Source organism: Rahnella sp. PD4, assembly GCF_049199325.1.
Lineage (GTDB): Bacteria > Pseudomonadota > Gammaproteobacteria > Enterobacterales > Enterobacteriaceae > Rahnella > Rahnella perminowiae.
Window position 1 is genome coordinate 1 of the sequence record NZ_JBLZQF010000013.1, and the last position, 57,671, is coordinate 57,671.

Below are 57,671 nucleotides of genomic sequence, written 5' to 3' on the forward strand. Positions count from 1 at the left end.
CTGGCGGCACTAGCGCGGTGGTCCCACCTGACCCCATGCCGAACTCAGAAGTGAAACGCCGTAGCGCCGATGGTAGTGTGGGGTCTCCCCATGCGAGAGTAGGGAACTGCCAGGCATCAAATAAAGCGAAAAGCCCCGTACGAAAGTGCGGGGCTTTTGGCTATGGGGAATTTGAGTAATAAAAGAGGAGTAGTGCCTACTGTTTTTGCTGATTTTCCAGCCATCTGATGACAAACTTTCCAATCTCTTCTATCTCATTTATATTCAAGACGCTAATTGCCTTTGAAATATTCCCTGAAAAGCAATCGCTGGCTACCGCAACAACATGCTTATCAATTAACTGCTCCAGTGCTTTCCCTGTTCCTTCCCTGTGCAGGACGATTTTATCGATCTCTTCATGCTTAAAGCCCTCAACGAGAATCATATCCAGTTTATGGTAGTCAAAACGCGTTGCCAGATATTCAAGATTGAGCTGATCCTGCCCCGGCGTTTCAGTCATCAACGCCCACCGGCTATTACTGGCAACCATCGTCTGGTCTGCACCAGCTTTCCGTAACTCAAAGCTGTCTTTTCCTGGGGTATCAACATCTACTTCATGATGGGTATGTTTTATCAGGCCGGTTTTTATGCCCTGCTGACGCAGGTAAGGAATGAGTTGCTTCAGCAATGTAGTTTTCCCTGTCCCGCTGTAAGCGACGATTCCAAGCAATGGAATTTGTGTGTTTCTCATCTTGAGAGATCCTGGTGACGGGTTTTCCAGAGAGCTACGTCTTCAGGCGTATTGAGATTGGAAAAGGCGGTGGAGTCACCGAACAATACTGATTTTGCCCCAATATTATCAAGAAAAATCATGAGTTTCCTGTCGCCATTATCAAGATATGCCGTCAGTGCCGGGATCAGACTCCGGTTTAACAGGCAAAGTGTCGGATGTTCACGCTCTGGGTCGCAGGCATATACAGCCTGTTGCCCTGCTGTGTTTGCTAAAAAAGCTTCAGTGAGATTTGCCGGGAAGTCTGGAACATCGCAGGGAACGAACAGTGCCCATTCTGTTTTGCTCACTGATAGTGCTGCAAGCATCCCGGCAAGGGGGCCGGAAAAATCCTGTATCTTGTCAGGGGCTGTCCGCAAATTTCGGCCATACTGTTCCATATTCCTGTTACAGCTGATGAGGATCTCACCGACCTGCGGGCGTAACCTTTCAGCGATATGTTCAAATAAAGGCTTACCCTGGATTTCAATAAGCCCTTTATCTTGTCCCATTCTGCTCGAACGTCCGCCGGCTAAAATAACGCCGGTAATTTCATGCTTATCCATAATGTCCACTCACAAAACATCTATATTCCGTTTATTGTAACGTCTTACCATGAGGCCAGGCAGGTTTTAACTGGATCCCCCGCCAGCTTGTGCTTTCCCTCAAGAAATAACCCTGTTATTTTTAGGGTTTGTAACTGAGCTGAAAAGGAACATCATGAAAGAACATCGCATAAATGAGTTGATTGAGCTGCTTCATCCTGCCTGGAAGGAAGATTCCGATCTTAATCTGGTGGAGTTTATCCAGAAGCTGGCGACAGAATGTGGTTATCAGGGCCCATTAGGCGAACTCAGTGATGACACACTAATTTATCATCTGAAAATGCGCGGAACTGACAGCACAACAGAAATCCCTGGCCTGAAGAAAGACTATGAGGATGACTTCAAAACTGCCATTTTACGTGCCCGTGGTGTGATTAAGGATTGATGTAAACTTATGTGAACTTCATGCGAACCGTGAAAAATAGATGATACTATTTCCTATTGTCACTATTCTGCGCGGCTAACCCGAATGAAGTTATGAACAATTCAGCTTTTAATTTTCAGGCATTGTCGCCGGATCTTATCCTTGATGCGTTAGAAAGTGTCGGGCTGATTGCTGAGTCCGGCCTCACTGCCTTAAACAGCTATGAAAACCGTGTCTATCAGTTTCTGGGAGAAGACAGAAAACGTTATGTGGTGAAGTTCTACCGGCCGGAGCGCTGGAGTGAAGAACAAATCCAGGAAGAGCATCAGTTTTGCCGTGATATGGCCGATGCGGAAATCCCTGCTATAGCCCCTCTTTCTATTAATGAAAATACGCTTCATCACTACCAGGGTTATATGTTCACCGTATTTCCGAGCGTCGGTGGTCGACAGTATGAAATTGATAATCTTGACCAACTCGAATGGGTAGGGCGTTTTCTTGGCCGTATTCATCAGGTTGGCAGTGAAAGTCTCTTCATTGCTCGTCCGACAGTTGGCCTCGATGAATATCTTTCCCGACCACGTGATGTCCTCGCGCAATGTCCTCTGATCCCCAAAAGCCTGCGAGAGCCTTTTTTATCTGTGACAGATAAATTGATCACCACGACCCGGGAATTCTGGCATACCGACTGGCAGCCTTTGCGCTTGCATGGGGACTGCCACCCCGGGAATATTCTCTGGCGAGATGGCCCGCTGTTTGTGGATATGGATGATGCCCGTAATGGCCCGGCAATTCAGGATCTCTGGATGTTGTTACATGGTGATGAAAGTGAGCAAAGGCTCCAGTTAGATACTTTGCTGGAAGCTTATGGCGAGTTCGCTGATCTTGATACCAGTGAACTGTCTTTGATTGAACCGCTACGTGCGATGCGCATGGTTTATTATCTGGCCTGGGTTGCCCGTCGTTGGGATGATCCTGCATTTCCTAAGAGCTTCCCCTGGATGCAGGACGAAGATTTTTGGCGAGGTCAGATAGCGGCTTTTATTGAGCAAATTAAGAAATTGCAGGCACCTCCTTTACGGCTGATGCCAATGTATTGAGTCACGATTAACGTTCAAAATTTAATTAAATGGAGATAGGCTTTCTATGAAAAAGATATTCCTGGCACTGGTTGGTATGGTTATGGCCTTCAGTGTATCTGCTGCGCAATTTTCTGATGGCGCGCAATACGTTACTCTAGATAAAACCGTAGCTAATGAGCCACAGGTACTTGAGTTCTTCTCATTTTATTGCCCGCACTGCTATCAGTTTGAACAAGTCTGGCATGTATCTGACGGCATCCGTAAGAACCTGCCAAAAGATGTAAAATACACTAAATACCACGTTGAGTTCCTTGGCCCGTTAGGTAAACAACTAACACAGGCGTGGGCTGTGGCTATTGCTCTGGGTGTTGAAGATAAAGTTAGCCCGTTGATGTTTGATGCCGTACAAAAACAACAGTCTGTACAAAATGCTGATGATATCCGTAAAGTCTTTATTCAGGCTGGCGTGAAGGGCGAGGATTATGATGCTGCACTTAACAGCTTCGTCGTGAAATCACTGGTTGTTCAGCAGGAAAAAGCAGCCGCTGATTTGGGTCTGCAAGGCGTTCCTTCTGTATTTGTGAACGGCAAATATATGGTTAAAAATGACGGGCTTGATACCAGCTCACAGGATATGTACGTGAAACAATATTCTGATGTGATCAATTTCTTAGCGACTAAAAAATAACTATTCCTGAGCTTAGCGCCAGCCTTCGGGCTGGCGTTATATTGTCAGGGAAAAATAACAGCCAAAGTGCTTACTTCTGGAAATCTAAATAATTTATCCCTGGAATGTTTCTTCTAAATATTACTATCCACAATAGCTATTAAGCTTCTATTACAACGTTATTTCATAAAAAAAACCGATAAGCTCATGAAACCAGTAATTAAAATTCTGGAGTATTTTCAGAATATGATCAGATAGTAATTTGCTATAAAAACTATTCACAAAGTTATCCACAGGATGATCCTTCGAGATCCCTCGCAACTTCGCAATGAATTTCCCTCTCAAGGTTCGTCTTTCCCGCTGGCTATGGCATCCTTAGTGTATGTCTGATCACGAATAAAGAAGAGTTATGGCCCAGATAGCAGAAAACCCCTTAATCCTGGTAGACGGTTCGTCTTACCTTTATCGCGCTTATCATGCGTTCCCTCCGCTGACCAACTCTGCTGGGGAACCGACCGGTGCGATGTACGGTGTGCTCAACATGCTGCGCAGTTTACTGCTGCAATACACACCAAGCCATGTTGCTGTGGTTTTTGACGCGAAAGGCAAAACCTTCCGTGATGAACTTTTTGAACAATATAAATCTCACCGTCCCCCGATGCCAGACGACCTGCGCTCTCAAATTGAGCCTCTTCATCAAATGGTCAAAGCTATGGGGCTGCCTTTGCTGGTGGTTTCTGGTGTAGAAGCTGACGACGTGATCGGCACGCTGGCTCTTGAAGCAGAACAGGCGGGGCATGCGGTGCTGATCAGTACCGGTGATAAAGACATGGCGCAGCTCGTGACCCCGGGCGTGACTTTAATTAATACCATGAACAATACGATTCTTGGGCCAGATGAAGTTGTCGATAAATATGGCGTTCCACCTTCACTGATCATTGATTTTCTGGCTTTGATGGGCGATTCCTCGGATAACATACCAGGCGTGCCGGGTGTAGGTGAGAAAACGGCGCAGGCTCTCTTACAGGGCATTGGTGGCCTTGATGCTTTGTATGCTGATCTGGATAAGGTGTCGACACTCAGTTTTCGTGGCTCTAAAACCATGGCGGCTAAACTTGCTGAGAATAAAGACGTCGCTTATTTATCTTACCAACTGGCGACCATTAAGACAGATGTTAAGCTGGACTTGACCTGTGCAGAGCTGACAGTCTCAGAACCGAACGCGGCTGAACTTCATCAGTTATTTGGTCGCTATGAATTCAAACGCTGGCTGGCCGATGTTGAATCCGGGACCTGGCTAAGCGGTAAAAAATCTACGGGTAAGGCAGCAGCGAAGAAAGGCGCTGCCACTCAGGAAGTTGCCACCACTGCGCCTGTTGAACCTAACCAGCTTTCTCAGGACGGTTACGTCACCATTTTGGATCAAAAGACACTTGATGAATGGATCGGTTATCTGAAAGCATCGGATGTGTTTGCATTCGATACAGAAACTGATGGCCTGGATACGCTGACTGCCAACCTCATCGGCTTATCATTCGCCACCGAAGCGGGTAAAGCGGCGTATTTGCCTGTTGCACATGATTATCTGGATGCGCCGGCGCAGCTGGATCGCGATGAGGTGCTGAAACAACTGAAGCCTTTGCTTGAAGATGAAAAGCAGCTGAAAGTCGGTCAGAACCTGAAGTTCGACCGCGGTGTGTTACTGCGTTATGACATCGAATTGAAAGGCATTGCCTTCGATACCATGCTTGAGTCCTATGTACTCGACAGCGTATCTGGCCGTCATGATATGGACAGCCTGGCCGATCGTTATCTTGGCCATAAAACCGTCAGCTTTGAAGAGATCGCGGGTAAAGGTAAAAATCAGCTGACCTTCAACCAAATTGCGCTTGAACAAGCGGCACCGTATGCGGCGGAAGATGCTGATGTTACGTTGCAGTTGCATCAGTCACTTTGGCCACGGATTGCACAAAGTGAATCCCTGAAGGCAGTATTCACGGACATCGAAATGCCTTTGGTGCCTGTGTTGTCTCATATCGAACGCACCGGTGTTCTGATTGATCAGAATATTCTCGCAGCCCATTCGAAAGAACTGGCTATTCGTCTGAATGAACTCGAAAACAAAGCGCATGAACTGGCTGAAGAGCCTTTTAACCTGTCTTCGACCAAACAGTTACAGGCCATTCTGTATGAAAAACAGAAATTGCCGATCCTCAAGAAAACACCGGGTGGCGCCCCGTCAACCAATGAAGAAGTTCTGGCTGAGCTGGCTTTGGATTATCCGCTGCCAAAAGTGATTCTTGAATACCGTGGGCTGGCGAAACTGAAATCGACGTATACCGATAAACTGCCCTTGATGATCAATCCGCAGTCCGGGCGTGTGCATACGTCTTATCATCAGGCAGTCACGGCAACGGGGCGTCTGTCTTCCAGTGATCCAAACCTGCAAAACATTCCGGTGCGTAATGATGAAGGGCGGCGTATCCGTCAGGCTTTTATCGCGCCAAAAGACTACATCATTCTGGCAGCCGACTACTCACAGATTGAACTGCGCATCATGGCGCATTTATCGAAAGATGAAGGTCTGCTGAAAGCATTTGCCGAGGGTAAAGATATCCACCGCGCAACGGCAGCGGAGGTCTTTGGCACGCCGCTGGACAGCGTGACTGGCGAACAGCGCCGCAGTGCGAAGGCGATTAACTTTGGTCTGATTTATGGCATGAGCGCCTTTGGTTTATCACGCCAGCTGAATATCGCGCGTAAAGAATCCCAGCGTTATATGGATTTGTATTTTGAGCGCTATCCTGGCGTGCTGGAATACATGGAACGTACCCGTGCTCAGGCTTCTGAACAGGGCTATGTTGAAACGCTGGATGGACGCCGTCTGTATCTGCCGGACATCAAATCCAGTAATGCCATGCGCCGCAAAGGTGCCGAGCGTGCAGCCATCAACGCCCCGATGCAAGGTACAGCTGCTGACATTATCAAGCGCGCCATGATCAGCGTCGCTGACTGGCTGCAACGACCTGACGCGCCGCGTGCCCGCATTATCATGCAGGTACACGATGAACTGGTGTTTGAAGTGCATAAAGATGATGTCGAAGCGGCAAGCGAAAAAATCCGCAATCTGATGGAAGCAAGCATGACGCTGGCCGTTCCGTTGAAAGTGGATGTGGGCACGGGCGACAACTGGGATCAGGCACACTAAGTGAATAGTTATTAAGCTTTTTTTGTAATTAAGCTACACAATTATGTGCTCATACCATGAGAGTGATCGCATAATCCGCGATTTTTGTGTAAGTAAACTACAAAAAGTTCTTTTTCCCCGTCAGAAAATAGGGTAAAGTTTCTCTTGTAGGGTACAGAGGTAAGATGTTCTATCTTTCAGACCTTTTACTTCACGTAATCGGATTTGGCTGAATATTTTAGCCGCCCCAGGCATTTTATGTCTGGGGCGTTTTTTATGGGATTTTCACCGTGTTACTCCCATAAAAAAAGGTAACCTTGCGGTCACCCCTTTCTGTACATTACTGACATTTCCCCGTTACGGGAGCGTTGTTATTCGCCTTCGTCAGAAACCTCTTCATCCAGCACTTCCGGTGGGATTTCGCTGAACCAGGTGTTCAGTTTGTCACTCAGTTTATCCACGCCCATTTTCTTTGGTGACGAGAATGCTTCCACCTGAATATCGCCCATGAATTCTTTCACCGCTTCACGAACCATTTTGATCTGCGCCTGACGTGCGCCTGAAGCCAGTTTGTCTGCTTTAGTGAGCAGCAACATGACCGGCGTACCTACGTCAACAGCCCACTGAATCATTTGGTGATCGAGATCTTTAAGCGGGTGGCGGATATCCATCAGCACAACCAGACCTTTCAGGGAGTTACGCATTTGCAGATATTCGCCCAGAGCACGCTGCCATTTACGCTTCATTTCTTCCGGGACTTCTGCGTAGCCATAGCCCGGTAAGTCGACCAGACGAATGCCCGGTTTCACTTCAAAGAGATTGATAAGCTGGGTACGTCCCGGTGTTTTACTGGTACGTGCGAGGCTTTTCTGCTGAGTCAGGGTATTCAGCGCACTGGATTTGCCGGCGTTTGAACGACCAGCAAATGCGACTTCAATGCCTGCGTCAGATGGCAAATGCCGGATATCCGGGGCACTCATGACGAAATGGGTCATATGATAGTTGTAAATTTGGCTGGTCAAAACGTGCGTCTCCGTGAGGCATGAGTATCTGGCTGGCGATTATAACTGCAACTGCGCCGGGATGTGTTCGTGTTTTTAAAATCCGAATGATGAGGCGAAGGGACCACAGAGATGAAGGCGGGGGAAAATTGCCTTCATGATGTAAGACATTTGCTATTCATGATGCGGGTTATTTCGCTTGTTTTCTCGCCTTGTTTTTTTAATTTTTATATATTTCAATAAGATAAAATTAATGTGTTCTTTGAACGCTCAACGCGGCTGGTGGGTATCTTGAGCCTTTGTGTCAGTCGGGTAAAGTGATTCTTACGCGATGAAGGCAAGAATGGAAACATGGACGAAAATTGCATTCACGGATCACTGGAAATGCATCGCGATTTAAGGATGAACGGAGCCGGAGGCTCTGAAAGGCAAAGGAAAAACCGGGACGTTGAGGCTATACAGGGAAAGTGTTTGATGAATATCCTTCTGAAGAAGGAAAGAAAAAGGCAGCAAGGTTACCTTGCTGCCTTTTTTCTTTGTCCGCTTTCTGCTAGATTCCGCCGCAAATCTATACTAAATGTACACACCTAAGAGCAGATGCCATGAAACAGCCAGCGAAAGCACCGCGCGCCAATACCGCGACAGCTAAAACGAAGAAGAAAAGTCGTGTCGAGCTTGATATCGAAGCGCGCGAACGCAAGCGTGACAACAAGCGCCGCGGCCATAAAGCAGGCTCACGCGCTAACCCTGATGCCGCTCAGAACCAAAGCGGCGCGGGGGCGAAAAAAGCCGATCCGCGTATCGGCAGCAAAAAAGCCGTGCCATTGATCGTTGAAACCGTCACGAACAATGCGGCGAAAGCCAAAAAAGCTGCACAGCCGAAGCAAGATGCAAAACCTAAAATGACACCGGAAGAAGAACTGACGTTACTTGAAAACGATGAGCGTCTGGATTCTTTGCTGGATCTCATCGACGATGGCAAAGCATTAAACGCAGAAGATCAGGCTTATGTTGACCAGACTCTGGATCGCATTGATGTTCTGATGGAAATCCTCGGCATTGAACTCGGCGAAGATGAAGATGACGAAGAAGCCGTGAAGAACGAAGACATGATGCAGCTGCTTAAGCGCGGAAACCCAAAAGACGGTTTCTAAGCTATGCGCTGGGTTATCCCGGCAATAGCCTTACTCTTTGCATGTTATCTGCTTTGGTTATTCGGTAAACTACGCCGGTTATCGAAAACCAGAGCACGTTTGCGCAGAGCGACCTTTGCACGGCAGGCCAAAAGCCTGCCTGTAAGGCGAACCGGCAGCATCCGACGCCGGAAGGAGTAAGTCACCCATGTCAGAACAGACTACCGTCTGGGATTTAGCGCTGATCCAGAAATACAATTATTCGGGTCCGCGATACACATCCTATCCAACAGCGCTTGAGTTCAGTGAAAGCTACGATAATACCGCTTTCGAAAAGGCGGCCGCCCGTTATCCGGCACGTCCTCTCTCATTGTACGTGCACATTCCTTTCTGCCATAAGCTCTGCTACTTTTGCGGCTGCAATAAACTGGTGACCCGTCAGCAGCATAAAGCCGAAGAATATCTCAACGTGCTGGAAAAAGAGATAAGTCACCGTGCGCCGTTCTTTAAGGGCCGTCAGGTGAGTCAGCTGCACTGGGGCGGTGGTACACCGACTTACCTCAGTAAAGCCCAGATAAGCCGTTTGATGGGCCTTCTGCGGGCACAATTTAATATCCTGTCCGACGCAGAAATGTCGCTGGAAGTGGATCCGCGCGAAATCGAGCTGGATGTGCTCGACCATTTGCGTCGCGAAGGCTTTAATCGCCTGAGCATGGGCGTGCAGGATTTCAACAAAGAAGTGCAACGTCTGGTTAACCGTGAGCAGGACGAAGATTTCATCTTTGCCCTGATTGAACGCGCCCGTATGCTGGGTTTCAGTTCGACCAATATCGATCTGATTTACGGCCTGCCGAAGCAGACGGCAGAAAGTTTTGCCTACACGTTGCAACGCGTGGCAGAGCTGAACCCCGATCGCCTGAGTGTGTTTAACTATGCGCATATGCCAAAACTGTTCGCCGCTCAGCGCAAAATCAAAGATGCCGATTTACCAGGCGCAGAAGAGAAACTGAAAATTCTGCAGGAAACCATCGCTTCGCTGACCGGTTCCGGTTACCGCTTTATCGGTATGGATCACTTTGCCCGCCCTGATGATGAGCTGGCTATTGCCCAGCGCGAAGGTAAATTGCACCGTAATTTCCAGGGCTACACTACACAGGGCGACAGCGATTTGCTCGGAATGGGCGTTTCTGCTATCAGCATGCTCGGCGACACCTATGCGCAGAATGAAAAAGATCTCAAAACCTATTACGCCCGGGTGGAAGAGCAGGGGCATGCGTTATGGCGCGGTCTGGAAATGACCAGCGATGACTGCCTGCGTCGTGACGTTATTAAATCGCTAATCTGCCATTTTGAGCTGAATTTCGGCGATATTGCACAGCGTTATGATATCCGCTTCACCGACTATTTTGCTGATGACCTGGCACTGCTGAAGCCGCTGGCAGAAGACGGGCTGGTTGAGGTGAGTGATACGCATATTCTGGTGACGCCACGCGGGCGTTTGCTGATCCGTAATATCTGCATGTGCTTTGATATTTATCTGCGCCGTCAGGTGCGCCAGCAACAATTCTCCCGCGTTATCTGACTGCCTGCGCTGCAAAAATCTATTCGCAGTAAAGCAAAACAGCCGCATGAGCGGCTGTTTTGCTGTCTGGTGCAGGGACTTTTATTCCATGCCCAGTTCTTTCAGTTTGCGGGTCAGGGTATTTCGCCCCCAGCCCAGCAACCGTGCCGCTTCCTGTTTATGCCCCTGCGTATGGCGCAGCGCCGTGGTCAGTAACGTACGTTCCATTTCAGGTTGCGCTTCTGACAGCAGGTTTTGATGACCGGAACGCAGTGCGCGGTCGGCCCACTGTGCCAGCAACGTCGCCCAGCTGTCCGGCAGACTCTGACCACCGGTTTCCGGCGCCGAGGTCTCAAACAGTTCGCTGGGTAAATCCTGGATCAGGACTTCCTGACCGGCTGCCATGACGGTGAGCCAGCGGCAGGTATTTTCCAACTGGCGCACGTTGCCCTGCCATGGCAATCGCGTCAGTGCCGTTTCCGTTTCCGGATGCAGATTTTTCGCTTCCACACCCAGCTCTTTGGCCGCTACCTGCAGGAAGTAACGCGCCAGACGCGGAATATCTTCACGGCGTTCACGCAGTGGCGGCAAATGGACACGGATAACGTTCAGGCGGTGGAATAAATCCTCGCGGAATTTTCCTTCCTGAACCCGTAATTCCAGATTCTGGTGAGTTGCGGCGATGATGCGCACGTCCACTTTTACTGGCGCATAACCGCCCACACGATAAAACTGACCATCTGCCAGCACGCGCAGAAGACGGGTTTGCACATCGAGTGGCATATCACCGATTTCATCAAGAAAGAGCGTGCCGTTATCGGCTTGTTCAAAACGTCCCTGGCGGATAGTGTTGGCGCCGGTAAATGCCCCTTTCTCGTGCCCGAATAATTCGGACTCGATCAGGTCTTTCGGGATGGCAGCCATATTCAGTGCGATAAAGGGCGCTTTAGCGCGCGGGCTGTGGCGATGTAAGGCATGCGCGACCAGTTCTTTACCGGTGCCTGATTCTCCGTTGATCAGCACGCTGATTGAAGAACGGGACAAACGGCCGATAATGCGGAATACGTCCTGCATCGCCGGCGCTTCGCCGATAATATCTGCGGTCGGGCCACTTGCCGGCTGGCTGCGTGCCGGTTGCTGCTGTTCCTGATAATGACTGATGGCACGCTCAACCAGTGCCACGGCTTCGTCAATGTCGAACGGTTTTGGCAGATAATCAAATGCACCTTGCTGATAGGCGCTGACCGCAGCATCCAGATCGGAGTGCGCTGTCATTATGATGACCGGAAGCATCGGATGACGTTGTTTAATCTGCTTTAACAGCGCTAAACCGTCCATTCCCGGCATCCGGATATCGGATAACAAAACGTCAGGGGTTTGAGTCGCAATGGCATCAAGCACTTCATTGCCGCTGTCAAACGTCGTGCAGGTTAAACCGGCTCCAGTGAGCGCACGTTCAAGTACCCAGCGGATGGAGCTATCGTCATCGACGATCCAGACTATCCCTCGTTGCATAAGAACCTCACTGGCGAATAGGCAGGAATACCGAGAATTCGGTATGTCCTGGCCAACTGTTAAATTCAACTTTACCCGAATGCTGATCAATCAAACTGCGCGCGATGGACAGGCCCAAACCGGTGCCTCCTTCGCGGCCACTGACCATGGGGTAAAAAAGGGTGTCCTGCAAATGCGCCGGTACGCCGGGGCCGTCATCTTCGATATCGATACGGGCCACCAGGCGATAACGCACGCCGTGTAACGTAATCTGGAAAGCAGTACGTGTGCGCAATGTAATTGTGCCGCCTTCCTCCCCCAGCGCCTGCAAGGCGTTACGGGTAATATTCAATAAAATTTGTTCTATCTGATCAGGGTCATGCGCCAGTTCCGGCAGGCTCGGGTCATAGTCCCGCACCAGTTGAACGTTATCTGGCTTTTCCATCGACACCAGTTGGCAAACACGTTCCGCAACCTGATGAATACTTTGTGTCACATGCTGACTCGGACGTTGCGGACCCAGCAATCTGTCGACCAGATTACGCAGACGGTCAGCCTGCTCAATAATGACTTTGGTGTATTCCAGCAAGGCCGGATCAGGCAGTGCCCTGGATAAAAGTTGCGCTGCACCACGCAGACCGCCAAGCGGATTTTTAATTTCATGTGCCAGACCGCGGATCAAATCACGCGCGGCAACTTGTTGAGCGTGCTGTAATTGTTCCTGGCTCAGACGGCGTTGATTATCCATCGGTGCCAGTTCTACCAGAATGAAACCTTCCGGCAGCATCTGAGCAGTCAGTGACAACACATGTGCCCTGCCATCCACGACCAGTGTCACTTCACTGTCTGTAAAGCCCTGTCCGGCTGTCAGACTTTCACGCATTAATTCGATGTTCAGCGAAAAATATCCCACCAGTTCTGGCAAAGGAGTGCCAAAAAGCTTTCGTGAACTTTGCGCCAGTAACTGCTGAGCGGCCGGATTGGCATAATGCACAGCCAATTCGTCGTCTAACAGCAGAACGCTGTTGATAAGTGAATTCAGGATCTGCCCAGCATCGGGCAGCTTGCCAGTTGCCATACCGCAGTCTCCCGCACCTGATTGGTGCATTTTATCTCGTTACCCGGCGAAATCACGGGCCAGAGGGGTTAAGCAGGAAAGAGTGTGGAGAAAAAAGCCCATCCGGAGATGGGCTGAAAGTTTCCACGGCAACAAATATAAATCGTCTGACTTAATTTTGACGCTGAAGGGGTTATTAACACAGCCTTCAGTCGGGTATTACACTCAGTGCCTGCTATAAGACGGGCACTGAGTTCAGGGTCTCATTCGGAAATTAGACGCTGTAGTACAGTTCGAACTCAACCGGATGCGGAGTCATACGCACGCGGTCCATTTCTTCTTTACGCAGACCGATGTAAGCATCGATAGCATCATCTGTGAACACGCCGCCACGGGTCAGGAACTCGCGGTCAACGTTCAATGCATTGAGGGCTTCTTCCAGTGAACCTGCAACTTTTGGAATTTCTGCTTCTTCTTCCGGTGGCAGGTCATACAGGTTTTTGTCCATCGCATCACCAGGGTGGATCTTGTTGATGATACCGTCCAGGCCAGCCATCATCAGTGCAGCAAACGCCAGGTATGGGTTAGCCGCTGGATCAGGGAAGCGTGCTTCGATACGCATTGCTTTAGGCGTTGATACGTGTGGAATACGGATGGATGCAGAACGGTTACGCGCAGAGTAAGCCAGCATTACTGGCGCTTCATAGCCCGGGACCAAACGTTTGTAAGAGTTAGTGGTCGGGTTAGCGTAGGCGTTGATCGCTTTAGCGTGCTTGATGATACCGCCGATGTAGAACAGTGCCATTTCAGACAGGCCGCCGTATTTGTCGCCAGAGAACAGGTTGTTACCGTTCTTGGACAGGGACATATGGCAGTGCATACCGGAACCGTTATCGCCAAACATTGGTTTTGGCATGAAGGTCGCCGTTTTGCCAAACGCGTGAGCCACATTGTGCACCACGTATTTGTAGATTTGGATTTCGTCGGCTTTTTTGGTCAGGGTATTGAAGCGGGTTGCCACTTCGTTCTGACCCGCAGTGGCAACTTCATGGTGGTGAGCTTCAACAACCAGACCCATTTCTTCCATGGTCAGACACATGGTAGAACGCAGATCCTGAGAAGAGTCGACCGGAGGAACCGGGAAGTAACCGCCTTTTACTGCAGGGCGGTGGCCTTTGTTGCCGCCTTCGTATTTGGTGCTTGAGTTCCATGCGCCTTCGATATCATCGATAGCGACGTGAGAACCGGAGATGCTGCTGCCGAAGCGCACATCATCAAACAGGAAGAATTCTGGTTCTGGCCCGAACAGTACGGTGTCCGCGATACCGGAAGAGCGCAGGAAATCTTCTGCACGTTTTGCGGTAGAGCGTGGGTCGCGGTCATAACCTTGCAGCGTGGTTGGCTCAAGGATATCGCAACGAATGATCAGGGTAGTTTCTTCGTAGAATGGGTCAAGAACAGCAGTGCTCGCATCTGGCATCAGAACCATGTCAGATTCGTTAATGCCTTTCCAGCCACCGATTGAAGAGCCATCAAACATTTTGCCTTCTTCGAAGAAGTCAGCGCTAACCTGGTGCGCAGGAATGGTGACGTGCTGCTCTTTGCCTTTGGTATCAGTGAAACGTAAATCTACGAATTTCACTTCATGCTCATTCAGCATCGTCAAAACGTGTTCAGCGGACATACTAGTTCTCCCGAATTTCTCATTATCGTCGTGGAACGAATAACCATTTTTGGTCTTTAGTTGGAAATAACAGCCTTACTGGAACTGGCGTGTAGGCTGAACAGCGCTATTATTTGTCTGGTCAGGTCCTTCACCCTGTAAAAAATTTTTTACCCTAAAAAACTTTTACTCTAAAAACTATTAGCGAAAACTGTGCCAACTTTGAGAAAATGCAAACAACGCCATTTTACAGGGCTTTTGCACTCGATAAGTATGCACCATAACGGAATTCATGCACTAAAATGGTGCTGATTGCGAGAGGCAAGGCACCAAAAGGGTGCGCCATAATGGTTCAGTGGTCTTTTTGCACCGTGAAAGGGATCACAAAGTAACCATCCATAAGTTGTTTCAACAAGATCCTTGTGATCTTGTTTAGAACCTCGCTTAATACGTGTACAATAGCGCGCTATTTCTAATGCCTGAGGCAAAGCTGTGATCGAAAATTTGCGTAACATCGCCATTATTGCCCACGTTGACCATGGTAAAACCACCCTGGTCGACAAGCTGCTGCAACAATCCGGTACTTTCGGAGAACGTGCAGAAGCTACCGAACGCGTAATGGACTCCAACGATTTGGAGAAAGAGCGTGGGATTACCATCCTCGCAAAAAACACCGCCATTAATTGGAAAGACTACCGCATCAACATCGTGGATACCCCAGGACACGCCGACTTCGGCGGTGAGGTTGAGCGTGTGATGTCAATGGTCGACTCGGTGCTGCTGGTTGTGGATGCAATGGATGGCCCAATGCCGCAAACCCGTTTCGTGACCAAAAAAGCCTTCGCTAATGGTCTGAAACCGATCGTGGTAATCAACAAAGTTGACCGCCCTGGCGCGCGTCCTGACTGGGTTGTTGATCAGGTCTTCGACCTGTTCGTCAACCTGGACGCAACCGACGAACAACTCGATTTCCCAATCATCTATGCATCTGCACTGATGGGTATCGCGGGTAACGACCATAACGATATGGCCGAAGACATGACCCCGCTGTACCAGGCGATCGTTGACCACGTATCTCCACCACAAGTTGAGATGGATGCACCATTCCAGATGCAAATCTCTCAGCTGGACTACAACAACTATGTTGGCGTCATCGGCATCGGCCGTATCAAACGCGGTACTGTTAAGCCTAACCAACAAATCACTGTCATCGACAGCGAAGGCAAAACCCGTAACGGTAAAGTGGGTAAAGTTCTGACCCATATGGGTCTTGAGCGTATCGAAGCGACCGTTGCTGAAGCGGGCGATATCATCGCAATCACCGGCCTGGGCGAACTGAACATCTCCGACACTATCTGTGACCCGGCGAATGTTGAAGCCCTGCCAGCGCTGAGCGTTGATGAACCAACCGTAACCATGTACTTCAACGTAAACACCTCTCCGTTCTGTGGTAAAGAAGGTAAGTATGTGACTTCACGTCAGATCCTTGACCGTCTGAACAAAGAACTGGTGCACAACGTTGCATTGCGTGTTGAAGAAACTGAAGATGCTGATGCATTCCGCGTTTCAGGCCGTGGTGAACTTCACCTGTCGGTTCTGATCGAAAACATGCGTCGTGAAGGTTTCGAGCTGGCGGTTTCCCGTCCTAAAGTTATCAACCGTAAAATCGATGGCCGCATGCAAGAGCCATTCGAAAACGTGACACTGGATATCGAAGAGCAGCACCAGGGTTCTGTGATGCAGGCCATGGGTGAGCGTAAAGGCGATGTCAAGGACATGATCCCTGACGGTAAAGGGCGTATCCGTCTTGATTACCTGATCCCTGCACGCGGCCTGATCGGCTTCCGTACTGAATTCATGACCATGACTTCAGGTACCGGTCTGCTGTACTCCACGTTCAGTCATTACGATGACGTTCGTCCGGGCGAAATCGGCCAGCGTCAGAACGGCGTGCTGATCTCTAACGGTCAGGGTAAAGCGGTTGCGTTTGCTCTGTTCGGTCTGCAAGATCGCGGCAAGTTGTTCCTGGGTCATGGTGCAGAAGTGTATGAAGGCCAGATCATCGGTATTCACTCACGTTCTAACGACCTGACTGTCAACTGTCTGACCGGTAAGAAACTGACCAACATGCGTGCGTCCGGTACTGACGAAGCAACGACATTGGTTCCTGCTATCAAAATGTCTCTGGAGCAAGCTCTGGAATTCATTGATGATGACGAACTGGTCGAAGTGACTCCTCTGTCTGTGCGTATCCGTAAACGTCACCTGACCGAGAATGATCGTAAACGTGCAATGCGTGGTCCTAAAGAAGGTTAATCTTCTTTAACGCTTGTCGTTACACTGAAACAGGGTGCCCTCGGGAACCCTGTTTTTTTTTTGGCATTTTTCTAACGCAGAGATAAACACCGCAACTCTGTCACTGTTCAGCTGTATGTTTTACCGCTAAAGTTAAAAGTCATCTTTGAAATCAGGAGCGTGCAATGCTGTACATTTTTGATATGGGAAACGTCATTATTGATATTGATTTCAAACGTGTCCTTGGCGTGTGGAGCCATCTCAGCGGAACGCCGCTGGCCACGCTGACCGAGCGGTTCAAAATGGGAGAGGTGTTCCAGAAGCACGAGCGGGGTGAAATCAGCGACGAGCAGTTTGCTGCCGATCTGTGCAATGAAATGGGCATCGCGCTCAGCTTCGAGCAGTTCAGTGCGGGCTGGCATGCTGTTTTCGTTGACCTCCGTCCTGACGTTATCACGTTATTCCAGAAGCTGCGCAAAGAAGGTCATCGCGTTGTCGTGCTTTCTAATACCAACCGCTTGCATCTGGATTTCTGGCCACATCATTATCCTGAAATCGAAGCGAATACTGATGCGATGTACCTCTCGCAAAATCTGGGTATGCGCAAACCGGAGCCTGAAATTTTCCGGCACGTTCTGGAGAAAGAAGGGTTCTCCGCCGATCAGGCTGTGTTCTTTGATGATGTTGCTGAAAATATCGAAGCCGCCCGGACGGTTGGCATTGAGGCTGTATGGGTGGAAGATAACCAGACGGTACCGAAATATTTTTCCTAAAGGATGTAAGGATGCAGAAAAGGGCACTGAGCCACTACCCAAAATCGTTGTGGAAATTTACACGCCTGCTCTTAAAGCGTTCGGATAAAGATGGCCTGACGCTTCTTGCGGGCCATCTGGCCTATGTCTCTTTGCTTTCACTGGTTCCGCTGATCGCCGTAGTATTTTCGCTGTTTGCGTTATTCCCGGTATTTTCAGATATCAGTGCTCAGCTGAAAACCTTCATCTTTTCTAACTTTATGCCAGCGACCGGTAATACCATCCAGCGTTATCTCGAACAGTTTGTGGCCAACTCCAGCAAAATGACGGCCGTGGGTACCTGCGGATTAATCGTTACCGCATTACTTCTGATAGCCTCCGTAGACAGCGTGCTGAACAAAATCTGGGACAGCAAAACTACACGTCCGATTGTGTTCTCCTTTGCGGTGTACTGGATGGTATTAACGCTCGGACCCATTTTGCTGGTAGCCAGCGTGGCTGTCAGCTCGTATCTGCTTTCCCTGAACTGGCTGAACATCAGCGGTGTACATTCGGTGATCGACCACGCGCTGCGCATTCTGCCTTTACTGATCTCCTGGGTAACATTCTGGCTGCTGTATCAGGTGGTACCAACAGTCAGAGTGCCGGCAAAAGATGCGCTGATAGGCGCGCTGGTCTCCGGTGCATTATTCGAGTTGAGTAAAAAAATCTTCACCTTATACATTCAGCTTTTCCCGTCGTATCAGTTGATTTACGGTGTACTGGCTGTGATCCCGATTTTATTTCTCTGGGTCTATGTCAGCTGGTGTATCGTACTTCTCGGGGCGGAAATTACCGTCACGCTGGGTGAGTTTCGTTCTCTGCGAAAATTGCAATCTGCTCAATATGTGGCAGAAGAATAATCAGTCCGAAGGATTTTTATGATTGCGTTAATTCAGCGGGTATTGAATGCCAGCGTTACGGTTGATGGAGAAATCTGCGGCCAGATAGGGCCGGGTTTACTGGTTTTACTGGGCGTCGAACAGGGTGATGATGAACAAAAAGCCAAACGCCTTTGTGAACGGGTGATCGGGTACCGGATCTTCGGTGACGAAAATGACAAGATGAATCTGAATGTGCAGCAGGCTGGCGGCAGCCTGCTGGTGGTGTCGCAGTTCACGCTGGCGGCAGACACACAAAAAGGCATGCGTCCGGGATTCTCTCGCGGGGCTGAACCACAAGAAGCCGACCGGTTATATCAATATTTTTGCGGGCAATGCCGGGAAAAGGGCGTTGTTACCGAAACCGGACGCTTTGCTGCGGACATGAAAGTGGCACTGGTGAACGACGGACCGGTGACCTTCTGGCTACAAGTCTGATCGATAAGGCATAACGCCGGAGAGAAAGCATCTATGTATCATCTGAGAGTACCGACGACTGAAAAAGAACTGGCCGCCTATTATCGGTTCCGCTGGGAAATGCTGCGTAAACCGTTGCACCAGCCGGAGGGTTCAGAACGGGACGCCTACGATTCCATTGCACATCACCAGATGGTGGTTGATGAAGACGGCGATCCGGTGGCGGTTGGCCGTTTATACATCAATGCTGATAACGAAGCCTCTATCCGCTTTCTGGCGGTTGATCCAAATGTTCAGGACAAAGGGTTGGGAACGCTGGTCGCGATGACCCTGGAGTCTGTGGCGCGTCAGGAAGGGGTAAAACGTGTGGTCTGTAGCGCCCGTGAAGATGCTGTGGATTTCTTTGCCAAACTGGGCTTTATGAATCAGGGCGAAATCACCACGCCGCAAACAACGCCGGTTCGCCATTTTCTGATGATTAAACCCATCGAAACGCTGGATGATATTTTGCATCGCCCCGACTGGTGCGGCCAGCTGCAACAGGCCTGGTATGATCATATCCCGCTCAGTGAAAAAATGGGCGTGCGTATCAGTCAGTACACCGGCCAGCGATTTGTCACCACGATGCCGGAAACGGGCAACCAGAATCCGCACCATACGTTGTTTGCGGGCAGTCTATTTTCGCTGGCAACGCTGACCGGCTGGGGGCTGATTTGGTTGCTGCTGCGCGAACGTCATCTGGGCGGCACCATTGTGCTGGCTGATGCACACATTCGTTACAGCATGCCGGTGACCGGCAGGCCGCGTGCCGTGGCTGACCTGGGTTCTGTTCGCGGTGATCTCGACCGTCTGGCTCGCGGGCGTAAAGCGCGCGTGCAGCTCGAAGTGAATTTATATGGCGATGAGATCGACGGCGCAGTGTTTGAAGGCACCTATCTCGTGCTGCCCGCCGCGCCCGGCGCACCGCTGGAGCCTGAGATTAACTGACCGGTTCCGCGCAAACAAAAGGCACCGCATTGCGGTGCCTTTTTATATTTACGGTTCTGATCAGAACTAAGGGGCTGCGGACGCGGGTGCACCGGAAACCAATCCGTTCACCATCCTCTGTTCAATTGTCTGGCTGCCGTTTATCTGCAATGTACCGCTGAGCGTCGGTTTGTAATCAACGTTTGCCGGCATTTGTCCTTGCAGATTCAGCTGCATATTGGCATTACCTTCCAGTGCAACATGTGGCCATCCCCAGTTTTCCAGCTGATTTGCCGGTACGGAGCGACCGGTCATTTTCATAGAGAAATGACGCTGTGGCTGCTGATCAACCGTCGCGCTGGCTTCCAGCAATCCCTCTTTGGTAAAGGCACTCAGCTCTGAAATATTCACCTGTCGGTCGTTCGCCTCCAGCGTGATGGAAGGGCGACGCACGTCATTGCGGTTAAACGTTGCTTCGCTGGCATTCAGATTCAGTTTACCGCTCCAGATCCCCCATTGATGATTACGCGCCAGCAGCAGGTTATTGCCAAGGCCATCAAGCGCGGTCAGCTGGAAGGGGAACTGCGGATTGATATCAATAATCAGGTTCCGGTTAGCAATAAACCGGCTGATAAAGACTTCAGACAGCGAATCTGGCAGCGCCTGGTTCCAGAGTTGTTTCCAGTTCTCCGGCAGTGTGTATTCCAGGCCCGCAACGGAAACCTCATCAAGCTGCAGACGTTTGTTGGCGCGCAGCCAGTTACCGGTCGTGCGCAATAAACTGCGCTCCCAGCGCGCCGTGGCTTGTTTGATAGCGATACCCTGCGGCGAAAGGTCGAGGCTAATGATCGGATCCTGAATATGCAGATTCCCATCAATCATATCGGTCGCATTCAGGGTGATTTCACCCTCGTCGCTTTGCCAGTCGCCTTTTTCGAGCGTCAGATCCTGCACGGATAAATCAACGTCACTGAATGCCCAGTCCGTTCCCTGCAAACGGGCATCAATCAGATCAAGGCGTTGAATAGTCACTTTTGGCAGGGTCTGGAAGTCATCGAAGAAAGCGGAAAGCGGTTTTGAAGTTTGCAGGCGCACATTGCTCAGACGCAGGTTTTCAATGTTCCAGCTACCGTCGGCGGCCTGTGTGGCTTTGCCCGTTAACTGACCGCGGGCCAGATCGCCGCCAAAATTACTCAGCGTCAGATTTTTATGATCGATATTACCCTGAATCAGCACATTTTCGGTTGCCAGCCCGTTGACCGTCAGGCCGGCAGCGCTCAGCTGGAAGTCAGCCTTATCCCCTAATAGTTGACTGGATTTTGGCTGCCACGGCGAAATACCGGCGTTAATTTGCTGGCCCTGAATGTCTAAGCCCGCGGCATTGCCGGTAAGCGCCATCTTGCTCAGTTGCAAAGTATTGGCCTGCAACGGCAATCTGATTGAGGAGGGACTGACGTTGAGGCGTCCGTTGACCAAAACGACGCGATCGAAAAAGCGCGGTTCGGTGATTTGCCGCCAGCTTAAATCCAGATCAACTTCACCGGCATTCAGCACTTCCGGTTGATTCTTCTGCCCGAAAATCACATGGGTTAACGTCACGCGACCCGGCGACGACCAGTTATGGTCGAGTTTCTCCACGGAAAGACGATACTCGCTGTTATTGCTGACCCAGCGGCTGACCCAGCCAGCCGCCCAGCGGGTTTGTAATAGGACGTATACCAGCACGATCGCCAGCACCAGAAGTAAGGCGAACGTCAGCAAAATTTTACCGATAAATCTCATCGTCTGGAGCCCTGTAACGGGAAAGTGGAAAAAAGATTCTTTGTTTATGCCGCAAACAGCGACTTTTCTCAACAGGTTAGCAGAACGGAGGCAATAAAAAACGGCAGGGGTTCCAGACCCACTGCCGCTGTTGCACACAGATTACATCCCGTGATCACTTTTCGTGAGGGAAAACCAGATTCAGAACAATCGCAGTAATACCGCCCGCCGCAATGCCAGAAGACAGAAGGGTTTTCAGCCAGTCTGGCGCGAATTGCAGGATCAGCGGCTGCTGTGAAACCCCCATGCCGACGGCGAGAGAAAGCGCCATGATCATAATCGCGCGGCGATTCAGACGCTCACGGGAAACAATACGCACACCTGAAGCGGCAATAGTACCGAACATCACGATGGTGGCACCGCCCAGCACCGGTTCAGGAATATGCTGCACAAATCCTGCAACGGCAGGGAACAGCCCGAGGATAATCAACATCAGCGCGACCACAAAACCAACATAACGGCTGGCAACGCCGGTCAGTTGAATGACGCCGTTGTTTTGTCCGAAGCAGGAGTTCGGGAAGGTGTTAAATACTGCAGAAAGCATTGAGTTCAGACCATTGGCCAGCACGCCACCTTTTATGCGCTTCATATACAGCGGGCCGCTGACCGGTTGTTCAGAAACGTCTGAAGTGGCCGTAATATCCCCGATGGTTTCCAGTGATGTCACCATGAAAATCAGCATCAGCGGGATCAGCAGATTCCAGTCAAAACCCAGACCGTAATACAACGGTGTCGGTAATGTTATCCAGTTGCTTTGTGTGGCTGGCGCGACGGTTGGCAACATGCCCGTCATCCAGGCTACCAGATAACCCACGGCCATCGCGATAACCAGAGACGCGACACGCAGATAAGGGTTGCGCTGACGGTTTAGCAGGATAATCACCACCAGCACAACGGCAGCCAGCAGCAGATTTTTCGGTGCCCCAAAAGTGTGATCGCTCATGGCCGCATAACCGCCACCGATAGACGTCAGACCGACCTGAATGAGTGACAGCCCGATAATCATCACCACAATGCCGGAAACCAGCGGCGTAATAATGCGGCGCGCGAGATGCAGGAAACGGGAAAGAATGATTTCGGTACAGGAAGCCAGCATCAGCGTACCGAACAGCGCCGCCATCATGGTCGGCACATCCGCACCGCCATTTTTCAGCGCCATCCCGCCCATGATAAGCGGTGCCACAAAGTTAAAGCTGGTGCCCTGAATAGAGAGTAAACCCGAGCCGACCGGTCCCCAGGTCTTAATCTGTAAAATAGAGGCCAGACCGGAGGCGAACAGCGACATGCTGATGATGTGCTGCGTATCCTGTGCAGGTAAACCCAGCGCCTGACAAATCAGCAATGCGGGTGTTATTACCGCAACAAACATCGCCAGCAAGTGCTGACAGGCGGCGAATAATGTCTGTGGTAATGGCGGACGGTCCTCGAGCCGGTAAATCAGTTCACTTTTTTGCTGGCGGGAGAGATCGGGTTGCTGTGTTTCTTGTTCTGCGGTTTGCGAACTCATGCTGTGGCATTCCAATAAGCGGCAAAGCGGGCATTTTTATAGAAATCAGCGACAAAAGCAATCGTTTGCTAAGCGGGATTTTCCGCAGCAGGTTTGGGATTGGGTGGGATTTATGACCTGTTTTTCTTGCCTGATGTAGTGTGTATGACTTCTAATTCAGTTTCTGGGAAAAAATATGTCAGTGTAAATTTTATAAGCCAATAATTTTATTGGATTTATTTCAGAATGGAGTTCGTCAATGATTCAACTCGATACCTACGGCACCCTGGTTGCTGCCACGTTGGTACTCCTTTTAGGACGAAAATGCGTCCAGTCGGTCAAATTCCTCAAGAAATACACCATTCCTGAACCTGTTGCCGGTGGTTTACTGGTCGCTTTATTGCTGCTGCTCGCTAATCAGATGTTCGGCTGGGAAGTCGGTTTCGACATGTCTTTAAAAGAGCCACTGATGCTGGCGTTTTTTGCCACGATCGGTCTTAACGCTAATCTGGCAAGCCTGCGGAAAGGTGGGAAATCCCTGTTTCTGCTGGTCTTTGTTGTTCTGGGTTTACTGCTTTTGCAAAATGCCATCGGCATCGGTATGGCGAAAATGCTGGGGCTGGATCCGCTGATGGGATTGCTGGCGGGGTCGATTACCCTTTCCGGCGGGCATGGCACCGGGGCGGCATGGAGCAAACTGTTTATTGAGCGTTATGGCTTTGAAAATGCCACAGAAGTCGCTATGGCCTGCGCGACTTTTGGACTGGTTCTTGGCGGTATTATTGGCGGTCCGGTGGCGCGCTATCTGGTTAGCCATTCTTCCTCCCCCAACGGAAATCCTGAAGATACGGTCGATCCGAGCGCATTTGAGAAACCGTCAATTGGCAGAATGATTACGCCACTGGTGATGGTGGAAACTATCGCCCTGATCGCGATTTGCCTGATGGCAGGCACATATACCTCCAGCATGTTGCAAGGTTCGGCCTTTGAAATCCCAACCTTTGTCTGCGTGCTCTTCGTGGGCGTTATCATGAGTAACGTACTGGCATGGCTCGGTTTTTACCGTGTCTTTGACCGTGCGGTATCCGTGCTGGGTAACGTCAGTTTGTCGCTGTTCCTCGCCATGGCTTTGATGAGTCTTAAATTATGGGAGATGGCATCTCTCGCGTTGCCGATGATGGCGATTCTTATCGTGCAAACGCTCTCGATGGCGTGTTACGCAATTTTCGTGACTTATCGCGTGATGGGAAAAAACTACGATGCAGCGGTGCTGGCGGCAGGACACTGTGGTTTCGGGCTGGGTGCTACCCCGACGGCTATTGCCAATATGCAGGCGATCACCAATCAGTTTGGTCCTTCGCATCTTGCGTTTCTGGTGGTGCCGATGGTGGGGGCGTTCTTCATTGATATTGCTAATGCGATTGTGATTAAACTCTATCTGATGTTGCCCGTATTCCCGGCGATCAGTTAAAAAAACAGGCACAGAAACGTCGCTTCTGTGCCTGACTCATTCCTTCCCGTCAGGTTTATTGTGCTGCGTCCGCTTTTTTAGTGAACATCGGTTCGGCTTCAGCGGTTTTCTCCTGCGTCAGTAACTGCTTCTCATAAACTTTGAAGAACGGGTAATAAATCACCATCGACAGTGCCATCAGTAGTATGACCAGTATTGATACTTTGAAATCCCAGCCCATTGCCCATGCCGCACCAATCGGCGCTGGCGATGTCCACGGAACCAGTGAAATCATGTGCGGAAGAATATCCGTCGAAACGGCAAAATAGGCGATAACAGCATTGACCATCGGTGCCAGAAGGAAAGGGATGAAAAATACCGGGTTCATGACGATAGGCGTGCCAAAAATCACCGGCTCATTGATATTGAAACAACTTGGCACCAGGCTGAGTTTCCCCATCGTACGCAGATGTGCTGATTTACTTCGGCAGAATAACAGCACCAGCCCCATCGTCGCTCCTGAACCGCCAATAACGATCAGGAAATTCCAGAAAGCCTCGGTCATGATGTGTGTCATGGGTAAACCGGCAGCGAGAACAGTCTGATTCAGACCGAGATTGGTTAACCAAAAAGCTTGCAACATACCGGAAACAATGGCCGAGCCATGGATGCCCGCAAACCACAGCAGGTGGCAAATCAGCACGGCGAGAAGTACTGCAGGCAGTGAGTCTGCGGCAGAAATCAGCGGCTCAAACAGCGCCATAATCGCCTGTGGCAACAACATATCAAACCCTGACTGTACCAGTAAGCTCAGCGGGAAAAGCGTAATCACCACGGCAACAATCGGGATCAGCAAATCAAACGAATGCTTAATGTTTGAAGGCACCTGTTCGGGTAAACGGATACCAATATTGTATTTTTTCAGTAACCGCGTCAGTTCGGTGACATAAATTGCTACCAGAATGGCGGTAAAGATCCCCACGCCGCCCAGCGCTGCCGTCGACATCTTTTCATCAATCTGCGGTGCTGCGACCAGCAGGAAAGACATCAGCGCCAGCATTGCGGTCATGAACGGATCGAGTTTATAACTTCTCGCCAGATTGTAGGCAATCGATGCCGAGATGTAGATAGACATGATGCCCATCGTCATATTGAACGGTGTCAGGATCTGCACTTCATATTTTGCCGAGAGCGCCAGCCAGTTTCTGGCAAAGCCCCAGGACGATTCAGGCGAGAACGGCGGGTGAACAAAAACCAGTAAAAACGAACCCACAATCATAAAGGGCATTGCTGAAATAAAGCCATCCCGCACCGCCATGACATGTCGCTGTGAAGACAGTCGTGCGGCAAAGGGGCTGATTTTTTGTTCTATAAAGGTAAAGAGGGATTGACTGATACTCATGATGATTTGACCTTATGTTGAGGACATCAGACAGGGTTGCCTTAATAATCATCAGTGTAGTGGCGGGGTGTGGAACCGGTTACCTGCTTTGCCCCACTCTGTGAAGGTTATCAAATAACCTGAGCGGAAAGCTGTTTTGAAGACGCAATGGGGAAAAGGGAAGAGAATATGTTGAAAACAAAACATCATTATTAATAATGATTTGATGAAGTGCGAATGAGCGAGAAGAGAGATCAGGCGTTAGTGTAACGGACTCTTTCTGGCAGCCAGCGCTCAATCAGGGCCTGGGCATGGTCAGGGAATTGTTGCTGCAGATAACGTGCAATGCGCTGTACATCCGGGATCATCGCCTGATCACGTAATAAGTCAGCGACTTTAAACTCGGCACTGCCCGTCTGACGCGTGCCCAATAGTTCACCTGGCCCGCGGATTTCTAAATCCTGCTGAGCAATAACGAAGCCGTCGTTGCTGTCGCGTAAAACCTGCAAACGTTTCTGTGCTGTTTTGCTGAGCGGCGTTTTATAGAGCAGAACACAGTGAGAAGCCACGGCACCACGACCCACGCGCCCGCGTAACTGGTGTAACTGGGCCAGCCCTAAACGCTCCGGGTTTTCGATAATCATCAGGCTGGCGTTCGGTACGTCAACGCCGACTTCAATGACAGTCGTTGCCACCAGAAGTTGTACTTCACCTTGTTTGAAGGCCTGCATGACGGCCTGCTTTTCCAGGGCTTTCATGCGACCGTGAACCAGTCCGATATTCAGAGCCGGGAGTGCCTCCTTCAGGCCTTCCCATGTGGCTTCTGCGGCCTGCGCTTCCAGCATCTCCGACTCTTCAATCAGTGTACACACCCAATAAGCCTGACGATTTTCCTGCTCGCAGGCACTTTTGACGCGGCTGATAATGTCGCTGCGTCGTGTGTCCGGAATGGCGACAGTAGTAACCGGCGTGCGCCCTGGCGGCAGTTCGTCGATGACTGACGTATCCAGATCAGCGTAAGCGGTCATTGCCAGTGTGCGTGGGATCGGCGTGGCGGTCATGATCAGCTGATGCGGGTGGAAGCCCTGTTGCAAACCTTTTTCCCACAACGCCAGACGCTGATGCACACCGAAACGGTGTTGTTCATCGATAATGACCAGCGACAGTGACGAGAACAAAACCTGTTCCTGAAAGATAGCGTGCGTCCCCACCACCATCGAAACCTGTCCGCTGGCGATCGCATCCTGTTGCGCCTGCCGTGCTTTACCCTTTTGTTTACCCGCCAGCCAGCCGACCTGAATACCCAGCGGTTCAAACCACTGACGGAAATTATTCGCATGCTGTTCGGCCAGCAATTCTGTCGGTGCCATTAATCCGACCTGTTGCCCCTGAGCAATAGCGCAAAGTGCGGCAAGGGCGGCCACCAGCGTTTTACCTGAGCCCACGTCGCCTTGCACCAGACGCATCATGGGATAACTTTTGGCCAGGTCCTGTTCAATTTCCGCCACAACCCGTTGCTGCGCACCGGTGGGGCTGAAAGGAAGAGAGGCAAGGAACTGATTTTTCAGGCGATCGTCATGACGCAGCGGCAGAGCTTTATAACTCTGAGTACCGGCACGGACGGCCAGCATACTGAGATTATGTGCCAGCAATTCTTCCATAATCAGTCGGCGTTGAGCAGGATGATGACCTTTCTCAAGATCGGCGAGCTGGATATCAGGCGGCGGGCGATGCAGTAAATGCAGCGCCTGAGGAAGGGGGATCAGCGAACGGCTCAGTTCCTCTGGTAACAGTTCGGCAATAGGTACTGTGTCGAGCAGTTCAAGTGCCTGATCCGTCAGTTTACGCAATGTCGCCTGACGGATACCTTCTGTTGTCGGATAAACCGGCGTCAGTGATTCCTGCAGCACGACTTCGCTGTTTTCACCCTGAATACGGTATTCCGGGTGAATGATTTCAGCGCCGATCGTGCCGCGTTTGATTTCACCATAAGCGGTAACACGACGCCCTGCAGCCAGACTGTTTTTCATTGCGGCGTTAAAGTTGAAGAAGCGTAACGTCGCCATGCCTGTGCCGTCACTTATCTGACAGGTCAGCATCCTGCGGCGACCAAAACTGATATCGCTGCGCAGGACTTCGCCTTCTATCGTCGCGAAAATGCCGGGTTGTAAATCATTGATGGTGTAAAGGCGGGTACGATCTTCATAGCGTAAAGGAAGATGAAACAGTAAATCCTGAATAGTTTCAAGGCCGAGTTTGGCGAGTTTGTCTGCCTGGCTGGCTCCGACGCCGGAAAGCGACGTCAGTGGGATAGCGTCGAGCAGGCGGCCTTTCATCTTTTCTTAACCGTCATTTGCATCGCAGACCACCATTCATCATCGGCAATGATTTGCCCGCGATCGTCAATGAAAGGGCGGGGCAGTTTCTTTCGCTTTGCCACATTCGACAGGACCGGATAGCCGCCTTCAAACAGCAGCCGCTGCTGTTCTTTCTCGTTCAACAGGCTGTTGTCGCGACGATACATACCGGCATTTTCGCGCTGGCGCTGCGCTTCATACAGGATTAACGCTGAGGCGACAGAAACGTTCAAAGATTGCACCATACCGATCATCGGAATGATGATATCACTGTCTGCCAGCGCTAATGCTTCAGGTGTGATACCGGTTTTTTCCTGACCGAGCAAAATACAGGTCGGGCGGGTGTAATCAATCGCGCGGAAGTCGACGGCTTTCTCTGACAAGTTTGTTGCCAGGATTTGCATGCCCTTCGCTTTCATTTTGGCGACGGCATCCTGAATATTTTTGTGCGTTTTGACCTGAACCCAGCTGTTGCTACCCGCCGCCGAAGAGACCAGTGTCTTCATTCGGGTGGTGGGCCAGACAGCATGAATTTCGTGAACGCCGACGGCGTCTGCCGTGCGGATGACGGCAGAAACGTTATGCGGTTTATGCACCTGCTCCATGCAAACCGTCAGGTCTGGCTGTCGGGCTGTAAGCATTTCGCGGATGCGCGCATAACGTTCTGGGGTCATAACAATCAGTTTCGGTTGCGGGTAACTTTAATGACGTCCGGCATAATACGAATTTTACGCATGATATTCGCCAGATGAACGCGATCGCGGGTCGTCAGGCGGATAAAGGCGCTGTAGACGCGACCGTCTTTTTCTTCGGTGCTCAGACTCTGAATGTTCGACTGCGCGGCATTTATCGCGGCGGTCAGGTTCGCCAGTGCGCCCTGATGATTGAACATATCGACTTTTATTTCAGCGATAAATTCCTGATCAGTTTCCTGGTGGTCATCCCAGTCAACGGCCATAAATTTCTCAGGTTCTTTCTGATAACCGCGAATATTACGGCAGGATTCATGGTGGATCACCAGCCCTTTACCTGGACTGACGTGCGCAATAATCGGGTCGCCTGGGATCGGACGGCAGCATTTCGCGAACGTGATCAGCACGCCATCTGCGCCTTTAATCGGCAGATTACGGGTTCCTGACGATGCCATTGAAGACTGGTCACCCATCAGGTTTTTGGCCACCACAACGCTCATGGCATTGCCGAGGCCGATTTCTGCCAGCAGGTCATCCATCGCCGGGAGCTTCATACGATCCAGCTCGTTTTTAATGTTTTCCGGCGGAATATCTGACAGTTTTTTACCCGCACCCAGCGCATGATTGAGCAGGCGACGCCCCAGTGAAACGGAGTCATCACGTTTCAGGTTTTTAAGCATCTGGCGGATTTTGGCGCGCGCGCGTGAGCTCACGACAAAGTTCAGCCAGGCGGCATTCGGGCGGGCACCCGGTGCGGTAATAATTTCGATAGTTTGTCCGCTGGTCAGCGGCTGCGAGAGCGGATAAGGCTGGCGATCAACGCGCGCGCCAACGCAGGCATGGCCGATATCGGTATGCACGGCGTAAGCAAAGTCGACCGGTGTCGCACCCGCAGGCAATTCGACAATACGACCTTCCGGCGTAAAGACGTAAATCTCGTCCGGGAACAGATCTGATTTTACGCTCTCGATAAATTCAAAGGAGTTGCCCGCACTTTGTTGCAGTTCAAGCAGACTCTGTAACCAACGTTGAGCGCGGATCTGCGCCGTAGTGCTGGTTTCACTGTTCTCTTTATAAGCCCAATGCGCCGCAACCCCCATCTCCGCCATCTGATCCATATCTTCAGTACGGATCTGCACTTCAACCGGCACACCATGCGGGCCGATTAGCGAAGTATGCAAAGATTGATAGCCGTTGGCTTTGGGGATGGCGATGTAATCTTTAACCCGACCCGGACGCGGTTTGTACAGACTATGCGCCTGCCCTAACACGCGATAACAGGTATCGAGTTCTTTAACGATCACCCGGAAGGCGTAGATATCCATAATGGAATGGAAACGCTGTTCCTTCAGGTGCATTTTACAATAGATAGAATACAGGTGTTTTTCGCGACCACTGACACGACACTGAATACCGGCTTCGGTTAAACGGCCTTCAATCTCCGAGAGGATTTTTTGGATCATCTCTTTACGGTTACCCCGCGCGGCTTTCACCACTTCTTTGATGACGCGATAACGGTTTGGATAGAGGGCTTCGAAGCCCAGCTCTTCGAGCTCGGTTTTCAGGTGGTGGATACCCAACCGGTGTGCCAGCGGGCTGTAAATTTCCAGCGTTTCGCGGGCAATACGGCGACGTTTTTCCGGACGCAAAGAGCCCAGCGTGCGCATGTTATGGGTACGGTCAGCGAGTTTGATCAAGATGACGCGAATGTCTTGCACCATCGCCATGACCATTTTGCGGAAGTTTTCCGCCTGTGCTTCTTTCTTATCGCGGAATTTCAGCTTGTCTAACTTTGAAACGCCTTCAACCAGTTCAGCAACGCTTTTGCCAAACAGTTGTTCCATATCCTGGTAAGTTGCAGGCGTGTCTTCGATAACGTCGTGTAATAACGCCGCCATCAAAGTCTCATGATCGAGCCTCATTTCAGCCAAAATACATGCCACGGCTACCGGGTGAGTAATATACGGCTCACCGCTGGAACGTGTTTGCCCCTCGTGCGCGTCCCGCGCCACGAGGTAAGCCTGCACGAGGCGCTTAATTTGCTCCTCCGGCAGGTATTTTTGAATCAGTTGATTCAGGCTTTCAAAGATATACAAGTGGGATCCGTTTCGTTAATTAACGACGGCCTTCAGCGATGGCAGTCACTGCCTGAATCTCTGCGGCTTCCTGCTCTTGTTGCTCCTGACGGTCACGAACGTCGAGGATCTGATTGGTGATCAGGCCTTCTTCGATTTCGCGCAGGGCAATGACAGTGAATTTATCGTTTTCTTCAGCAACCAGTGGATCTTTACCACCAGATTGCAGCTGGCGTGCGCGACGTGCAGCCACCAACACCAGGTCAAAACGGTTACCAATTTTTTCAACAGCGTCTTGAACAGTTACGCGTGCCATATATGTGCTACTCCACAGGGTGACGAAAGACTGGGCATAATACTGAAAGTGTCTTCAGTCTGCCAATAGTTTGGTGATTAATCCGTCATGACGGAGCCGCTGACGGCTCAGACGCAGACGTTCAGCGCGAATAATGGTTTTTAAATCCGATAAAGCCAGATCAAAATCATCATTGACAATTAAATAGTCGTATTCGGCAAAGTGGGTCATTTCAGCCACGGCTTGTGCCATACGTTTTGCGATAACTTCCTCGCTGTCTTGCCCGCGGCCACGCAAGCGTCGGTCTAGCTCATCTTTCGATGGCGGCAAGACAAAAATACTGCGTGCCTGCGGCATTTTTTTCCGGATTTGCTGCGCGCCCTGCCAGTCGATATCCAGAAAAACATCCACACCCGACGCTAAAACCTGCTCGATGGTTTCACGCGACGTCCCGTAATAATTACCGAAAACTTCTGCATGTTCTAAAAAGGCATCACGTTCAATCATCTCGCGAAACGCTTCTTTGTCGACAAAGAAGTAATGCTCGCCATGTTTCTCGCCCGGACGTATAGCACGGGTGGTATGAGAAATAGAAACCTGTGTGTCGTAGAGCGGTTGTGTTTTAAGTAAAGCCTGAATCAGACTTGATTTACCTGCTCCACTCGGGGCGGAGACAATATACAGCGTGCCTTGAACCATAATGACGTTTCAACTGAATGGGTTGATAGGAAGTATGCGAAGAGTGATCTCCCGCACAGTATACACGCTCGCCGCATTCGGTGCAGCGTCCAGACGTATTTCATCGCAACTTTGCCGCAGAAAATAGCCTTTCCTGAGAGATTTACGTGCTGCATTCCACATTTTTTTTTCGTTGCAGCAACAGATGAAATAATCAGGAAGGCATCTCGCAATAAGGGGTTATGCCACTGGCAGGAAAAATCACACCGGCGTTTACTGGTCTCCACAAGGAGGTGCTAATGCGCCAGTTTATTTATCTTATCTGCCTGCTCACTTTTGTTTTCTCTGCTTCAGGTCAGGATACGCTGTCGCCGGAATGTCCCGGCTGGCCATCAGAACGTCTGACACAGGAAACCCGTCACCTCACCGCTCAGTTGACCCAATGGGATGCCGCCTATCATCAGTCTGGCAGCAGCCCGATTGAAGATTCGGTCTATGATCATTTGCGTCAAAAACAACAATTCTGGTTGCAGTGCGCCAGCCAACCGGTACCTGAGCTGACAATGCCAGCCAGTGATGATGCAGAATATGTGCATCCGGTGGCCCATACCGGCCTGCATAAAATGAAAGATAAACACGCGGTCGCAAACTGGATGCAGGGACGAAAGAATCTGTGGGTACAGCCCAAAATCGATGGCGTTGCAGTATCGCTGATTTACCGTTACGGGAAACTGGCCGCACTGGTAAGTCGCGGCGATGGCGAGAAAGGGCAAAACTGGACGGCAAAAGCTGCGTCAATTCCGGCGATCCCGCTCAACATTCCGGACATGAGCCCTGAGTTGGTATTGCAGGGCGAGCTTTATCTGAAGATGAACGGTCATCATCAAAATGTTGATGGCGGGATGAATGCAAGATCAAAAGTCGCAGGTGCAATGATGCGTACCTCTGCTTCTGACCTGCTGAAGCAAACGGGTATTTTTATCTGGTCATGGCCGGACGGTCCGGTGCTTATGGCTGATCACCTGGAGAAACTCAGACAGTTCGGTTTTCCGGTTGTGGCTCAGTTCACGCTGGCGGTGAGCTCTGTCGAAGACGTCGAAAAATGGCGTGAAGACTGGTTTCACCAACCCCTGCCTTTTGCGACGGATGGCGTGGTCGTTCGTCAGCAAGAAGAACCTGCGGGGAAATATTGGCAAAGTAAGCCTGCAATCTGGGCGGTCGCCTGGAAATATCCGCCCGCCAGACAGCTCACCGATGTCACGGGCATCAGCACCACGACAGGACGAAACGGGAAAGTCACCGTTATCCTCAACCTGAAACCCCTGCGGCTGGACGATAAGTTAGTCAGTAAGGTGAGTTTGGGATCGGTCAGCCGGTTCCGGCAATGGGATGTTCTTCCCGGTGATCAGGTCGCAATCGCGCTGGCCGGACAGGGGATCCCACGACTTGATGAAGTGACATGGCGGGTAAATGAGCGTACGGAGATGCCTTTGCCTGATCCAACGCGCTATAACGCACTTTCCTGCTTTACACCTGAACCGGACTGCATACAACAATTTCTCTCACGCCTGATCTGGCTCAGCGGGCCGGAAGCGTTGGATATGGCAGGGTTTGGCGGGGCCACATGGCAAAAGTTATTGGATGCTTCCCCGGGGGGTTCTCTCATCAGTTGGTTAAGTCTTAATGAAAAAGAACTGGATGCTGTTCCGGGTATCAGTATTAAACAGGCGCAAAAACTGATGGCGCAGATTCATCTTGCGCGCGGAAAAGGCTTCCGGCGCTGGCTGTCAGCAATAGGATTTCCTTCTTTTGCACTGGGATTTGCAGAACAGCAGCAAAGCTGGAACAGGTTGACACAGCTGACCTCTCACGACTGGGAGATGACTGAGGGGATCGGGGCCAAACGGGCCGCTCAGGTTTTTGACTTTATACATCATCCGGACGTTGAGGTTTTGGCCAATGCTTTGAAGCAGGCGCAATTGCCTGCATTCCGCTAGCGGGCTACACGGCGGCGCATTAATGGTCCGAATGCGGGTAATTAAAGACAGGCAATCCAAGGCGAAAACGCAGGGCGATAAGACGTGCGGTAAAGCCGATCAGCAGTGTAATGATAACGACCAGATTGTGGGGCAATGAGAAATATTGCAGCCCGATATAAACCCAGGCGGAAGCAAACGACACGCCGGCATAAATTTCTTTCTGAAACACCAGCGGGATCTGATTGCACATCATGTCCCGCAGCACACCGCCAAAAACACCGGTAATGACTGCACAAACGGAAGCAATGATAGCGCCATGTCCCATATCGAGGGCCACCTGTGTCCCGATAATGGAAAATACCACCAGCCCCAGGGCATCAAGCACTAAAAAAAGCTTTCTCAGATGTTGCATGAGAGGAGCCAGCCAGGTGGTCATGAGCGCTGCAACAGCCACAATCACGATGTACTCCGGATGCTTCACCCATCCCAATGGATAATGGCCTAACAGCATGTCGCGGACAGAGCCGCCACCAATGGCCGTCGCTGCCGCAATAATAATGACACCAAAGGAGTCCATTTTCCGACGTCCGGCAGCCAGGGCACCGGTCATGGCTTCTGCGGTGATCCCAATAATATAAAGAACGGTGAGTAACATGGATGTTCGCCAGACAAATCAGTAAATGGGAAAACAGTAGCCGCGTAGAGTAATGAGTTCCTCATTGATGCTCGACTGAATTTTTCTTTTGCATTGGTTTTAGGATTATTAAATCTAATGTGAATAGCCTTTCAATCCGCCAGAGTAAAAGGATAAAGAAGAATGTCGGGTTATTTTAGATTAGAAAAACAGGGATTGCTTGCCTGTTTTGACCCTGCTTTAACATTTATCCATGCCCCCGATTTCTTCTCAGCAGTGAATTTTCTCCTTTTATAGGTTACGATTAATTAAAATCGTCACTCATTGACGCATTGCTTAATTGTTAAATCTGCTCCGGAGGAGTGTATGAAGCCCGATATTCCGGTTGCGTTAACACAGCGTGGACCTGCCGAGCATGAACGTCGTGAACAAATTATAAATGCGGCCTTTGAGCTCTTTCGTCTTTATGGTTATGCCAAAACATCAGTGGCTGATCTTGCCAAATCTATCGGTGTTTCAAGCGCTTACATTTATAAATTTTTTGAATCGAAACAGGCCATTGGCGAAGCTATTTGCTCGCAGCGGGTGGGTCAGATAGATGAGGCACTCATGGTTATTGCGCAAAGTAACCAAAGTGCGACCCTGCGCCTAAGATCTATTTTTAAAACGCTGCTGACGCGTAGTCTGGATCTCTTCTTCCAGGACAGGAAATTGCATGATCTGGCTGCAACAGCGTCGGCTCAGCAATGGAAATCGACATTAAATCATCGTGCTATGATTTACAGCATTGTTGAAAAAGTGGTTACCGATGGCCGGGAGTCCGGTGAGTTTGAGCGTAAAACGCCACTGGATGAGGTTTGTATGGCGATCACCACGGTGACAACGCCATTTTCGCATCCGTTATTGCTGGAACAAAAAACACCTGAACAATTGGAAGAGCGTGTTCAGGCGATCACCAGCCTGGTCCTGCGAAGTCTGGCAAAGTAGACGCAACAAAATTTTGGGTTACGGGTTTACAAAAACGTAATTCGTCACATACTGTCAGCCGTTATTATCAAGAAACCCGTTTCTGGCCGGTTCATATATCGCCTGCGGAAACTTACGTCTTATACAGACAGAGAGGAATGTTTATGACTCATCGTCGAGTGGTTATTACCGGCATGGGGGCTGTGAGTCCTCTGGGCTGTGATATCGAAACTATCTGGAAGCGTCTGCTGGCCGGTCAGTCTGGTATCCGTGTTTTGCCGGAAGAAATTGTAGAAACACTGACCGTGAAAATTGGTGGTCAGGTACAAACTAAAGAACAGGATCCTGAGTCTGGTTTCGATCCGGATCAGTTCGTGGTACCAAAAGACCAGAAAAAAATGGACCGTTTCATCCTGTTTGCTATGGCTGCTGCCGATATGGCCGTTGCTGACGCGGGCTGGAAAGCCGAAACACCGGAACAACAGGAACGTACTGCAACCGTCATCGGTTCGGGTATCGGTGGCTTCCCGGCGATTGCCCATGCCGTGCGTACCAACGACAGCCGTGGCGCTAAGCGTTTGTCGCCTTTCACGATACCGTCGTTCCTGGTGAATCTGGCGTCTGGTCAGGTTTCCATTAAACATCAGTTTAAAGGCCCGATTGGCGCGCCGGTAACGGCTTGTGCGGCAGGTGTTCAGGCGATTGGTGATGCGGTGCGTTTGATTCGCAATGACGAAGCCGATGTTGCACTGTGTGGCGGCGCGGAAGCGGCTATCGATACTGTGAGCCTGGGCGGTTTTGCGGCGGCGAAAGCCATGTCTACCGGCCATGAAGATCATCCGGAAAAAGCTTCCCGTCCGTTCGACAGCGCACGTGATGGCTTTGTTATGGGCGAAGGCGCGGGCATGCTGGTGATTGAAGAACTGGAGCATGCGAAAGCACGTGGCGCCAGAATTCTGGCTGAGATTGTCGGTTACGGTACCAGCGGTGACGCCTACCACATGACGTCCGGTGCGGAAGATGGCAACGGTGCGGGCCGCGCGATGAAAATCGCGCTGCGCCAGGCAGGTATTCAGCCTTCAGACGTGCAGCATCTGAATGCTCACGCAACTTCTACGCCGGTGGGCGATCTGGGTGAAATCAATGCGATTAAAACCCTGTTCGGCACTGACGGTAAACTGGCTGTCACGTCTACCAAATCTGCAACCGGACATCTGTTGGGAGCGGCTGGCGGGCTGGAAACCATTTTCACCATTCTGGCCGTACGCGACCAAATTGTTCCTCCGACGCTGAATCTGGAAAACAAAGACGAAGCGGCTGCGGGGTTGAATATTGTAGGTAATATCGCGCAGAAACATGATATTACGTACGCGCTGTCAAACGGCTTCGGTTTCGGTGGCGTGAACGCCTGCGTACTGCTGAAACGCTGGGAAGACTAATTTCCTTTTTCGCTGACGCATAAAAAAACGCCTCGGACTTTAATGACCTGAGGCGTTTTTTATTAAGCAGGGCAGAGGATTTACTCGATATTCTGAATCTGCTCGCGCATTTGTTCGATCAACACTTTCAGCTCGATAGCTGACGTTGTGACATCGGCATTGATGGATTTAGACGCCAGCGTGTTTGATTCGCGGTTAAATTCCTGCATCATGAAATCAAGACGGCGGCCCACGGCTTCTTCTTTCTTCATGATTTTGTGTGTTTCTTTGACGTGCGCTTCCAGCCGGTCCAGCTCTTCAGCCACATCGATACGCTGTGCCATCAGAACCAGTTCCTGTTCCAGACGGGTATTTTCCAGCTGGACCTGTGCATCTTCCAGTTTGCTGACCAGACGCTCGCGCTGCCATTGCAGAATATTTGGCATCTGGGCGCGGACTTTCACCACTTCTGCGCTCACGCCGTCGAGACGCTGTTCGATCATCGTTTTCAGTGCTGCACCTTCGCTTTCGCGCGCGCTGATGAAATCATCCAGTGCGGTTTCCAGCGCCAGCAGCAGTTCGGTGCTTATAGCGTCCAGATCCTGTTCTTCGGCCAGCATAACGCCCGGCCAGCGCAGGACTTCCAGCGGATTAATTTCGCCTTCATCACTTTGCATTTTCACCCATTGCGCCGCTTCAACCAGCTGTTTCGCCAGCTTTTCATTAAGCTGTAACGTGCTTTGTGCGCCAGGGTCGAGATCAAAACGCAAATTACATTCGACTTTACCACGGGTCAGCCGGGCGCGAATACGCTCACGGACAACCGGCTCCAGGCTGCGGAATTGCTCGGGCAGACGGATGTAGGTTTCGAGATAACGTTGGTTTACGGAGCGGAGTTCCCACGCTGCGCTGCCCCAGTCACCCTTAATTTCGCGTCGGGCATAAGCGGTCATACTACGGATCATGTATGCGTACCTGTTAATGTAAAGATGAAGCGATTATAGCCCCCGCGAGCGGGTCATGATAGGCATTACCTCGCGAAGTCCGTATAATGCGCAGCCAAACATGATTCGCGACCCGGAGAAGTATCCATGCGTCCAGCAGGCCGAAATGCACAACAAGTGCGCCCCGTAACACTGACCCGCCATTACACTAAACACGCTGAAGGTTCCGTGCTGGTGGAGTTTGGTGATACCAAAGTGCTGTGTACCGCGACGGTGGAGGAAGGTGTTCCGCGTTTTCTGAAAGGTCAGGGACAAGGTTGGATCACCGCAGAGTATGGCATGTTGCCACGTTCTACCCACACCCGTAATGCCCGTGAAGCCGCAAAAGGCAAGCAGGGCGGCCGTACTCTGGAAATCCAGCGTTTGATTGCCCGTTCCCTGCGCGCAGCTGTCGATCTGAAAAAGCTGGGTGAATTCACCATTACGCTCGATTGTGATGTGTTACAGGCGGATGGTGGCACGCGCACTGCGTCCATTTCCGGTGCTTGTGTTGCGCTGGCCGATGCGCTGAATGCGCTGGTAGCTGCCGGTAAACTGAAAGCGAACCCGATGAAGGGTATGGTTGCTGCAGTTTCTGTCGGTATCGTGAAAGGCGAAGCACTGTGTGATCTCGAATATGTTGAAGACTCAGCGGCAGAAACCGATATGAATGTCGTGATGATGGAAGATGGCCGCATGATTGAGGTGCAGGGCACCGCAGAAGGTGAGCCGTTCAGCCACGAAGAGTTACTCGGCTTACTTGCTCTTGCACGAGAGGGCATCGACACTATCTTCCAGGCGCAGAAAGCGGCGCTGGCGGAATAATTTTTTAAGGCGACTGAGAAGTCGCCTTTTTTATGGCCTGCGGGCTGACAATGAGAAACAAGACGTTATCGAGGAGACCATCAATGAAAGCCTATCAGCGCCAGTTTATTGAGTTCGCACTGAACAAACAGGTTTTGAAATTCGGCGAATTTACCCTGAAGTCCGGGCGCATCAGTCCTTACTTCTTCAATGCCGGTTTATTTAATACTGGCCGTGATCTGGCGTTACTGGGACGTTTTTATGCCGAAGCATTGATGGATTCCAATATTGATTTCGATTTAGTGTTTGGTCCGGCTTATAAAGGTATTCCCATCGCGACGACCACTGCCGTTGCTCTGGCTGAGCATCATGAGCGCGATGTGCCATATTGCTTTAACCGCAAAGAAGCCAAAGATCATGGTGAAGGTGGCTTGCTGGTCGGCAGCCCGTTACAGGGCCGTGTCATGCTGGTCGACGATGTGATTACTGCCGGTACCGCTATCCGTGAATCAATGGAAATCATCAGTGCGAACAAAGCCACTCTGGCAGGCGTATTGATTTCTCTTGATCGTCAGGAACGCGGACGTGCGGATATCTCTGCTATTCAGGAAGTTGAGCGTGATTACCATTGCAAAGTAATTTCAATTATTACGCTGGCTGACCTGATTGAGTACCTGGAAGAGAAAGCGGAAATGGCTGATCATCTGGCGGCTGTCCGGGCTTACCAGCAGGAATATGGCGTTTAATGTAGTCACTATCCTATGAGTAAAACAAAAGGGCCTTTCGGCCCTTTTTGATATTGATGTTTGCCTCTGCCGGGCAGGTTTTATTGCAACTGAGCAGAGATCAGTGGCCAGCGGGTATCGAAATCCTGCGTCGGTTTGTACTTAAACTCAGAGCGTACAAAACGCGACAGCATCCCTTCGCAAAATGCCAGTAACTGGCTGGCGAGCAGAGTTTCATCGCTGATGAATCCGCTGCCTTCACGCATTTTCTTTTCCCGAAGCACCTGACGCAGTTGCGCTTCAATTCGCTCAAAAAGCTGATTGATGCGGCCTTGCAGGCGATCTTGTTCAAACATCAGGGCATGACCGGTCATAATTCGGGTCAGTCCCGGATTACGTTCGGCGAAGCCCAAAATCAGCAGCAAAATCAGACGTATTCTGTTTAACGTATCTTTCTCATCCTGCAGAATGAGGTTGATACGGGTGATCAGACTGTCTTCGATAAACTCGATTAAGCTGTCAAACATGCGTGTTTTACTGGGAAAATGACGGTAAAGCGCTGCTTCTGAAACACCTACACTGGCGGCGAGTTTTGCAGTCGTGATCCTCTGGCTGCCATCGCTGGACTGAAGCATTTGCGCCAGGGCCTGCAAAATCTCTTCGCGCCTGTTCCTTTTTGTCGTTTCTTTCTCTGCCATGTCTGAATAGACCCTTGCTAAAAAACGGCTAAAATCATGGAGAAACCGCACAACTGCCGCATGAATCACTGTGATCCTGCGGCTTATTTCGTTCCCTATGTGTTGTTACGGTCTGATAGTGATAAGGATCTGTTCAATATCGCGTCAAAATCAGCGGTGCTGAACAGGTTCTTATTGGCGACCTGAATGGCCAAAACCACCTTCGCCGCGTTCACTGGCGTCAAAATCTTCCACCAGATTGAATTCAGCCTGAACGACAGGCACAAACACCATCTGAGCAATACGCTCGCCTGGTTCGATAACAAATGTTGTCTGACCGCGGTTCCACACCGACACCATCAGCTGGCCCTGATAATCAGAGTCGATAAGACCGACAAGGTTACCCAAAACGACACCGTGCTTATGCCCCAGGCCGGAGCGAGGTAAAATAACCGCCGCCAGATTAGCATCACCAATGTGAATAGCCAGACCGGTTGGCAGCAGTGTGGTTTCACCCGGTTTCAGCTCTACTGAAGCATCCAGACAGGCGCGCAAATCCAGACCCGCAGACCCGGGTGTCGCGTAAGCCGGTAAAGGGAAAGTCGAACCGATGCGCGGGTCGAGAATTTTAATGTCGATTTTTTTCATCATAACGGCTGACAATCTCTTCTAATAATCGTTGACCAAGCAGGGACTTATCGCTGAGCGGTAAGATTTTATCCCCGTCCTGCCAAAAAAGATGCAAAGCATTGGAATCGCTGTTGAAACCTTGCCCGGCACGTGAAACATCGTTGGCGCAAATCAGGTCCAGATTCTTACGGATCCTTTTTTGCCGCGCGTATTCTTCCACATTCTGGGTTTCAGCGGCAAACCCCACGACGTAAGGTCGGTTCTCTTTCATCGCTGCAACACCGGCAACGATATCAGGGTTTTTAATCATTTTTACCGTGATTTCATCGCCTTGCTTTTTGATCTTCTCATCAGCAATACGCTCTGCGCGATAATCTGCCACGGCCGCGCAGGAAATGAAAATATGCTGAGATGCCGCCGAAAGCTGCACGGCTTGTTGCATTTCCAGCGCACTTTCCACATCAACACGGCGGACATTCGCGGGCGTCGGTTGTGTTACCGGCCCGGCGATAAGTGTCACTTTGGCACCCCGTTCAGCGGCGGCTCTGGCAATCGCAAAACCCATTTTGCCGGAGCTGTGATTGCTGATGAAGCGGACAGGGTCCAGAGGCTCGCGGGTCGGGCCTGCGGTCACCATAATGTTCAGGTGCGCCAGATCGTTGCGTGAAGAAAAATGCGTATTCGCCATATCAACAATCACCAGCGGATCCAGCATACGTCCAGGCCCCACATCACCGCAGGCCTGACTGCCGCTGTCCGGACCCCACATCAATGTGCCCCGTGCTGCCAGGCTTTGCAGGTTTTCTTGTGTGACGGCCGCACGATACATTTGCTGGTTCATCGCAGGCAGGACTGCGACCGGTGCCGCTGTCGCCAGACATACCGTTGTCAGCAGATCATTTGCCAGGCCGGCATTCATTCGAGCCAGCAAATCCGCAGTGGCGGGGGCAATAATGACTAAATCTGCCCATTTCCCTAACTCGATATGTCCCATTGCCGCTTCGGCCGCCGGATCAAGCAGGTCGTCAGAAACCGGATAGCCGGAAACCGCCTGCAGGCTCAGCGGCGTCACGAAAGATTTCGCCGCTTCTGTCATGACGACGCGGACTTCAGCGCCTCTTTCACGTAAGCGACGTACCAGTTCTGGTGCTTTATAGGCAGCGATACCACCGCTGATACCGAGCACAATATGTTTGCCGGAAAGTCCCGTCATCATCATTGTCCGATTAGTTGAAAGCTGAAAGAAGCGACATTTTAGCATAACGGGGAATGATGACAGCTATTGGCGATACTACGAAAGTTAAGGAATAAAAATTCTGCGTAACATCTCGCAAGCTGACGCACCGGACCTCATGACGGGGAGAATGTTGTGCCACAATCGCCGCGAAAAGGAGTCAGGATGACGAAACAGCAAGACCCGTGGCCGGGAGAGATGCCACCACGCGAAAAATTATTGCAACAGGGAGCGAAAGAGCTGACGGATCAGGAGTTGCTGGCGATCTATTTGCGCACGGGATGCAAGGGATTGCATGTCATGGAGCTGGCAAAAAATCTGCTGGATGAATTTGGTTCATTACCTAAATTACTGAAGGCCGATTTTGACACCATGGCACGCACAAAAGGAATGGGAGTGGCCAAGTTTTCACAGCTGGTAGCCGTATCCGAATTATCCCGCCGCGCCTACTTGCGCCATCTGAGTGCTGAAAATGCGATGCTCAGCCCCGCAGTCATCCGCGAATATTTGCAGAATTTACTCGTTTTTCGGGAAAGAGAGGTGTTTCTGGTACTTTTTCTCGACAACCAGCATCGCGTTATTCGCCATGAGGAGATGTTTGCTGGTACTATTGGGCACGTAGAAGTGTATCCCCGCGAAATTGTTCGTGGTGCGATGAAGGTTAATGCGGCAGCCCTAATTCTGGCGCATAATCACCCATCTGGTCGGGCTGAGCCCAGCCTGATGGATAGAAAAGTGACTGAACAGATTATTCGTGCGTGCCAGCTGCTGGAAATTCGCGTCCTTGACCATTTGGTTGTAGGCCACGGAGAAACGGTATCTTTTGCCGAACGCGGCTGGATTTAGCGTCGTTTTTTGAAGATCCTTAGGGATCTTTAGCTGTTCGGGACTTGAGCACTTACGCTACAGAGCGTATACTACGCCACCTTTGAGAATCTTGGGTTTGGCGTTAAGAGCCTATCTCAGCAGGTTTCTGACCTGATGAATTGGTTTTTTACCCGACGACAGTGAGTCGGTTCTCAGTGGAGTTTGCTGAGATGGGCTCTAAAAGCCTGACGAGGCGGCCATACCCTATACGAAGCTCGAGCTGATTTGATTTTTGGAGAATAGACATGTCCCGAGTCTGCCAAGTTACTGGCAAGCGCCCGGTGAGCGGTAACAACCGTTCCCACGCAATGAACGCGACCAAACGCCGTTTTCTGCCGAACCTGCACTCCCACCGTTTTTGGGTTGAGGCTGAGAAGCGCTTTGTAACTCTGCGTGTATCTGCTAAAGGTATGCGTGTTATTGATAAGAAGGGTATTGAGACGGTCTTGGCCGATCTGCGTGCCCGCGGTGAGAAGTATTAAGGAACTGCATCATGGCTAAAGGTGTTCGCGAGAAGATCAAGCTGGTTTCTTCTGCTGGTACTGGTCACTTCTATACCACTACGAAGAACAAGCGTACTAAGCCGGAAAAATTGGAACTGAAGAAATTCGATCCAGTTGTCCGTCAACACGTGATCTACAAAGAAGCTAAAATTAAATAATTTTAGTGGATTGCTAAAACCCGGCTCCGGCCGGGTTTTTTATTGCCTGAATTTCATGATTTCTTTTCATTGCGACTTTTATTTGCCTGATGTCAGTGTCTGCGACAAACTCTGAACACGATTTTTGCTCAAGGGAAAATTATGCCGGAATTACCTGAGGTTGAAACCAGCCGCAGAGGGATTGAACCCTATCTTAAAGGCCACACAATACTGCATGCCATCGTGCGTAATCCGCGCCTGCGCTGGCCTGTCTCGGCGGAAATCTTAGCATTAAGCGATCAGCCGGTTCTGAGTGTGCAGCGTCGGGCAAAATATCTGCTGGTTGAGCTGCAAACCGGGTGGATCATTATTCATCTGGGTATGTCAGGGAGTTTGCGGGTATTGCCGGAAGAAACCGAAGCAGGCAAACATGACCACGTTGATCTGGTGATGGATACCGGCCATGTGCTGCGTTATACCGATCCGCGCCGTTTTGGTGCCTGGTTATGGTCTTCGGATCTGACTGCCAGCAATGTTTTAGCCCATCTGGGGCCGGAGCCGCTAAGCGAAGATTTCACGGCGGATTACTTGTGTGAGAAATCCCGCACGAAGAAATCCCCCATTAAGCCCTGGCTGATGGATAATAAACTCGTGGTTGGCGTAGGAAATATCTATGCCAGTGAATCTTTGTTTGTCGCGGGAATTTCCCCTGACCGGCCTGCACATTCACTCAAACGTGATGAGGCAGAGTTGCTGGTCAGAACCATCAAAGCGGTATTGTTGCGCTCTATTGAACAAGGCGGGACGACGCTGAAGGACTTTCTCCAGTCGGATGGGAAACCGGGATATTTCGCACAGGAATTGCAGGTATATGGAAGAGCGGGCGAGCCATGCCGGGCATGCGGTATGCCCATTGAAAGTAAGAAACAGGCGCAGCGCACCACATTTTTCTGCCCGCGCTGCCAGCGTTAATACCTGATTCAGGCGCTGATTTTTTCCATCAGTGCCTGTGTGATGATTTGCGGCAGGAAAGGCGCAATATCTCCACCGTGGCGGGCGACTTCTTTGACCAGAGATGAAGAAATAAACGACCATTCTTTTGACGGCATCATGAACACGCTTTCCAGCGTGGGCAGCAAATGCCGGTTCATGTTCGCCAGTTGCATCTCATATTCAAAATCAGACACCGCACGTAATCCGCGTACCAGCACGTTTGCGCCCTGAGCTCTGGCAAAATTTGCCATCAAATCGCTGAAACCAATGACATCAACGTTATCCAGATGGGATGTAACCTGAGTTGCCAGCGCCACGCGTTCATCCAGCGTGAACATCGGTTTTTTGCTTGGGCTGGCTGCAATTGCAAGAATGACATGGTCGAACATCTGCGCCGCACGGGTGACGATATCGAGATGCCCGTTGGTCATCGGGTCGAAAGTACCGGGATAAATTGCCTTAGTGCTCATAACGGCTCACTTTTGCAGTTGGTGGCTGAGCGCCCACAGGGCGGCATATTTATTGAATGTATATTGTGCATTGACGCCCGCCAGGATCAACCCCTGCTTTCCGTCCAGAAAACCGGCCCGCAGGATCCAGGTTTTGACGAATGCGCCCAGCGTATGGGAAATAATCGAGAAGAAGCTGCAACGGCGGCCTTGCTGATAGCGTTGCTCTGCCCATGCCTGCGCATAGCTGAGTTGTTTTCGCTGGAAACTGAAAAGGTCGCGACAGGTGAGGTGCAACAGGTCGCCTTGCAACGGAACGACAGTGGCATTCCCTGTGTTCAGTGATTCATGTACCCGATCGTCGTTATAGCTGAACGTTGAAGGATACAAACGGTTGACACGATCAGGATACCAGCCACTGTGACGCATGAATTTCCCGAGGAACAGGTTACTGCGTCCGAGGCTGTAAACGGTATTTTCCTGCGGGCAATTCAGCACATTTTCAATCGACTGACGCAACGGAGAGGATACACGCTCGTCGGCATCTATCATCAAAATATAGTCGCCTGTGGCATGGCTTTGCGCCAGCTGTCGCTGTTTGCCAAACCCCGGCCAGTCAGTGTTAAGGAATACTTTGGCGCCGAAGCTGCGGGCAATATCCTGTGTCGCATCGTTGCTGCCGGAATCGAGCAGAATTATTTCATCTGCCCAGGTCACTGACTCAAGGCATGCCGGCAATAAATCCCCTTCATTACGGGCAATCAGTACGACGGATAAACGTTTTTTATCAGTCATTAATGACTCCGGACAGGCAGATAAGGCTCCAGTAAATGCAGCAGGCGCTGTAAGGCTCCCTGATTTTGATGCAGAACTTCAACGGCGTGGCGACCGTAATACAAGCGATAATCTTCATCGGTCAGCAGTGTAGAAATTTCTTTCACCAGTGATGCGGTATCAGTGACTGTGATCAGACCGTCGTCCTGGGCCAGCTTGGCGCAGATATCTTTGAAATTGAAGGTATGCGGCCCCATGAGTACCGGAATGGCATGGGCTGCCGCCTCCAGCGGATTATGGCCTCCGCGATCGACCAGGCTGCCGCCGACAAAAGCCAGATCAGCAATGCCATACAGCAACATTAATTCACCCATCGTATCGCCGATCACCACCTGGGTGGCTGATGAAGGGACTTCACCTGAGCTACGCTGGATTAAAGAAAGACCGGCTTTGCGCGTCAGCTCACAAGCAACCGGAAAACGTTCAGGATGGCGTGGAACCAAAATAAGCAGCAAGGTCGGATGTGCTTTCAGTAATTCTTTGTGCGCTTCCAGCAGCAAGGTTTCTTCCCCTTCATGCGTGCTGGTGGCGATCCACACCTGACGGCGTGACGCCCATTGGCTGCGCAGTGCAATGGCTTTTGCTGCCAGTTCCGGCGTAACCGAGATGTCGAATTTCAGGCTACCCGTCACCGCAAGCTGGTTGCGTTTTAACCCTAAGGACAGAAAGCGTTCACCATCTTCCTGATTCTGCGCCGCGATCAGGGTGATGCGTTGCAAAATGGTACGAATGAATTTGCCTAGCTTCTGATATCCCTTTGCCGAGCGGTCAGAGAGGCGGGCATTGGCTATCACCAGCGGGATCTGGCGACGATGCAGTGCGCTGATAAGGTTCGGCCAAAGCTCGGTTTCCATGATGATGACAAGCTTTGGGTTCACCTCATCCAGGAAACGATTTACCGAACCCGTCAGATCATAAGGCAGATAAACGTGGTGCACCCCCTTACCAAAAGCGGACTGAACGCGCTCTGAGCCAGTCGGTGTCATGGTGGTGACGGTAATCGGCAAGGAAGGATAACGATGACGCAATGCGCGGACTAAAGGGATCGCGGCCAGCGTCTCTCCGACGGAAACGGAATGCAGCATGATGCCACCGGAGACAACCTTTCCCTTGCAGAAGCCATAACGTTCAGCCCAGCGTTTACGATAGGCCGGGGACTTGCGGCTGCGCAAAAGTAAACGGATCCAAATCAATGGCTGAATTAAGTATATGATTATATTATAAAAAATATTCATCTTTTATCAGGCGTTGCATAAGGGAAAGTTAATTTCATAAAGCGAAAATAGTCCCGGCGGATAGATGGGCACATGGTATCAGATAAGTGTGATCGACTCATCATGTCAGCGCCTGCGTCCTCAGACCAGTAACGAGTGATAAAGCGTAACTAACTGCTGTGAAAGGTTTTTCGGAGTGTAAGGTAAAATCCGTTCTCTTGCCGCATTTCCCATCTCGTCATTTTCCTGACGGGAAGGAATTTTATTCACATATTCGCTTAGGCTTGCCACATCCAGTGCATCGCAAACAAAGCCCTCGCGCCCCTGCCTGATAAATTCTGCCCCCCCACAAGTTTCACTGGTGATGACGGGCAATCCGCAGGCCATGGCTTCAAGAATAACGTTCGGGAACGGGTCATATAATGTCGGCAGGATCATGCCATCGGCTGCGTGGTAATAAGGCAGAACATTGTTTTGTACCCCGACAAAGCGGATCCGGTCGGCGCAGCCTGTTTGCTGAGCCAGCGATGCGTATTTTTTCTGGTCTTTATCTTGTCCGACAATAATCAGGTAACGATCGCCGGAAGCAATTGCTTCAATGGCGGGCTTCAACCCTTTGCGTTCAAAACCAGAACCTACGTAAATCAGTGCCACGGCCTGCGCAGGAATGGCAAGCATTTCACGTGAAGCAAGCCGTTGTGCAAGGGTCGCCGGTACGAATTTTTGGGAATCAATGGCGTTATAGATCACCTCAAAACGACTTTCCTCCACCCCGTAACAGCGGATGATATCGCGTTTTACCATCTCAGAATTACAGATGATTTTTTTCAACGCCGGAGAGTGGAACATGGCTTCCTCAGCCTGCAGTACATACCGGTGATATGAACTGATTTGTGTGAGAAAACGCTGGAGAGGTGAAATAACGCGCGCCCTTTGTTCCAGCCAGACACGGTGTGCACCATCGCCCGCGCGGAAAATATCGCAACCTGGAATGCGCTCGTGGCTTTGCACAATGTCGAACTGTTCCCGTTCCCAACATTGTTGTGCTGCGGCGGCAAAACCTTTCTCACGTGAAACCCGGCCATATTTTGCCGGATTGCACAGGTGAATTTTCCATTTCGGATTGGGTTTGCCTTCCCACTGGCGGGTAATAATATTCAGATCAATATTTTGATCATCCAGTGCTTCAAGAGCGCGTGAGATAAAACGTTCCGCGCCGCCATCAGGGCGATATTTTTGTCTGACAATTGCTAAACGAATGTTTTTCTCACTGGCAGCATTAGTCATGCAGGTAACTCCTGGCGGCATCAATCACATCGCTGACAGGGATTGCATGCAGATAACGTTGTTGAGTTTTTGTATCGATAGAATCGGGTGCGGGCAGCGGCGCGTAGTCCCCGGCCCAGATAGTGGTATTGTTATTGCCCCATGGACGCCAGTGCTGCATTTTCGTCGGGCCAAATAAGGCCACACAAGGTGTATTAAGCGCGGCAGCCATATGCATCGGCGCAGAATCCACCCCGATAAAGAGTTTTGCACCATCAATCATTGCCGCAAGCTGTGTCAGTGATAGCTGCCCGGCAACAGAGATAACCTGCGGATTGTGGGTGAGATCCTGAATTTTGCGCACCATATTCAGCTCTTTCTTATCCGGACCGGAGGTCATTACAATCGTCAGGCCGGTTTCAGCGAGTCCATCAATCACATTGGCGAATTTGTCATCATCCCAGCATTTGAACGTCCAGCGTGACGTCGGCTGAATCACAATATATTCGCCGCTTACCTGGTTTTTCAGAAGTAATTGCTGACAGAAAGACTTGTCACTTTCTGAATAATGCATTGATGTCACCGCATTATCGGTGGAGATGCCAAGAGGGGACAAAATCGACATATTCTGTTCGACAGTATGCAGGAGGCTGTGATTTTCGGTGGTCACTAATTGTGTATGACCTGCCCGCCAGAAAGCAGAACGTCGTTTTTTATAGTCGAATCCTAAACGAACTTTCGCACCGCTGAAGCGGGAAATCAGCGCGCTACGCCACTGATCGGCCAGATTAATCACCAGGTCATAATGTCGTTCGCGTACCGCTTTGAGTAGCTGATATTCTTGCTGTAACTGATAGCGGACACCTTGTTTTTTCCATGTTCTATCAATCACATGGATATAGGAAAGGGCCGGGTGTTCACTAAGAATAGGGCGGGTTTCTTTATACAGAAGCACATCAATTTCAGCATCGGGATAATGCTCACGTAGCCTGTTTATCACCGGCGTGGTCAGCACCATATCTCCATGATGACGGAGTTTCACCAGAAGAATTCTTTGGGGTCTGAATGCTGCGTATTTGGCTTCTGAATTAGGCATTCTATTATCTGATAGTAGAATATAGTGAATTGATTTTAGGTGAAGAATCGTATGGTGTGAAGTTATTTATCCTCCTGATATAGAAAGATAAATAACTTCATTTAAGAAATAGTTAGATTCCACTTAAAGACATAATGGAATCGTCTCTTTCTGAAACAGATTAACCGAGTTTTTTACGCAGGTTATGGAGGCGATACAGCCACAATAACAGTTGCCACCATTGTTTAAGTCCGCGCGCGTTACGCAGCATTATTTTGCGTGTGCCGGAGGTGTAAATATCGTCGATCATGGCTTTCCGGGCGGCCTGATCAGGCTCACGGCGGACAGAATGGCAGACCGTCAGGGCTTCACGGGTGACCTGTCTTGGAAACTCCGCATAGATCTTTACCTGGTCTTTATATCGCTCATTTAACGCATCAAGCATTTTGGCTATTTTTAGATAATGCCTTTGATATTCAACGTTTTTCATTCCAGTTCTTTTTTGGTTACTGATTGACTGGTCGTGAATGTAATAGCGATAAAGAACCTTTTGGGTATATTTCACGCGGCGTGCGTTGAACATTAATTCGGTTGTCCAGGGAATATCCTGATGATGCAGGCCCGGTTCAAAATACAGATTATGCTTTTTAATGAGCTGGAGACGGTAGACTCCAAGCCATACAACGTGCAAATAACGGTTTGTTGCCAGCGCCATTTTAAGCCAGTCCGGGCCATCCAGAACGGCTGTCGACGTTAAACGATCGGTGGGGATGATGGGTTTAACTTTTTCTGAGCTGACAAAATAACGTTCACCATTGCATTGTGCGACATCCAGATCATCTTGTTCACACAGCTCAATCAGCGTTTTATACATGTCCGGATAGAGTATGTCATCGGCATCCGGAAAAGTGACATACTGACCTTTGGCGACATCCAGGCCAGCATTGCGCGCACGTGAAACACCGCCGTTAGCCTGATGAATGACGCGAATATGCGGGTATTTGCTGGCGTATTCTTGCGCAACGCGCTCGGAACCATCTGTCGAGCCATCATTAACGATGATGACTTCGAGGTTTTCCAGCGTCTGGGCGACGAGCGAATCCATAAAGTTTCGGAACATCTCCCCGGCGTTATACAGGGGAATAATCGCGCTGAGCTTAATGTTGTCCGATGTCGTTGTTAAAGGCATATCACAGATTTTCCACTGATAAAGATGGCAAACAACCGGGCCGGTGCGAGCTCACAGCCCGGAAAAATCATTGTTTTTCTAAAGAGGGCCGCGTCCTCATTCTCAGCATCAACAGATAGGCGAAGACCAGCACAATAAAATACGGTGATTCGCGATTATAAAACTGGGTATCGCCCTGACTGAAGTAAATTACCGGAACCGACAGCAATAAAAATTCGTAACCTTTGGGTATCAGTCTGAAGGGATAGAGCAATAATACAGCGAAGAAAAGTACCATAATCAATGCGCCGAAAATTCCCTGTAATGACAAGGTATCGATAATGTCATTATGCAGATGGAACTGCAGATTACGTAACGCTTCCGGATTGCCGCCTTCATGCTGATCGATGAACGTTGTCGCCAGTGCATTGCGGCTGTCAGCAGACTGACCAAACGGGTGTTGTTCGAAAACATTCAATCCGGCGCGCCACATTGAGAAACGCGCGCCGACTGAAGTATTGCGGTTGCCTTCATGATATGAGGCGACCTCGTTCTGAAGGTTGTCGAGGCGGGTGAGTACCTTATTGTAATAAGGATGGCCTGAGAGAACGGCGGCAATAATCAAAGCGGTGATGCCAAAACCGTATATCATTTTAGAAGTATGGGAACTTTTGACAAAGTCGTAAATGACGCTGCCTGCACTAATGAGCGTAAAAAGTAGCATTGCTGAACGAGTTTCGGTGGCCGCAAGTACAGCAAATGTCATGGTCATTACAATCAGGCAAATGAATCGGTAATGTTTTAAAGCATGATATTTCAGGCTGTACATGACCAGTAAGGAAAAAATCGTGAATGTATAGGCACCGGATGTCGGGGCATCAGAGTTTATTTGAATACGGTCGCCTGTTTTTAAATAATAAGCGATGCGCGTTGCTGATATGATTAAAAACAGAAGCGTCATAATGGAAATGCCCGTGCGTACTGTCAGTGTGGGGATTTTCCATTTATGAATATTATGCTCAATGGCATAAAGGATGAATGATGCCAGTATGAGTCGTTTGCCACTGATTTGGTAATGGTATGCAATAAGCGGATACTGATGGTTGACGGTCAGCATAACCCAAAGTAACTTGCTGATACCCAGGAGCAGAATTATGCAGGCTACAGGATAGAAGTGAATTTTCTTTTCAACCCGTAGAGTAATATAGATAAAGTATATGACTGAAATATAGGTGACGATATAAAAGAAATTACGGGTAATTTCACCGGAATACATAAAGAAAGAAATAGAGATAGTAATAAATAAAAAAAATACTGATGCCAGTTTATCGTCCAGAGACGATTTCTTTATATTATCAATTAGCACGTTGATCATAAAGGATTTTTCCTGAAAATCTTCTTGTTCATATACTTGGACATCCAGCACAAACTGGTCAGGTAGCGACCCTTATACCAGAGCGCTTGCGCATAACGTTTCATTTCTTTGTAGGAAACAGGCACGTCATGTGGAACTGCTTGCCATGGAGATTGAGCATAATAGTGATCATAAACATCAGCCAGTTCTCCCATTCCCCAAAGATGCCAGGGTTTACATTTACCTGTGTAATGAATCAGGATGGTATCTTTAGGAATATCAACTTTGTTCCCTACTTTATTTAAAATAATATCACACACGAAATTGTACTTTTTAGGAAGTAGCAAAACTTCATGTTCAAGGACAATATTAAGTGCATCCTGATCAGGGAATTTAAATTCATTTCCCTGACGGGAAAGCGCCTGGATGATCCGCTCAGTGGTATTTTTTTCGATCCACTGAGGGATGTTGATGTATAAAAATCCTGAGTTAAAGTAGTTACCCTTTGTCAGGCTTAACTGTGAACAAAGTTTATTTCTGGCCCGCCGCGTATCATTGACAGCCGCCAGTGTACAGGCGCTGATATCCATCTCGTTCAGCTCCTTATAACTGCCTAAACATAATGTGTCCGCGTCAAGATAGAGTAATTTTGAGGTGACATCAGAAAGGATATAAGGAGTAAACAAACGGTAATAAATAGCCTGCGGGTAGCGGCCCATCAGCGGCAAATCCGTGAACGCAGACTCTTTGAATACGTAACAGGTTATGGCCAGCGGTTGATTTACTGCCAGCTCGAGCAGCCGATCTTTTGATTTGTCATCGAGCGCACTGCCAAATATATGAATATGAAACGCTAAGTCAGGATTGTTTTTCAGAACAGAAAAGACAGTGATCCCCATACCACGGGCATACGCATTATTTATTCCGAATGCGATATGAACCACAGGGAAGGCTGAATCCTCTAAATGGTTTACGAGTTCTTCTTTATGCTCGAGGTAGCTCAGGTATTCATGGTCAGACATAGTTTTGTACCTGACTTGTTTTGCTTATAACAAATGAACGTATTTTCTCCAGTTGTGCATCACTGAGGGAAAAGAGTTCTTCAGCGCTGTGCCTGAATTGATAAGGTGCTGAGAAAATGAACGATTCAGGCGCGAGTTGCTTATCTTCTGGTGTCAGGATGAGCGGCGCATAGGTCGGATGTTGTTCGGCTAAGTCACAAGGCCCCGCTAAACAGACCACCGGTATCTTCATGGCATCAGCGATATATACATTGCCGGAGTCTGAGGCGATATACATATCCATCTGAGAAATGGCATGAGGGACTTCATGCAATTTTAGCTTACCGATCAGGCTAGTGATATTTTCGCGGTGACTGAGTTTTCCCAGCAACTGGTCAAGGTATTTCTGCTCATTCTCCGGGCCAAAAATATAAAACTGACAAGGAATATCCTTCAGGGCGTTAAGGATTTTGATCCACACTGCCGTTGGAATTGTTTTCGCTTTATTGCCTGCCGAAATGCTGATACCTATTTTGATCTGCTTGTTTTCAGCCAGCTCCGGCAAGATTTTTTCAGGCACCCACAAAGGAAGGGTGGCATGTTTAGTATAACTGTCTGCGCTGAGGCTGGGATCTGCCAGCTTCAGGTAACTTTCCAGCGTGAAATTAGTTTTCTGGTGTAAACGAACAACGTCTGCCGTCTGATAAAAAATCCCGTGATACCACTTGCGGGTATAAGCAATCAGAAAAGCTTTATGCCTGGCGTTACAGAAGGCGGCATAGAAAGCATTAACGCTGTTAGGTTGTAGCAGATAAACATTGTCGTAGCGGTTAAGCAGGTGAAAGGCGAGACCAATTTTACTGACTAAAGATTTTTTATAATCTTCAATGAGATAAATAGAATCAATCGTCGCATCATGTGAAGCCAAAGGCATAACCGTTTTACTGAGCAAAACATCTGATTTTTTTAAGTGTTTTAGTAAAGGCGTAATATTGACGAAGTCACCAATTTTGGCGGTTTGTATGACCAGATTTCGTCCTTTTCCCTGATGAAAAGGCTTCATCAGCATTTTGAACGGCCACAGCAAAATGAAAATAATCACGTAGCTCATGGTCAGTTCATTTCCTCTTTCGCCGCCAGCAGATCACTCAGACGTTCAAAGACGCTTTTTGCAGATAAGTTTTTCAATGCGTTGTCATCGGCTTTGAGGATAAACTGATTCTTTCCATACCCGCCAATCAAGCCGGGATCGGTCGGTCCGTAAAGTGTGATATTGGGACGATCCAGCGCGGCGGTCAGATGGCTCAGCCCGGTATCAACAGAAATGACCGCTTTCGCCCCCGCTAAAACCTCAGCAACTTTTTCCAGGCTCAGTTTAGGCAGCACCTCGACATAAGGAAAACCTTCCGCCAGGCGCAATGCGCGTTGATATTCATGGTCTGCCCCCCATGGAAGTTTGATGCAAATATTTTGCCCGTCGAACATGCTGATCAGCGCACGCCAGTGCTCTTCCGGCCAGTGCTTATCTGCGCGGGTGGTGGCATGAAGAAACACCAGATACGGCTGCGTATCAGCAGGAAGATGGGAGAGGAAACGTGCCGCAATAGCGTAATCCCCCTGGCCTGATGGCTTTTCATAACCCAGGCTTTTCGCAAATAACTCCCGAGTACGCTCTACCGCATGCTGCTTTTTATCGATTTCATGGCGTTGATTGTAGAACCAGCTGGCGAATGGCTCGCGGGCACTTTTACAATCTTGCCCGTGTTTTTCGCCTTTGGCGACGCGGGTGATCAGTGCTGCACTTTTCATCAGACCCTGAGCATCGATGATGACATCATAGGTTTGAGACTGAACTTCGCGTTTGAAATCGCAGCGTTGATGCCGGGTTTCAGAACCGAACCAGTTTTTACGCCAGCGGCGGATGGCGACAGGTATCACGCGATCAACGGCAGGATGCCAGCCGGGGATCTGGGTAAAGCCTTCTTCCACAACCCAGTCAAAGCGGATCCCAGGAATGGCCTGCATCGCATCCGTTAACGCCGGAAGAGTATGCAGAACGTCGCCCATGGACGAGGTTTTGACGATGAGAACCCGCATTAAAGCTCCTTCCTTGCGTTCAGCAACTGGGTGAGTTCCTGGTAAACCTGCCCGGGTTGTATATCAATTAAACTTTGGTGATAGCCTTCTTCCGCATCGCCTTTACGGACTTTATGGTAGCCGGTGATAAGACGTATAACTTTTGCTTGATGACTGAGTGGTGGCGTAAAGTCCGGGCTGCTGGGCCCGTAAAGTGCCACCAGCGGTTTATCCAGAGCAGCGGCAACATGCATAAGACCTGAATCATTACTGACCACCGCATGACAGGCGGCAATCATCACGACCGCCTGATCCAGGGAGGTTTTCCCCGCCAGATTGAGGCAGAAAGGCTGTGCGTTTTCTGTCAGCGCCAGGCGGATTTGTTCACCTGCAGCGTTATCTTTTGCGGAACCAAACAGCACCACCTGATAGCCTTCGCTGATCAGCTTTTCAGCCAGCACCGCGTAGTGATAATGAGGCCAGCGTTTTGCCGGGCCAAATTCCGCGCCAGGGCAGAAACCTATCAGCGGGCGGGTATTATCCACAGAGAAGGCGGTTTTAACCGCAGTGACTTCCGCGTTGCTGACCGCTAATTTCGGCCACAGAACAGGTTGCGGAAGATCAGCGGCAGTTTTGATTTGCCGGGCATCATAGCCCAGTGCGGCATAACGCTGAACCATCAGTGGGAATGCGGGTTTATCCAGTACCCGCAAATCATTGAGCAGGCCATAACGCATTTCGCCACGCCAGCCGGTGCGCTGAGGAATACGGGCAAAGAAAGGTATCAGCGCCGATTTAAACGAGTTAGGCAGAACGTATGCGCGCTGATATTTCTCATTGCGCAGTGAAATACCCAGACGACGACGCTCGCCCAATTCCAGCGCTCCATGGCCCAGCGGCATTGCCAGCGCCTGATGCACTTCCGGCATGCGATCAAGTAAAGGACGGCACCATGCAGGTGCCATCACGTCAATCTGAGCGTCGGGGTGCGCAGCTTTCAGGGTGCGATAAAGACTTTGTGACATCATCATGTCACCGACCCATGACGGCCCAATTACCAGTATTTTCATACCGTTAATCCATTCCTCAAGGTGCAGGGCTTAAACTGTGCGGTTAAGCCAGCTCATGTATTCCGTCACACCTTCAGCCACTGTTTTGAAGGGCTTGTCATAACCGGCGTTACGCAGGGCAGTCATATCGGCCTGCGTGAAAGACTGGTAGCGGCCCTTGAGTTTTTCCGGGAAAGGAATGTATTCGATATCGCCAGAATTGTGGTACGCCACAACGGCGTCTGCTACGGCCTGGAAGGATTCCGAACGGCCGGTACCGCAGTTGAAAATGCCTGAAACCCCGTTTTGCCAGAACCACAGGTTCACGGCTGCCACATCACCTACATAGATGAAATCGCGCTTGAAGCCTTCGCTGCCAGAGAACAGTTTTGGGTTTTCCCCGGCTTTGATCTGATTATTCAGATGGAATGCTACGCTCGCCATGCTGCCTTTATGGCCTTCACGCGGTCCGTAAACGTTGAAATAGCGGAAACCACAGATTTGAGATTCAGCGTGCGGCAGAATTTCGCGTACATACTGGTCAAACAGGAACTTAGAGTAACCGTAGACGTTCAGCGGCTGCTCATATTGGCGATCTTCTACAAAGCTGGTGCTCTGACTACCATAGGTTGCTGCGGAAGAGGCATACAGGAAGGGAATACTGCGATCCAGACAATAATGCAGAACATCTTTGGAGTACTGATAGTTGTTATCCATCATGTATTTGCCGTCCCACTCGGTCGTGGAAGAGCACGCGCCTTCATGGAAAATGGCGTCGATATCACCCAGATCGTCGCCGGCGACGATGCTGGCGATGAAATCTTCTTTGTCGCAATAATCCGCAATATCCAGATCAACCAGATTGACGAACTTGGTACCGTCTTTCAGATTATCCACCACCAGAATATCGCGGTATCCCATATCATTGAGCGATTTAATAATATTGCTGCCGATAAAACCAGCGCCGCCAGTGACGATTATCATGGGATTCACCTTTAATCATTTGAAGAACTGCGCACCATGCACAGCCTGTATAATGGGTAATATCATAACACTTCATTATGAAGCTCACATTGGGAAGGTGTCCTATAACAGGGATTCTTATGTTTCAGGGCGTAAGGCGTGAACTATGCTGCAAAACAAAGATATTGTGAGCACTTTCATCGTTATTTCATATGCAGATTAGTAAGGTATTCCGTGAATGAGTCATTTCAGGAGAATACTGTATGTCTGTTTCGTTTTATCGGCAGCTGGAAGATCAGCTGGATCAGGCTCGGGTTGAAGGGCTGTTTAAAGAAGAACGCATTCTCACCACGCCCCAGCAGGCAGAAGTCGCCGTTGCTGGCGGCCATCCGGTCATCAATTTTTGCGCTAACAACTACCTTGGCCTGGCCAATCATCCTGCATTAATCGACGCGGCAAAAGCTGGTCTCGACAGCCACGGTTTCGGCATGGCTTCGGTCCGCTTTATCTGTGGTACACAAGATA

General features: G+C 50.1%; 53 protein-coding genes and 1 rRNA gene (1 of these 54 running past the window's edge). 23 read left to right on the forward strand and 31 right to left on the reverse strand.

Annotated features, from left to right (window positions below):
* A 5S ribosomal RNA gene (rrf, locus tag ACOZIO_RS22485) occupies positions 1–115 on the forward strand.
* Between the two features lie 81 nt (positions 116–196).
* Here rrf and mobB read toward each other — a convergent pair.
* Together mobB and mobA are read right to left on the reverse strand one after the other, a co-directional pair.
* Positions 197–730 carry a molybdopterin-guanine dinucleotide biosynthesis protein MobB gene (gene mobB, locus ACOZIO_RS22490; RefSeq protein WP_421595732.1) on the reverse strand — a complete coding sequence of 178 codons (534 nt, stop codon included), beginning with the start codon at positions 728–730 and terminating at the stop codon, positions 197–199.
* On the reverse strand, positions 727–1,314 hold the full coding sequence (gene mobA, locus ACOZIO_RS22495) for a molybdenum cofactor guanylyltransferase MobA (protein ID WP_421595733.1): 588 nt from the start codon (positions 1,312–1,314) through the stop codon (positions 727–729). The genes mobB and mobA overlap by 4 nt, the downstream gene beginning before the upstream one ends.
* Before the next feature lie 154 nt (positions 1,315–1,468).
* On the opposite strand from mobA, the gene ACOZIO_RS22500 reads away from it, so the two are divergent.
* The 4 genes from ACOZIO_RS22500 (at position 1,469) to polA (ending at position 6,674) form a co-directional block, all read left to right on the forward strand.
* A complete protein-coding gene (locus ACOZIO_RS22500; protein ID WP_421595734.1) occupies positions 1,469–1,738 on the forward strand; it encodes a YihD family protein in 270 nt (89 codons plus the stop codon).
* A gap of 92 nt (positions 1,739–1,830) precedes the next feature.
* Positions 1,831–2,817 carry a serine/threonine protein kinase gene (locus ACOZIO_RS22505; protein ID WP_129955243.1) on the forward strand — a complete coding sequence of 329 codons (987 nt, stop codon included), beginning with the start codon at positions 1,831–1,833 and terminating at the stop codon, positions 2,815–2,817.
* Positions 2,818–2,863: 46 nt separating this feature from the next.
* Positions 2,864–3,487: a thiol:disulfide interchange protein DsbA gene (gene dsbA, locus ACOZIO_RS22510; RefSeq protein WP_235173474.1), complete on the forward strand. Its 624-nt coding sequence runs from the start codon at positions 2,864–2,866 to the stop codon at positions 3,485–3,487.
* Between the two features lie 388 nt (positions 3,488–3,875).
* Positions 3,876–6,674 carry a DNA polymerase I gene (gene polA, locus ACOZIO_RS22515; protein ID WP_129955245.1) on the forward strand — a complete coding sequence of 933 codons (2,799 nt, stop codon included), beginning with the start codon at positions 3,876–3,878 and terminating at the stop codon, positions 6,672–6,674.
* Between the two features lie 350 nt (positions 6,675–7,024).
* Here polA and yihA read toward each other — a convergent pair whose 3' ends face one another.
* Positions 7,025–7,675 carry a ribosome biogenesis GTP-binding protein YihA/YsxC gene (gene yihA / locus ACOZIO_RS22520; protein ID WP_129955246.1) on the reverse strand — a complete coding sequence of 217 codons (651 nt, stop codon included), beginning with the start codon at positions 7,673–7,675 and terminating at the stop codon, positions 7,025–7,027.
* Positions 7,676–8,256: 581 nt separating this feature from the next.
* Here yihA and yihI point away from each other — a divergent pair.
* Together yihI and hemN are read left to right on the forward strand one after the other, a co-directional pair.
* Positions 8,257–8,808, forward strand: a complete 552-nt coding sequence (yihI, locus tag ACOZIO_RS22525) for a Der GTPase-activating protein YihI (protein WP_129955247.1) — start codon at positions 8,257–8,259, stop codon at positions 8,806–8,808.
* A gap of 187 nt (positions 8,809–8,995) precedes the next feature.
* Positions 8,996–10,369: an oxygen-independent coproporphyrinogen III oxidase gene (gene hemN, locus ACOZIO_RS22530; protein ID WP_129955248.1), complete on the forward strand. Its 1,374-nt coding sequence runs from the start codon at positions 8,996–8,998 to the stop codon at positions 10,367–10,369.
* A gap of 81 nt (positions 10,370–10,450) precedes the next feature.
* Here the strand turns inward: hemN and glnG are convergent, their stop codons facing one another.
* The 3 genes from glnG to glnA all read right to left on the reverse strand — a co-directional run bounded on the left by glnG (position 10,451) and on the right by glnA (position 14,583).
* On the reverse strand, positions 10,451–11,863 hold the full coding sequence (glnG, locus tag ACOZIO_RS22535; protein ID WP_095924078.1) for a nitrogen regulation protein NR(I): 1,413 nt from the start codon (positions 11,861–11,863) through the stop codon (positions 10,451–10,453).
* 7 nt (positions 11,864–11,870) lie between these two features.
* Positions 11,871–12,920, reverse strand: coding sequence for a nitrogen regulation protein NR(II) (gene glnL / locus ACOZIO_RS22540; protein WP_013577653.1), 1,050 nt, complete (start codon positions 12,918–12,920; stop codon positions 11,871–11,873).
* A gap of 253 nt (positions 12,921–13,173) precedes the next feature.
* A complete protein-coding gene (gene glnA / locus ACOZIO_RS22545) occupies positions 13,174–14,583 on the reverse strand; it encodes a glutamate--ammonia ligase (RefSeq protein ID WP_421595735.1) in 1,410 nt (469 codons plus the stop codon).
* Between the two features lie 471 nt (positions 14,584–15,054).
* Here glnA and typA point away from each other — a divergent pair, with 471 nt between their 5' ends.
* From typA to fabY, 5 genes are all read left to right on the forward strand, one after another.
* Positions 15,055–16,878 (forward strand): ribosome-dependent GTPase TypA, encoded by a 1,824-nt coding sequence (typA, locus tag ACOZIO_RS22550; protein WP_129955250.1) that lies wholly within the window; start codon positions 15,055–15,057, stop codon positions 16,876–16,878.
* Between the two features lie 164 nt (positions 16,879–17,042).
* Positions 17,043–17,630 carry a glucose-1-phosphatase gene (yihX, locus tag ACOZIO_RS22555; RefSeq protein ID WP_129955251.1) on the forward strand — a complete coding sequence of 196 codons (588 nt, stop codon included), beginning with the start codon at positions 17,043–17,045 and terminating at the stop codon, positions 17,628–17,630.
* Positions 17,631–17,641: 11 nt separating this feature from the next.
* Positions 17,642–18,511, forward strand: coding sequence for a virulence factor BrkB family protein (locus tag ACOZIO_RS22560; RefSeq protein WP_129955252.1), 870 nt, complete (start codon positions 17,642–17,644; stop codon positions 18,509–18,511).
* Between the two features lie 18 nt (positions 18,512–18,529).
* Positions 18,530–18,967, forward strand: a complete 438-nt coding sequence (gene dtd, locus ACOZIO_RS22565; protein WP_129955253.1) for a D-aminoacyl-tRNA deacylase — start codon at positions 18,530–18,532, stop codon at positions 18,965–18,967.
* Positions 18,968–19,000: 33 nt separating this feature from the next.
* On the forward strand, positions 19,001–19,933 hold the full coding sequence (gene fabY, locus ACOZIO_RS22570; protein ID WP_129955254.1) for a fatty acid biosynthesis protein FabY: 933 nt from the start codon (positions 19,001–19,003) through the stop codon (positions 19,931–19,933).
* A 66-nt stretch (positions 19,934–19,999) separates the two neighbouring features.
* On the opposite strand, the gene ACOZIO_RS22575 is transcribed toward fabY, so the two are convergent.
* Positions 20,000–21,694 carry an AsmA family protein gene (locus ACOZIO_RS22575; RefSeq protein ID WP_129955255.1) on the reverse strand — a complete coding sequence of 565 codons (1,695 nt, stop codon included), beginning with the start codon at positions 21,692–21,694 and terminating at the stop codon, positions 20,000–20,002.
* 154 nt (positions 21,695–21,848) lie between these two features.
* The gene (locus tag ACOZIO_RS22580; protein ID WP_129955256.1) at positions 21,849–23,240 is read right to left on the reverse strand and encodes a nucleobase:cation symporter-2 family protein; all 1,392 of its coding nucleotides are present in this window, start codon (positions 23,238–23,240) and stop codon (positions 21,849–21,851) included.
* Positions 23,241–23,478: 238 nt separating this feature from the next.
* On the opposite strand from ACOZIO_RS22580, the gene gltS reads away from it, so the two are divergent.
* On the forward strand, positions 23,479–24,690 hold the full coding sequence (gene gltS, locus ACOZIO_RS22585) for a sodium/glutamate symporter (protein ID WP_129955257.1): 1,212 nt from the start codon (positions 23,479–23,481) through the stop codon (positions 24,688–24,690).
* A 55-nt stretch (positions 24,691–24,745) separates the two neighbouring features.
* Here the strand turns inward: gltS and ACOZIO_RS22590 are convergent, their stop codons facing one another.
* The 6 genes from ACOZIO_RS22590 to gmk form a co-directional block, all read right to left on the reverse strand.
* Complete coding sequence (locus tag ACOZIO_RS22590) at positions 24,746–26,071, reverse strand: PTS sugar transporter subunit IIC (RefSeq protein ID WP_421595736.1); 1,326 nt, start codon at positions 26,069–26,071, stop codon at positions 24,746–24,748.
* A 233-nt stretch (positions 26,072–26,304) separates the two neighbouring features.
* On the reverse strand, positions 26,305–28,386 hold the full coding sequence (recG, locus tag ACOZIO_RS22595; RefSeq protein WP_129955259.1) for an ATP-dependent DNA helicase RecG: 2,082 nt from the start codon (positions 28,384–28,386) through the stop codon (positions 26,305–26,307).
* Positions 28,383–29,081 (reverse strand): tRNA (guanosine(18)-2'-O)-methyltransferase TrmH, encoded by a 699-nt coding sequence (gene trmH, locus ACOZIO_RS22600; protein WP_129955260.1) that lies wholly within the window; start codon positions 29,079–29,081, stop codon positions 28,383–28,385. Before trmH ends, recG begins: the two co-directional genes overlap by 4 nt.
* Before the next feature lie 5 nt (positions 29,082–29,086).
* Positions 29,087–31,195 (reverse strand): bifunctional GTP diphosphokinase/guanosine-3',5'-bis pyrophosphate 3'-pyrophosphohydrolase, encoded by a 2,109-nt coding sequence (gene spoT / locus ACOZIO_RS22605; RefSeq protein ID WP_421595737.1) that lies wholly within the window; start codon positions 31,193–31,195, stop codon positions 29,087–29,089.
* Between the two features lie 19 nt (positions 31,196–31,214).
* Positions 31,215–31,490, reverse strand: coding sequence for a DNA-directed RNA polymerase subunit omega (rpoZ, locus tag ACOZIO_RS22610; RefSeq protein ID WP_015699238.1), 276 nt, complete (start codon positions 31,488–31,490; stop codon positions 31,215–31,217).
* A gap of 54 nt (positions 31,491–31,544) precedes the next feature.
* Complete coding sequence (gene gmk, locus ACOZIO_RS22615) at positions 31,545–32,168, reverse strand: guanylate kinase (RefSeq protein ID WP_129955262.1); 624 nt, start codon at positions 32,166–32,168, stop codon at positions 31,545–31,547.
* Positions 32,169–32,446: 278 nt separating this feature from the next.
* Here gmk and ligB point away from each other — a divergent pair, with 278 nt between their 5' ends.
* Positions 32,447–34,144 (forward strand): NAD-dependent DNA ligase LigB, encoded by a 1,698-nt coding sequence (gene ligB, locus ACOZIO_RS22620; protein ID WP_129992195.1) that lies wholly within the window; start codon positions 32,447–32,449, stop codon positions 34,142–34,144.
* Between the two features lie 19 nt (positions 34,145–34,163).
* Here the strand turns inward: ligB and ACOZIO_RS22625 are convergent, their stop codons facing one another.
* Positions 34,164–34,781, reverse strand: coding sequence for a trimeric intracellular cation channel family protein (locus ACOZIO_RS22625; RefSeq protein WP_129955264.1), 618 nt, complete (start codon positions 34,779–34,781; stop codon positions 34,164–34,166).
* A 345-nt stretch (positions 34,782–35,126) separates the two neighbouring features.
* On the opposite strand from ACOZIO_RS22625, the gene ACOZIO_RS22630 reads away from it, so the two are divergent.
* Positions 35,127–35,747: a TetR/AcrR family transcriptional regulator gene (locus tag ACOZIO_RS22630; RefSeq protein WP_129955265.1), complete on the forward strand. Its 621-nt coding sequence runs from the start codon at positions 35,127–35,129 to the stop codon at positions 35,745–35,747.
* A 143-nt stretch (positions 35,748–35,890) separates the two neighbouring features.
* Complete coding sequence (gene fabF / locus ACOZIO_RS22635; RefSeq protein ID WP_129955266.1) at positions 35,891–37,165, forward strand: beta-ketoacyl-ACP synthase II; 1,275 nt, start codon at positions 35,891–35,893, stop codon at positions 37,163–37,165.
* Between the two features lie 80 nt (positions 37,166–37,245).
* Here fabF and ACOZIO_RS22640 read toward each other — a convergent pair whose 3' ends face one another.
* Complete coding sequence (locus tag ACOZIO_RS22640; protein WP_015699232.1) at positions 37,246–38,109, reverse strand: YicC/YloC family endoribonuclease; 864 nt, start codon at positions 38,107–38,109, stop codon at positions 37,246–37,248.
* Positions 38,110–38,235: 126 nt separating this feature from the next.
* Here ACOZIO_RS22640 and rph point away from each other — a divergent pair, with 126 nt between their 5' ends.
* Positions 38,236–38,952: a ribonuclease PH gene (gene rph, locus ACOZIO_RS22645; protein WP_129992194.1), complete on the forward strand. Its 717-nt coding sequence runs from the start codon at positions 38,236–38,238 to the stop codon at positions 38,950–38,952.
* Positions 38,953–39,035: 83 nt separating this feature from the next.
* The gene (pyrE, locus tag ACOZIO_RS22650; protein ID WP_129955268.1) at positions 39,036–39,677 is read left to right on the forward strand and encodes an orotate phosphoribosyltransferase; all 642 of its coding nucleotides are present in this window, start codon (positions 39,036–39,038) and stop codon (positions 39,675–39,677) included.
* An 80-nt stretch (positions 39,678–39,757) separates the two neighbouring features.
* On the opposite strand, the gene slmA is transcribed toward pyrE, so the two are convergent.
* From slmA to coaBC, 3 genes are all read right to left on the reverse strand, one after another.
* A complete protein-coding gene (gene slmA, locus ACOZIO_RS22655) occupies positions 39,758–40,354 on the reverse strand; it encodes a nucleoid occlusion factor SlmA (protein ID WP_013577628.1) in 597 nt (198 codons plus the stop codon).
* A gap of 171 nt (positions 40,355–40,525) precedes the next feature.
* Positions 40,526–40,984, reverse strand: coding sequence for a dUTP diphosphatase (dut, locus tag ACOZIO_RS22660; protein WP_013577627.1), 459 nt, complete (start codon positions 40,982–40,984; stop codon positions 40,526–40,528).
* The gene (gene coaBC / locus ACOZIO_RS22665; protein WP_217157268.1) at positions 40,962–42,179 is read right to left on the reverse strand and encodes a bifunctional phosphopantothenoylcysteine decarboxylase/phosphopantothenate--cysteine ligase CoaBC; all 1,218 of its coding nucleotides are present in this window, start codon (positions 42,177–42,179) and stop codon (positions 40,962–40,964) included. The genes dut and coaBC overlap by 23 nt, the downstream gene beginning before the upstream one ends.
* A gap of 183 nt (positions 42,180–42,362) precedes the next feature.
* Here coaBC and radC point away from each other — a divergent pair, with 183 nt between their 5' ends.
* The 4 genes from radC (at position 42,363) to mutM (ending at position 44,676) form a co-directional block, all read left to right on the forward strand.
* Positions 42,363–43,043, forward strand: a complete 681-nt coding sequence (radC, locus tag ACOZIO_RS22670; RefSeq protein ID WP_129992192.1) for a RadC family protein — start codon at positions 42,363–42,365, stop codon at positions 43,041–43,043.
* A gap of 266 nt (positions 43,044–43,309) precedes the next feature.
* Complete coding sequence (gene rpmB / locus ACOZIO_RS22675; RefSeq protein ID WP_004931195.1) at positions 43,310–43,546, forward strand: 50S ribosomal protein L28; 237 nt, start codon at positions 43,310–43,312, stop codon at positions 43,544–43,546.
* Positions 43,547–43,557: 11 nt separating this feature from the next.
* Positions 43,558–43,725, forward strand: a complete 168-nt coding sequence (gene rpmG, locus ACOZIO_RS22680; RefSeq protein ID WP_004392084.1) for a 50S ribosomal protein L33 — start codon at positions 43,558–43,560, stop codon at positions 43,723–43,725.
* Between the two features lie 141 nt (positions 43,726–43,866).
* Complete coding sequence (gene mutM / locus ACOZIO_RS22685; protein ID WP_217137674.1) at positions 43,867–44,676, forward strand: bifunctional DNA-formamidopyrimidine glycosylase/DNA-(apurinic or apyrimidinic site) lyase; 810 nt, start codon at positions 43,867–43,869, stop codon at positions 44,674–44,676.
* A gap of 8 nt (positions 44,677–44,684) precedes the next feature.
* Here mutM and coaD read toward each other — a convergent pair whose 3' ends face one another.
* From coaD to rfaD, 12 genes are all read right to left on the reverse strand, one after another.
* A complete protein-coding gene (gene coaD, locus ACOZIO_RS22690; protein WP_129955271.1) occupies positions 44,685–45,167 on the reverse strand; it encodes a pantetheine-phosphate adenylyltransferase in 483 nt (160 codons plus the stop codon).
* A gap of 6 nt (positions 45,168–45,173) precedes the next feature.
* Positions 45,174–45,941: a glycosyltransferase family 2 protein gene (locus tag ACOZIO_RS22695; protein ID WP_421595739.1), complete on the reverse strand. Its 768-nt coding sequence runs from the start codon at positions 45,939–45,941 to the stop codon at positions 45,174–45,176.
* On the reverse strand, positions 45,941–47,215 hold the full coding sequence (gene waaA, locus ACOZIO_RS22700) for a lipid IV(A) 3-deoxy-D-manno-octulosonic acid transferase (protein ID WP_421595740.1): 1,275 nt from the start codon (positions 47,213–47,215) through the stop codon (positions 45,941–45,943). Before waaA ends, ACOZIO_RS22695 begins: the two co-directional genes overlap by 1 nt.
* A 120-nt stretch (positions 47,216–47,335) precedes the next feature.
* Complete coding sequence (locus tag ACOZIO_RS22705) at positions 47,336–48,481, reverse strand: glycosyltransferase family 4 protein (RefSeq protein WP_129955274.1); 1,146 nt, start codon at positions 48,479–48,481, stop codon at positions 47,336–47,338.
* Complete coding sequence (rfaQ, locus tag ACOZIO_RS22710; RefSeq protein WP_129955275.1) at positions 48,474–49,556, reverse strand: putative lipopolysaccharide heptosyltransferase III; 1,083 nt, start codon at positions 49,554–49,556, stop codon at positions 48,474–48,476. Before rfaQ ends, ACOZIO_RS22705 begins: the two co-directional genes overlap by 8 nt.
* Positions 49,557–49,716: 160 nt before the next feature.
* Positions 49,717–50,724 (reverse strand): glycosyltransferase, encoded by a 1,008-nt coding sequence (locus ACOZIO_RS22715; protein ID WP_421595741.1) that lies wholly within the window; start codon positions 50,722–50,724, stop codon positions 49,717–49,719.
* Positions 50,725–50,791: 67 nt separating this feature from the next.
* Positions 50,792–52,078, reverse strand: coding sequence for an O-antigen ligase family protein (locus tag ACOZIO_RS22720; protein ID WP_129955277.1), 1,287 nt, complete (start codon positions 52,076–52,078; stop codon positions 50,792–50,794).
* Positions 52,075–53,079 (reverse strand): glycosyltransferase family 8 protein, encoded by a 1,005-nt coding sequence (locus ACOZIO_RS22725; protein ID WP_421595743.1) that lies wholly within the window; start codon positions 53,077–53,079, stop codon positions 52,075–52,077. Before ACOZIO_RS22725 ends, ACOZIO_RS22720 begins: the two co-directional genes overlap by 4 nt.
* Positions 53,072–54,169 carry a glycosyltransferase family 9 protein gene (locus tag ACOZIO_RS22730; protein ID WP_129955279.1) on the reverse strand — a complete coding sequence of 366 codons (1,098 nt, stop codon included), beginning with the start codon at positions 54,167–54,169 and terminating at the stop codon, positions 53,072–53,074. The genes ACOZIO_RS22725 and ACOZIO_RS22730 overlap by 8 nt, the downstream gene beginning before the upstream one ends.
* A 2-nt stretch (positions 54,170–54,171) precedes the next feature.
* Positions 54,172–55,155 (reverse strand): lipopolysaccharide heptosyltransferase RfaC, encoded by a 984-nt coding sequence (gene rfaC, locus ACOZIO_RS22735; protein ID WP_129955280.1) that lies wholly within the window; start codon positions 55,153–55,155, stop codon positions 54,172–54,174.
* Entirely contained in the window at positions 55,155–56,204 is a 1,050-nt protein-coding gene (gene rfaF, locus ACOZIO_RS22740; RefSeq protein WP_129955281.1) for an ADP-heptose--LPS heptosyltransferase RfaF, read from the reverse strand. The genes rfaC and rfaF overlap by 1 nt, the downstream gene beginning before the upstream one ends.
* A gap of 30 nt (positions 56,205–56,234) precedes the next feature.
* Positions 56,235–57,167 carry an ADP-glyceromanno-heptose 6-epimerase gene (gene rfaD, locus ACOZIO_RS22745; protein ID WP_129955282.1) on the reverse strand — a complete coding sequence of 311 codons (933 nt, stop codon included), beginning with the start codon at positions 57,165–57,167 and terminating at the stop codon, positions 56,235–56,237.
* Positions 57,168–57,409: 242 nt separating this feature from the next.
* Here rfaD and kbl point away from each other — a divergent pair, with 242 nt between their 5' ends.
* Positions 57,410–57,671: the 5' end (the start) of a glycine C-acetyltransferase gene (gene kbl, locus ACOZIO_RS22750; protein WP_129955283.1), read on the forward strand. The gene runs 935 nt beyond the window's last position; 262 of the gene's 1,197 nt are visible here — the first part of the coding sequence; it begins with the start codon at positions 57,410–57,412; the stop codon falls past the right edge of the window.

What these genes read in the sequence shown, in the direction of transcription:
- mutM (WP_217137674.1), top strand. Translation starts at nt 43,867, where the DNA reads ATGCCGGAATTACCTGAGGTTGAAACCAGCCGCAGAGGGATTGAACCC.
- coaBC (WP_217157268.1), bottom strand. Translation starts at nt 42,179, where the DNA reads ATGATGACGGGACTTTCCGGCAAACATATTGTGCTCGGTATCAGCGGT.
- ACOZIO_RS22505 (WP_129955243.1), top strand. Translation starts at nt 1,831, where the DNA reads ATGAACAATTCAGCTTTTAATTTTCAGGCATTGTCGCCGGATCTTATC.
- dsbA (WP_235173474.1), top strand. Translation starts at nt 2,864, where the DNA reads ATGAAAAAGATATTCCTGGCACTGGTTGGTATGGTTATGGCCTTCAGT.
- ACOZIO_RS22725 (WP_421595743.1), bottom strand. Translation starts at nt 53,079, where the DNA reads ATGTCTGACCATGAATACCTGAGCTACCTCGAGCATAAAGAAGAACTC.
- polA (WP_129955245.1), top strand. Translation starts at nt 3,876, where the DNA reads ATGGCCCAGATAGCAGAAAACCCCTTAATCCTGGTAGACGGTTCGTCT.
- gmk (WP_129955262.1), bottom strand. Translation starts at nt 32,168, where the DNA reads ATGGTTCAAGGCACGCTGTATATTGTCTCCGCCCCGAGTGGAGCAGGT.
- ACOZIO_RS22730 (WP_129955279.1), bottom strand. Translation starts at nt 54,169, where the DNA reads ATGAGCTACGTGATTATTTTCATTTTGCTGTGGCCGTTCAAAATGCTG.
- slmA (WP_013577628.1), bottom strand. Translation starts at nt 40,354, where the DNA reads ATGGCAGAGAAAGAAACGACAAAAAGGAACAGGCGCGAAGAGATTTTG.
- fabY (WP_129955254.1), top strand. Translation starts at nt 19,001, where the DNA reads ATGTATCATCTGAGAGTACCGACGACTGAAAAAGAACTGGCCGCCTAT.
- mobA (WP_421595733.1), bottom strand. Translation starts at nt 1,314, where the DNA reads ATGGATAAGCATGAAATTACCGGCGTTATTTTAGCCGGCGGACGTTCG.
- rfaQ (WP_129955275.1), bottom strand. Translation starts at nt 49,556, where the DNA reads ATGCCTAATTCAGAAGCCAAATACGCAGCATTCAGACCCCAAAGAATT.
- coaD (WP_129955271.1), bottom strand. Translation starts at nt 45,167, where the DNA reads ATGAGCACTAAGGCAATTTATCCCGGTACTTTCGACCCGATGACCAAC.
- ACOZIO_RS22625 (WP_129955264.1), bottom strand. Translation starts at nt 34,781, where the DNA reads ATGTTACTCACCGTTCTTTATATTATTGGGATCACCGCAGAAGCCATG.
- ACOZIO_RS22695 (WP_421595739.1), bottom strand. Translation starts at nt 45,941, where the DNA reads ATGACTGATAAAAAACGTTTATCCGTCGTACTGATTGCCCGTAATGAA.
- ACOZIO_RS22715 (WP_421595741.1), bottom strand. Translation starts at nt 50,724, where the DNA reads ATGCCTTTAACAACGACATCGGACAACATTAAGCTCAGCGCGATTATT.
- radC (WP_129992192.1), top strand. Translation starts at nt 42,363, where the DNA reads ATGACGAAACAGCAAGACCCGTGGCCGGGAGAGATGCCACCACGCGAA.
- ACOZIO_RS22630 (WP_129955265.1), top strand. Translation starts at nt 35,127, where the DNA reads ATGAAGCCCGATATTCCGGTTGCGTTAACACAGCGTGGACCTGCCGAG.
- rfaC (WP_129955280.1), bottom strand. Translation starts at nt 55,155, where the DNA reads ATGCGGGTTCTCATCGTCAAAACCTCGTCCATGGGCGACGTTCTGCAT.
- recG (WP_129955259.1), bottom strand. Translation starts at nt 28,386, where the DNA reads ATGAAAGGCCGCCTGCTCGACGCTATCCCACTGACGTCGCTTTCCGGC.
- ligB (WP_129992195.1), top strand. Translation starts at nt 32,447, where the DNA reads ATGCGCCAGTTTATTTATCTTATCTGCCTGCTCACTTTTGTTTTCTCT.
- glnL (WP_013577653.1), bottom strand. Translation starts at nt 12,920, where the DNA reads ATGGCAACTGGCAAGCTGCCCGATGCTGGGCAGATCCTGAATTCACTT.
- ACOZIO_RS22705 (WP_129955274.1), bottom strand. Translation starts at nt 48,481, where the DNA reads ATGACTAATGCTGCCAGTGAGAAAAACATTCGTTTAGCAATTGTCAGA.
- glnA (WP_421595735.1), bottom strand. Translation starts at nt 14,583, where the DNA reads ATGTCCGCTGAACACGTTTTGACGATGCTGAATGAGCATGAAGTGAAA.
- ACOZIO_RS22590 (WP_421595736.1), bottom strand. Translation starts at nt 26,071, where the DNA reads ATGAGTATCAGTCAATCCCTCTTTACCTTTATAGAACAAAAAATCAGC.
- dut (WP_013577627.1), bottom strand. Translation starts at nt 40,984, where the DNA reads ATGATGAAAAAAATCGACATTAAAATTCTCGACCCGCGCATCGGTTCG.
- rph (WP_129992194.1), top strand. Translation starts at nt 38,236, where the DNA reads ATGCGTCCAGCAGGCCGAAATGCACAACAAGTGCGCCCCGTAACACTG.
- ACOZIO_RS22575 (WP_129955255.1), bottom strand. Translation starts at nt 21,694, where the DNA reads ATGAGATTTATCGGTAAAATTTTGCTGACGTTCGCCTTACTTCTGGTG.
- rpmB (WP_004931195.1), top strand. Translation starts at nt 43,310, where the DNA reads ATGTCCCGAGTCTGCCAAGTTACTGGCAAGCGCCCGGTGAGCGGTAAC.
- rpoZ (WP_015699238.1), bottom strand. Translation starts at nt 31,490, where the DNA reads ATGGCACGCGTAACTGTTCAAGACGCTGTTGAAAAAATTGGTAACCGT.
- pyrE (WP_129955268.1), top strand. Translation starts at nt 39,036, where the DNA reads ATGAAAGCCTATCAGCGCCAGTTTATTGAGTTCGCACTGAACAAACAG.
- ACOZIO_RS22500 (WP_421595734.1), top strand. Translation starts at nt 1,469, where the DNA reads ATGAAAGAACATCGCATAAATGAGTTGATTGAGCTGCTTCATCCTGCC.
- dtd (WP_129955253.1), top strand. Translation starts at nt 18,530, where the DNA reads ATGATTGCGTTAATTCAGCGGGTATTGAATGCCAGCGTTACGGTTGAT.
- ACOZIO_RS22640 (WP_015699232.1), bottom strand. Translation starts at nt 38,109, where the DNA reads ATGATCCGTAGTATGACCGCTTATGCCCGACGCGAAATTAAGGGTGAC.
- hemN (WP_129955248.1), top strand. Translation starts at nt 8,996, where the DNA reads ATGTCAGAACAGACTACCGTCTGGGATTTAGCGCTGATCCAGAAATAC.
- glnG (WP_095924078.1), bottom strand. Translation starts at nt 11,863, where the DNA reads ATGCAACGAGGGATAGTCTGGATCGTCGATGACGATAGCTCCATCCGC.
- rpmG (WP_004392084.1), top strand. Translation starts at nt 43,558, where the DNA reads ATGGCTAAAGGTGTTCGCGAGAAGATCAAGCTGGTTTCTTCTGCTGGT.
- ACOZIO_RS22560 (WP_129955252.1), top strand. Translation starts at nt 17,642, where the DNA reads ATGCAGAAAAGGGCACTGAGCCACTACCCAAAATCGTTGTGGAAATTT.
- ACOZIO_RS22720 (WP_129955277.1), bottom strand. Translation starts at nt 52,078, where the DNA reads ATGATCAACGTGCTAATTGATAATATAAAGAAATCGTCTCTGGACGAT.
- mobB (WP_421595732.1), bottom strand. Translation starts at nt 730, where the DNA reads ATGAGAAACACACAAATTCCATTGCTTGGAATCGTCGCTTACAGCGGG.
- yihX (WP_129955251.1), top strand. Translation starts at nt 17,043, where the DNA reads ATGCTGTACATTTTTGATATGGGAAACGTCATTATTGATATTGATTTC.
- trmH (WP_129955260.1), bottom strand. Translation starts at nt 29,081, where the DNA reads ATGACCCCAGAACGTTATGCGCGCATCCGCGAAATGCTTACAGCCCGA.
- ACOZIO_RS22580 (WP_129955256.1), bottom strand. Translation starts at nt 23,240, where the DNA reads ATGAGTTCGCAAACCGCAGAACAAGAAACACAGCAACCCGATCTCTCC.
- yihI (WP_129955247.1), top strand. Translation starts at nt 8,257, where the DNA reads ATGAAACAGCCAGCGAAAGCACCGCGCGCCAATACCGCGACAGCTAAA.
- rfaF (WP_129955281.1), bottom strand. Translation starts at nt 56,204, where the DNA reads ATGAAAATACTGGTAATTGGGCCGTCATGGGTCGGTGACATGATGATG.
- gltS (WP_129955257.1), top strand. Translation starts at nt 23,479, where the DNA reads ATGATTCAACTCGATACCTACGGCACCCTGGTTGCTGCCACGTTGGTA.
- waaA (WP_421595740.1), bottom strand. Translation starts at nt 47,215, where the DNA reads ATGAATATTTTTTATAATATAATCATATACTTAATTCAGCCATTGATT.
- rfaD (WP_129955282.1), bottom strand. Translation starts at nt 57,167, where the DNA reads ATGATAATCGTCACTGGCGGCGCTGGTTTTATCGGCAGCAATATTATT.
- fabF (WP_129955266.1), top strand. Translation starts at nt 35,891, where the DNA reads ATGACTCATCGTCGAGTGGTTATTACCGGCATGGGGGCTGTGAGTCCT.